The organism is Pseudarthrobacter sp. TE3704, from assembly GCF_056279405.1.
On sequence record NZ_JBWCCJ010000004.1, the window covers coordinates 282,817 to 339,046 of the forward strand.

57 protein-coding genes and 1 tRNA gene (2 of these 58 running past the window's edge) are annotated in these 56,230 nt (G+C 64.5%); 18 read left to right on the forward strand and 40 right to left on the reverse strand.

Translation table 11 applies throughout. The annotated features are described in order from the left end of the window. The 14 genes from rplE to rpsJ form a co-directional block, all read right to left on the reverse strand. A protein-coding gene (gene rplE, locus ACZ9BC_RS12420; protein ID WP_050054317.1) for a 50S ribosomal protein L5 crosses the window boundary here: on the reverse strand, positions 1 to 156 show its beginning. Its footprint begins 426 nt before the window's first position; the window shows 156 of its 582 coding nt (coding positions 1-156); the start codon lies at positions 154 to 156; the stop codon falls past the left edge of the window. Continuing rightward, entirely contained in the window at positions 156 to 518 is a 363-nt protein-coding gene (gene rplX, locus ACZ9BC_RS12425) for a 50S ribosomal protein L24 (protein WP_013601824.1), read from the reverse strand. Before rplX ends, rplE begins: the two co-directional genes overlap by 1 nt. A 3-nt stretch (positions 519 to 521) precedes the next feature. Next, the gene (gene rplN / locus ACZ9BC_RS12430; RefSeq protein WP_009358299.1) at positions 522 to 890 is read right to left on the reverse strand and encodes a 50S ribosomal protein L14; all 369 of its coding nucleotides are present in this window, start codon (positions 888 to 890) and stop codon (positions 522 to 524) included. Positions 891 to 1,627: 737 nt separating this feature from the next. After that, positions 1,628 to 1,933, reverse strand: coding sequence for a 30S ribosomal protein S17 (gene rpsQ / locus ACZ9BC_RS12435; protein ID WP_013601827.1), 306 nt, complete (start codon positions 1,931 to 1,933; stop codon positions 1,628 to 1,630). Beyond that, positions 1,930 to 2,259, reverse strand: a complete 330-nt coding sequence (gene rpmC / locus ACZ9BC_RS12440) for a 50S ribosomal protein L29 (protein ID WP_018760452.1) — start codon at positions 2,257 to 2,259, stop codon at positions 1,930 to 1,932. Before rpmC ends, rpsQ begins: the two co-directional genes overlap by 4 nt. A 2-nt stretch (positions 2,260 to 2,261) precedes the next feature. Continuing rightward, entirely contained in the window at positions 2,262 to 2,678 is a 417-nt protein-coding gene (rplP, locus tag ACZ9BC_RS12445) for a 50S ribosomal protein L16 (RefSeq protein WP_013601829.1), read from the reverse strand. Then, complete coding sequence (rpsC, locus tag ACZ9BC_RS12450) at positions 2,679 to 3,509, reverse strand: 30S ribosomal protein S3 (protein ID WP_079596673.1); 831 nt, start codon at positions 3,507 to 3,509, stop codon at positions 2,679 to 2,681. Next, a complete protein-coding gene (gene rplV / locus ACZ9BC_RS12455) occupies positions 3,510 to 3,875 on the reverse strand; it encodes a 50S ribosomal protein L22 (RefSeq protein ID WP_009358304.1) in 366 nt (121 codons plus the stop codon). Positions 3,876 to 3,913: 38 nt separating this feature from the next. Next, positions 3,914 to 4,195 carry a 30S ribosomal protein S19 gene (rpsS, locus tag ACZ9BC_RS12460; RefSeq protein ID WP_003803803.1) on the reverse strand — a complete coding sequence of 94 codons (282 nt, stop codon included), beginning with the start codon at positions 4,193 to 4,195 and terminating at the stop codon, positions 3,914 to 3,916. Between the two features lie 12 nt (positions 4,196 to 4,207). Further along, a complete protein-coding gene (gene rplB, locus ACZ9BC_RS12465; protein WP_066293289.1) occupies positions 4,208 to 5,047 on the reverse strand; it encodes a 50S ribosomal protein L2 in 840 nt (279 codons plus the stop codon). 29 nt (positions 5,048 to 5,076) lie between these two features. Then, positions 5,077 to 5,382, reverse strand: coding sequence for a 50S ribosomal protein L23 (rplW, locus tag ACZ9BC_RS12470; RefSeq protein ID WP_009358306.1), 306 nt, complete (start codon positions 5,380 to 5,382; stop codon positions 5,077 to 5,079). Next, positions 5,379 to 5,999: a 50S ribosomal protein L4 gene (gene rplD / locus ACZ9BC_RS12475; RefSeq protein WP_079596672.1), complete on the reverse strand. Its 621-nt coding sequence runs from the start codon at positions 5,997 to 5,999 to the stop codon at positions 5,379 to 5,381. The genes rplW and rplD overlap by 4 nt, the downstream gene beginning before the upstream one ends. 4 nt (positions 6,000 to 6,003) lie before the next feature. Then, positions 6,004 to 6,654, reverse strand: a complete 651-nt coding sequence (gene rplC, locus ACZ9BC_RS12480; protein WP_013601833.1) for a 50S ribosomal protein L3 — start codon at positions 6,652 to 6,654, stop codon at positions 6,004 to 6,006. Between the two features lie 17 nt (positions 6,655 to 6,671). Next, on the reverse strand, positions 6,672 to 6,980 hold the full coding sequence (gene rpsJ / locus ACZ9BC_RS12485) for a 30S ribosomal protein S10 (RefSeq protein ID WP_003803825.1): 309 nt from the start codon (positions 6,978 to 6,980) through the stop codon (positions 6,672 to 6,674). A 399-nt stretch (positions 6,981 to 7,379) separates the two neighbouring features. On the opposite strand from rpsJ, the gene ACZ9BC_RS12490 reads away from it, so the two are divergent. Next, entirely contained in the window at positions 7,380 to 8,819 is a 1,440-nt protein-coding gene (locus ACZ9BC_RS12490; protein WP_476246196.1) for a GH1 family beta-glucosidase, read from the forward strand. A 27-nt stretch (positions 8,820 to 8,846) separates the two neighbouring features. Here the strand turns inward: ACZ9BC_RS12490 and ACZ9BC_RS12495 are convergent, their stop codons facing one another. The 9 genes from ACZ9BC_RS12495 to ACZ9BC_RS12535 form a co-directional block, all read right to left on the reverse strand. Beyond that, positions 8,847 to 8,972, reverse strand: coding sequence for a hypothetical protein (locus tag ACZ9BC_RS12495; RefSeq protein WP_476246197.1), 126 nt, complete (start codon positions 8,970 to 8,972; stop codon positions 8,847 to 8,849). 29 nt (positions 8,973 to 9,001) lie between these two features. Further along, the gene (locus ACZ9BC_RS12500) at positions 9,002 to 13,030 is read right to left on the reverse strand and encodes a hypothetical protein (protein ID WP_476246198.1); all 4,029 of its coding nucleotides are present in this window, start codon (positions 13,028 to 13,030) and stop codon (positions 9,002 to 9,004) included. Between the two features lie 152 nt (positions 13,031 to 13,182). Further along, positions 13,183 to 14,373, reverse strand: coding sequence for an elongation factor Tu (tuf, locus tag ACZ9BC_RS12505; protein ID WP_050054308.1), 1,191 nt, complete (start codon positions 14,371 to 14,373; stop codon positions 13,183 to 13,185). A 249-nt stretch (positions 14,374 to 14,622) separates the two neighbouring features. Then, positions 14,623 to 16,737: an elongation factor G gene (gene fusA / locus ACZ9BC_RS12510; RefSeq protein ID WP_079596669.1), complete on the reverse strand. Its 2,115-nt coding sequence runs from the start codon at positions 16,735 to 16,737 to the stop codon at positions 14,623 to 14,625. A gap of 69 nt (positions 16,738 to 16,806) precedes the next feature. After that, on the reverse strand, positions 16,807 to 17,277 hold the full coding sequence (gene rpsG, locus ACZ9BC_RS12515; protein ID WP_026531948.1) for a 30S ribosomal protein S7: 471 nt from the start codon (positions 17,275 to 17,277) through the stop codon (positions 16,807 to 16,809). A gap of 1 nt (position 17,278) precedes the next feature. Next, entirely contained in the window at positions 17,279 to 17,653 is a 375-nt protein-coding gene (gene rpsL, locus ACZ9BC_RS12520; protein WP_009358312.1) for a 30S ribosomal protein S12, read from the reverse strand. A 456-nt stretch (positions 17,654 to 18,109) separates the two neighbouring features. Continuing rightward, positions 18,110 to 22,009 carry a DNA-directed RNA polymerase subunit beta' gene (locus ACZ9BC_RS12525; RefSeq protein WP_079596668.1) on the reverse strand — a complete coding sequence of 1,300 codons (3,900 nt, stop codon included), beginning with the start codon at positions 22,007 to 22,009 and terminating at the stop codon, positions 18,110 to 18,112. 106 nt (positions 22,010 to 22,115) lie between these two features. Next, complete coding sequence (gene rpoB, locus ACZ9BC_RS12530) at positions 22,116 to 25,625, reverse strand: DNA-directed RNA polymerase subunit beta (protein ID WP_079596667.1); 3,510 nt, start codon at positions 25,623 to 25,625, stop codon at positions 22,116 to 22,118. 287 nt (positions 25,626 to 25,912) lie between these two features. Beyond that, entirely contained in the window at positions 25,913 to 26,383 is a 471-nt protein-coding gene (locus ACZ9BC_RS12535; protein ID WP_476246199.1) for a hypothetical protein, read from the reverse strand. Positions 26,384 to 26,615: 232 nt separating this feature from the next. Between ACZ9BC_RS12535 and ACZ9BC_RS12540 the strand changes: the two genes are divergently transcribed. After that, on the forward strand, positions 26,616 to 27,815 hold the full coding sequence (locus tag ACZ9BC_RS12540) for an acetyl-CoA C-acetyltransferase (RefSeq protein ID WP_476246200.1): 1,200 nt from the start codon (positions 26,616 to 26,618) through the stop codon (positions 27,813 to 27,815). Beyond that, the gene (locus ACZ9BC_RS12545) at positions 27,815 to 28,312 is read left to right on the forward strand and encodes an aminoacyl-tRNA deacylase (protein WP_476246201.1); all 498 of its coding nucleotides are present in this window, start codon (positions 27,815 to 27,817) and stop codon (positions 28,310 to 28,312) included. Before ACZ9BC_RS12540 ends, ACZ9BC_RS12545 begins: the two co-directional genes overlap by 1 nt. A 140-nt stretch (positions 28,313 to 28,452) precedes the next feature. Here ACZ9BC_RS12545 and rplL read toward each other — a convergent pair whose 3' ends face one another. From rplL to ACZ9BC_RS12590, 9 genes are all read right to left on the reverse strand, one after another. Beyond that, positions 28,453 to 28,830, reverse strand: a complete 378-nt coding sequence (gene rplL / locus ACZ9BC_RS12550) for a 50S ribosomal protein L7/L12 (protein ID WP_079596663.1) — start codon at positions 28,828 to 28,830, stop codon at positions 28,453 to 28,455. Between the two features lie 77 nt (positions 28,831 to 28,907). Then, positions 28,908 to 29,489 (reverse strand): 50S ribosomal protein L10, encoded by a 582-nt coding sequence (gene rplJ, locus ACZ9BC_RS12555; RefSeq protein WP_079596662.1) that lies wholly within the window; start codon positions 29,487 to 29,489, stop codon positions 28,908 to 28,910. A 294-nt stretch (positions 29,490 to 29,783) separates the two neighbouring features. Continuing rightward, complete coding sequence (locus tag ACZ9BC_RS12560) at positions 29,784 to 30,902, reverse strand: GNAT family N-acetyltransferase (RefSeq protein ID WP_476246202.1); 1,119 nt, start codon at positions 30,900 to 30,902, stop codon at positions 29,784 to 29,786. Between the two features lie 8 nt (positions 30,903 to 30,910). Then, positions 30,911 to 32,056, reverse strand: a complete 1,146-nt coding sequence (locus ACZ9BC_RS12565; RefSeq protein ID WP_476246203.1) for an N-acetyltransferase family protein — start codon at positions 32,054 to 32,056, stop codon at positions 30,911 to 30,913. Between the two features lie 109 nt (positions 32,057 to 32,165). After that, on the reverse strand, positions 32,166 to 32,873 hold the full coding sequence (gene rplA / locus ACZ9BC_RS12570; RefSeq protein WP_115525236.1) for a 50S ribosomal protein L1: 708 nt from the start codon (positions 32,871 to 32,873) through the stop codon (positions 32,166 to 32,168). Between the two features lie 181 nt (positions 32,874 to 33,054). Further along, complete coding sequence (gene rplK / locus ACZ9BC_RS12575) at positions 33,055 to 33,486, reverse strand: 50S ribosomal protein L11 (protein ID WP_003803853.1); 432 nt, start codon at positions 33,484 to 33,486, stop codon at positions 33,055 to 33,057. 128 nt (positions 33,487 to 33,614) lie between these two features. Continuing rightward, the gene (gene nusG, locus ACZ9BC_RS12580; protein ID WP_079596658.1) at positions 33,615 to 34,436 is read right to left on the reverse strand and encodes a transcription termination/antitermination protein NusG; all 822 of its coding nucleotides are present in this window, start codon (positions 34,434 to 34,436) and stop codon (positions 33,615 to 33,617) included. Between the two features lie 114 nt (positions 34,437 to 34,550). Further along, on the reverse strand, positions 34,551 to 34,835 hold the full coding sequence (gene secE, locus ACZ9BC_RS12585) for a preprotein translocase subunit SecE (RefSeq protein WP_079596657.1): 285 nt from the start codon (positions 34,833 to 34,835) through the stop codon (positions 34,551 to 34,553). 82 nt (positions 34,836 to 34,917) lie between these two features. Beyond that, positions 34,918 to 34,990: transfer RNA gene (locus ACZ9BC_RS12590), tRNA-Trp, on the reverse strand. Between the two features lie 275 nt (positions 34,991 to 35,265). Here ACZ9BC_RS12590 and ACZ9BC_RS12595 point away from each other — a divergent pair. Next, complete coding sequence (locus tag ACZ9BC_RS12595) at positions 35,266 to 36,483, forward strand: pyridoxal phosphate-dependent aminotransferase (RefSeq protein WP_275729304.1); 1,218 nt, start codon at positions 35,266 to 35,268, stop codon at positions 36,481 to 36,483. Positions 36,484 to 36,618: 135 nt separating this feature from the next. On the opposite strand, the gene ACZ9BC_RS12600 is transcribed toward ACZ9BC_RS12595, so the two are convergent. Together ACZ9BC_RS12600 and ACZ9BC_RS12605 are read right to left on the reverse strand one after the other, a co-directional pair. Then, positions 36,619 to 37,302: a LuxR C-terminal-related transcriptional regulator gene (locus ACZ9BC_RS12600; protein WP_275729301.1), complete on the reverse strand. Its 684-nt coding sequence runs from the start codon at positions 37,300 to 37,302 to the stop codon at positions 36,619 to 36,621. Continuing rightward, a complete protein-coding gene (locus tag ACZ9BC_RS12605; RefSeq protein ID WP_476246204.1) occupies positions 37,299 to 38,735 on the reverse strand; it encodes an ATP-binding protein in 1,437 nt (478 codons plus the stop codon). The genes ACZ9BC_RS12600 and ACZ9BC_RS12605 overlap by 4 nt, the downstream gene beginning before the upstream one ends. Positions 38,736 to 38,859: 124 nt before the next feature. Here ACZ9BC_RS12605 and ACZ9BC_RS12610 point away from each other — a divergent pair, with 124 nt between their 5' ends. The 5 genes from ACZ9BC_RS12610 (at position 38,860) to ACZ9BC_RS12630 (ending at position 43,072) form a co-directional block, all read left to right on the forward strand. Further along, complete coding sequence (locus ACZ9BC_RS12610) at positions 38,860 to 40,494, forward strand: PspC domain-containing protein (RefSeq protein WP_476246205.1); 1,635 nt, start codon at positions 38,860 to 38,862, stop codon at positions 40,492 to 40,494. A gap of 1 nt (position 40,495) precedes the next feature. Beyond that, the gene (locus ACZ9BC_RS12615; protein ID WP_476246206.1) at positions 40,496 to 40,795 is read left to right on the forward strand and encodes a hypothetical protein; all 300 of its coding nucleotides are present in this window, start codon (positions 40,496 to 40,498) and stop codon (positions 40,793 to 40,795) included. A 3-nt stretch (positions 40,796 to 40,798) separates the two neighbouring features. After that, positions 40,799 to 41,056: a PspC domain-containing protein gene (locus tag ACZ9BC_RS12620; protein WP_476246207.1), complete on the forward strand. Its 258-nt coding sequence runs from the start codon at positions 40,799 to 40,801 to the stop codon at positions 41,054 to 41,056. Positions 41,057 to 41,284: 228 nt separating this feature from the next. Further along, positions 41,285 to 42,310: an ATP-dependent 6-phosphofructokinase gene (locus tag ACZ9BC_RS12625; protein WP_275725492.1), complete on the forward strand. Its 1,026-nt coding sequence runs from the start codon at positions 41,285 to 41,287 to the stop codon at positions 42,308 to 42,310. Between the two features lie 45 nt (positions 42,311 to 42,355). Then, complete coding sequence (locus ACZ9BC_RS12630) at positions 42,356 to 43,072, forward strand: GNAT family N-acetyltransferase (RefSeq protein WP_476246208.1); 717 nt, start codon at positions 42,356 to 42,358, stop codon at positions 43,070 to 43,072. Here ACZ9BC_RS12630 and ACZ9BC_RS12635 read toward each other — a convergent pair. From ACZ9BC_RS12635 to ACZ9BC_RS12660, 6 genes are all read right to left on the reverse strand, one after another. Continuing rightward, positions 43,034 to 44,551 carry a DHA2 family efflux MFS transporter permease subunit gene (locus tag ACZ9BC_RS12635; protein WP_476246209.1) on the reverse strand — a complete coding sequence of 506 codons (1,518 nt, stop codon included), beginning with the start codon at positions 44,549 to 44,551 and terminating at the stop codon, positions 43,034 to 43,036. The genes ACZ9BC_RS12630 and ACZ9BC_RS12635 overlap by 39 nt on opposite strands. Before the next feature lie 48 nt (positions 44,552 to 44,599). Next, positions 44,600 to 45,004 (reverse strand): ankyrin repeat domain-containing protein, encoded by a 405-nt coding sequence (locus ACZ9BC_RS12640; RefSeq protein WP_115525243.1) that lies wholly within the window; start codon positions 45,002 to 45,004, stop codon positions 44,600 to 44,602. Continuing rightward, a complete protein-coding gene (gene ygfZ / locus ACZ9BC_RS12645) occupies positions 45,004 to 46,086 on the reverse strand; it encodes a CAF17-like 4Fe-4S cluster assembly/insertion protein YgfZ (RefSeq protein WP_476246210.1) in 1,083 nt (360 codons plus the stop codon). Before ygfZ ends, ACZ9BC_RS12640 begins: the two co-directional genes overlap by 1 nt. An 81-nt stretch (positions 46,087 to 46,167) precedes the next feature. After that, the gene (locus tag ACZ9BC_RS12650; RefSeq protein ID WP_476246211.1) at positions 46,168 to 46,896 is read right to left on the reverse strand and encodes a flavodoxin family protein; all 729 of its coding nucleotides are present in this window, start codon (positions 46,894 to 46,896) and stop codon (positions 46,168 to 46,170) included. Positions 46,897 to 46,914: 18 nt separating this feature from the next. Then, positions 46,915 to 47,523 (reverse strand): nitrobindin family protein, encoded by a 609-nt coding sequence (locus ACZ9BC_RS12655; RefSeq protein ID WP_079596644.1) that lies wholly within the window; start codon positions 47,521 to 47,523, stop codon positions 46,915 to 46,917. A gap of 168 nt (positions 47,524 to 47,691) precedes the next feature. Beyond that, positions 47,692 to 48,459, reverse strand: coding sequence for a permease (locus ACZ9BC_RS12660; RefSeq protein WP_476246212.1), 768 nt, complete (start codon positions 48,457 to 48,459; stop codon positions 47,692 to 47,694). Positions 48,460 to 48,799: 340 nt separating this feature from the next. Between ACZ9BC_RS12660 and ACZ9BC_RS12665 the strand changes: the two genes are divergently transcribed. The 9 genes from ACZ9BC_RS12665 to ACZ9BC_RS12705 form a co-directional block, all read left to right on the forward strand. Continuing rightward, complete coding sequence (locus ACZ9BC_RS12665) at positions 48,800 to 49,498, forward strand: winged helix-turn-helix transcriptional regulator (RefSeq protein ID WP_079596642.1); 699 nt, start codon at positions 48,800 to 48,802, stop codon at positions 49,496 to 49,498. A 33-nt stretch (positions 49,499 to 49,531) separates the two neighbouring features. Continuing rightward, the gene (gene mshD / locus ACZ9BC_RS12670; protein ID WP_476246213.1) at positions 49,532 to 50,515 is read left to right on the forward strand and encodes a mycothiol synthase; all 984 of its coding nucleotides are present in this window, start codon (positions 49,532 to 49,534) and stop codon (positions 50,513 to 50,515) included. 116 nt (positions 50,516 to 50,631) lie between these two features. Next, on the forward strand, positions 50,632 to 52,881 hold the full coding sequence (locus ACZ9BC_RS12675; protein WP_476246214.1) for an RNA degradosome polyphosphate kinase: 2,250 nt from the start codon (positions 50,632 to 50,634) through the stop codon (positions 52,879 to 52,881). A gap of 11 nt (positions 52,882 to 52,892) precedes the next feature. Further along, positions 52,893 to 53,861, forward strand: coding sequence for an NUDIX hydrolase (locus ACZ9BC_RS12680; RefSeq protein ID WP_476246215.1), 969 nt, complete (start codon positions 52,893 to 52,895; stop codon positions 53,859 to 53,861). A 54-nt stretch (positions 53,862 to 53,915) separates the two neighbouring features. Then, entirely contained in the window at positions 53,916 to 54,284 is a 369-nt protein-coding gene (locus tag ACZ9BC_RS12685; RefSeq protein ID WP_476246216.1) for a GntR family transcriptional regulator, read from the forward strand. A 46-nt stretch (positions 54,285 to 54,330) separates the two neighbouring features. Then, positions 54,331 to 55,134, forward strand: coding sequence for a thymidylate synthase (locus tag ACZ9BC_RS12690; RefSeq protein WP_079596638.1), 804 nt, complete (start codon positions 54,331 to 54,333; stop codon positions 55,132 to 55,134). Beyond that, on the forward strand, positions 55,131 to 55,715 hold the full coding sequence (locus ACZ9BC_RS12695) for a dihydrofolate reductase (RefSeq protein WP_476246217.1): 585 nt from the start codon (positions 55,131 to 55,133) through the stop codon (positions 55,713 to 55,715). The genes ACZ9BC_RS12690 and ACZ9BC_RS12695 overlap by 4 nt, the downstream gene beginning before the upstream one ends. Before the next feature lie 4 nt (positions 55,716 to 55,719). Next, a complete protein-coding gene (locus tag ACZ9BC_RS12700; RefSeq protein ID WP_115525250.1) occupies positions 55,720 to 55,938 on the forward strand; it encodes an NF038396 family protein in 219 nt (72 codons plus the stop codon). Positions 55,939 to 56,057: 119 nt separating this feature from the next. After that, on the forward strand, positions 56,058 to 56,230 hold the 5' portion of the coding sequence (locus ACZ9BC_RS12705) for a WXG100 family type VII secretion target (protein WP_476246218.1). Its footprint extends 820 nt past the window's final position; the window shows 173 of its 993 coding nt (coding positions 1-173); it begins with the start codon at positions 56,058 to 56,060; its stop codon lies beyond the right edge, outside the window.

A 56,230-nucleotide genomic window follows, 5' to 3' on the forward strand; every position in this document is an offset into this window, starting at 1 on the left:
AACACCCATGTTCACAACGACCTTGACGAGGCGCGGAACCTGGTTGACGTTTTCGTACTTGAATTCCTCAATGAGCGTGCTCTTGATGGATTCGGCGTACTTGGTCTTCAGACGAGGAACGATCTTCGTTGCCGGAGTCTCGAGAGTCTCAGTCATTAGATGTCCTTCCCTGAGCTCTTGGCCACGCGGATGCGGACTTCGCGCTGCTTGCCGTTGCGCTCAACGGTCTCAGTGCGGAAGCCAACGCGGGTGGGCTTCTTGGTGGACGGGTCAACCAGGGCCACGTTGGAGATGTGGATCGGGGCTTCAACAACCTCGATGCCACCGGTCTTGGTGCCGCGCTGCGACTGACCGACCTTGGTGTGCTTGGTTACGCGGTTGATGCCTTCGACCAACACTCGGTTGGTGTCGGTGAACACGCGCAGGACCTTGCCCTGCTTGCCGCGGTCGCCGCCGCGCTCAGCCTTGGCGCCAGTGATGACCTGAACGAGGTCACCCTTCTTGATCTTTGCAGCCATGGACTAGAGCACCTCCGGAGCCAGAGAAACGATCTTCATGAACTTCTTGTCACGGAGTTCACGACCAACCGGTCCGAAGATACGGGTACCGCGGGGGTCACCGTCGCCCTTCAGGATCACAGCTGCGTTCTCGTCAAACTTGATGTAGGAACCATCCGCACGGCGGCGTTCCTTCTTGGTACGGACGATGACTGCCTTGACAACATCGCCCTTCTTTACGTTGCCGCCCGGAATTGCGTCCTTGACGGTGGCGACAATGACGTCACCGATGCCTGCGTAGCGACGGCCGGATCCACCGAGAACGCGAATGGTAAGGATTTCCTTAGCACCCGTGTTGTCGGCGACCTTGAGTCGCGACTCCTGCTGAATCACTATTTACTCCTTGCGTCGCGCCGGTTCTCAGACCGAAAATCTTCCTACGGAATGAGCCTTGCGGAACGGTTGATCGGGGTGTCTCTTGACCTGCCTGGATTTTGCCAGACCAGGCCTAAACGCCCGTGCCAACAGCAGTTGCTCCCATCCGGTCCGGGACGGATCCCGGGCGCAAGGGGGCACTATGCCTTGGCACGCTTGTTTACGAGGTTTGATGACGGCGCACGAAAGGCGCCATACAAACTCAAAATCTTAGCACAGTTTCGCGCAGTCCCCATATCACCCGGCAGCGCTCCCCCGCAAGACGGACGACGGCGGCACGCAGCGCACCCTTTTGGCCCACTTTTGGTGCCACTCCCCCCGCAAAGCCGCGGCGCCGCCGTCGCACGCTCTCTCACCTGATGCGCATTTTCAACCGACGCTCTCTCACCTAATGCGGACTTTTTACCGACGCTCTCTCACTTTCCTGAGGAAAGCGAGAGAGGGTCCTCCCAAAACCTGCATCAGGTGAGAGAGCGTTGCCAAAATGACGGCGAAAGGTGAGAGAGGGTGGGGAGGGCGGACGACGGCGGCACGGAAGGCACCCTTTTGGCCCACTTTTGGTGCCACTCCCCCCGCAAAGCCGCGGCGCCGCCGTCGTAAGCTCCTCAAAAGTGGGCTGCCCGTGACGGCACCCGCGTTAAACGAGGAAGCCCCCGCTCCGGAGGGAGCGAGGGCTTCCAGCTAAGCAGCAGGTGCTACTTGGCCTTCTCGAGGATTTCCACGAGCCGCCAGTTCTTGGTGGCGGACAGCGGACGGGTCTCGGCGATGACAACGAGGTCGCCGATGCCGGCGGTGTTGTTCTCGTCGTGAGCCTTGACCTTGGAGGTACGGCGGATGACCTTGCCGTACAGGGCGTGCTTCACGCGGTCCTCAACCTGGACAACGATGGTCTTTTCCATCTTGTCCGAGACCACGTAGCCGCGACGCGTCTTGCGGTAACCGCGCTGCTCAGCCGTGGCTGCGGTAGCAGTTTCCGTCACGTTCTCGTCCTTTTCACTCACTTGGCATCCTCCTCGGTCTCAACCGTTTCAGCCTTCTCGGCCTTCTTGGTTGCTGCCTTCTTGGACTTCTTTTCTTCCTTGGCTTCCACAACCGGTGCGGCAACCTCGGCACGAATGCCCAGCTCGCGCTCACGGAGAACGGTGTAGATGCGGGCGATGTCCTTCTTTACCGCGCGCAGACGACCGTGGTTCTCCAGCTGTCCGGTGGCGGACTGGAAACGCAGGTTGAACAGCTCTTCCTTGGCCTTGCGGAGTTCTTCAACGAGACGCTCGTTGTCGAAACCGTCCAGCTGTGCGGGAGCCAGATCCTTGGATCCTACTGCCATTTCTATTCACCACCTTCGCGACGCAGAATGCGTGCCTTCAACGGGAGCTTGTGGATTGCCAGGCGCAGCGCCTCGCGTGCTACCGATTCTTCGACACCGGAGATCTCGAAGAGAACCCGGCCCGGCTTGACGTTTGCGACCCACCATTCCGGTGAACCCTTACCGGAACCCATGCGGGTTTCGGCAGGCTTCTTGGTCAGGGGACGGTCCGGGTAGATGTTGATCCAGACCTTGCCGCCACGCTTGATGTGGCGGGTCATCGCGATACGTGCAGACTCGATCTGACGGTTGGTGACGTATGCCGGGCTCAGGGCCTGGATGCCGTACTCACCGAAGGAGACCTTGGTGCCGCCCGTAGCAGCGCCGGAACGACCCGGGTGGTGCTGCTTACGGTGCTTGACTCGACGTGGGATAAGCATTTAAGCCTGTCCTCCTTCTGCAGCAGCAGGTGCTGCTTCAACTGCCGGTGCTTCTGCAGCAGGAGCTGCGTCAGCGGCCGGGCGGTCGTTGCGACGGCGGCGGTCACCACGGTCAGCGCCACCCGGACGGCCCGGACGGTCGCCGGAGCGGCCGCGGGACGGGGCGGAAGCGGCCTGCTGGGCCAGTTCCTTGGCGGTGACGTCACCCTTGTAGATCCAGACCTTCACGCCGATGCGGCCGAAGGTGGTCTTGGCTTCGTAGAAGCCGTAGTCGATGTTCGCGCGGAGGGTGTGCAGGGGCACACGGCCTTCGCGGTAGAACTCCGAGCGGGACATTTCAGCGCCGCCCAGTCGACCGGAGCAGGCGATACGGATGCCCTTGGCACCTGCACGCTGTGCGGACTGCATGGCCTTCTTCATGGCGCGGCGGAAAGCCACACGTGAAGTCAGCTGCTCTGCAACGCCCTGGGCAACAAGCTGGGCTTCCATCTCGGGGTTCTTGACCTCGAGGATGTTCAGCTGGACCTGCTTGCCGGTGAGCTTTTCGAGCTCGCCGCGGATGCGGTCTGCTTCTGCTCCACGGCGGCCGATGACGATGCCGGGACGGGCCGTGTGGATGTCCACGCGGACGCGGTCACGGGTGCGCTCGATCTCAACCTTGGCGATACCGGCGCGCTCCATGCCCGTGGACATGAGCTGGCGGATGCGGATGTCTTCGCGAACGAAGTCCTTGTACCGCTGGCCGGCCTTGGTGCTGTCAGCGAACCAGTGCGATACGTGATCGGTGGTGATGCCGAGTCGGAACCCGTGCGGGTTTACTTTCTGTCCCACTTAGCGAGCCTCCTCTTTCTCCGGGGTAGCGACTACCACGGTGATGTGGCTGGTGCGCTTCTTGATCTGAAATGCACGACCCTGGGCACGCGGCTGGAACCGCTTCATGGTCGGGCCTTCATCAACAAACGCTTCGCTGATGATGAGGTCGCCTTCGTCAAACGCCACGCCGTCGCGGTCCGCGAGGACCCGGGCGTTGGAGATTGCCGACTGTACTACCTTGAATACCGGCTCCGAAGCTGCCTGCGGGGCAAACTTCAGAATTGCCAGAGCCTCATTCGCTTGCAAACCACGAACAAGGTTGACGACGCGCCGGGCCTTCATAGGCGTTACGCGGATGTGGCGCGCAATTGCCTTGGCTTCCATTGCTTTCCTTCTCTCGTCTTTGACGTAAGTGCAGGCGCCTAGCGGCGCTTGCCCTTACGGTCGTCCTTGACATGGCCGCGGAATGTCCGCGTGGGAGCGAATTCGCCGAGCTTGTGCCCGACCATCGACTCAGTGACAAACACCGGGATGTGCTTGCGTCCGTCGTGTACGGCGATCGTGTGTCCGAGCATGTCGGGGATGATCATCGAACGGCGGGACCAGGTCTTGATGACGTTCTTGGTGCCCTTTTCGTTTTCCCTGGCTACCTTCACAAAGAGGTGCTGGTCAACGAAAGGACCTTTTTTCAGGCTGCGTGGCATGTGTCCAGGCTCCTATCGCTTGTTCTTGCCAGTACGACGGCGACGAACAATAAGCTTGTCGCTCTCTTTGTTGGGGCGGCGCGTGCGGCCTTCCCGCTTACCGTTCGGGTTGACGGGGTTACGTCCACCGGACGTCTTACCCTCACCACCACCGTGCGGGTGGTCAACCGGGTTCATGGCGACACCACGGACGGTCGGGCGGACGCCCTTCCAGCGCATGCGGCCAGCCTTGCCCCAGTTGATGTTCGACTGCTCTGCGTTGCCCACCTCGCCGACGGTTGCGCGGCAGCGCACGTCAACGTTGCGGATTTCGCCGGAAGGCAGACGCAGCTGGGCGAAGCGGCCTTCCTTGGCAACAAGCTGGATGGATGCACCGGCGGAGCGGCCCATCTTGGCGCCGCCACCCGGACGCAGTTCAACTGCGTGGATAACGGTACCCACGGGGATGTTGCGCAGGGGCAGGTTGTTGCCAGGCTTGATGTCAGCGTTGGCACCTGCCTCTACGAAGTCACCCTGGGACAGCTTGTTCGGGGCGATGATGTAACGCTTGGTGCCATCAACGTAGTGCAGGAGGGCGATGCGAGCCGTGCGGTTCGGATCGTACTCGATTTCGGCAACGCGGGCGTCAACGCCGTCCTTGTCGTGGCGACGGAAGTCGATCAGACGGTACTGGCGCTTGTGTCCGCCACCCTTGTGACGGGTGGTGATCTTACCGGTGTTGTTACGGCCGCCCTTTTTGGGCAGCGGACGTACCAACGACTTTTCCGGCGTCGACCGCGTGATTTCGGTGAAGTCCGCTACGCTCGAGCCACGACGGCCCGGGGTAGTCGGCTTGTATTTACGGATTCCCATAATTTATTTCCTCGTTAAAGTGGTCTCCGCTACGAGAGCGGACCGCCGAAGATGTCGATGGTGCCTTCTTTGAGGGTGACAATCGCACGCTTGGTGTTCTTGCGGGTACCCCATCCGAATTTGGTGCGCTTGCGCTTACCGGCACGGTTGATGGTGTTGATCGATTCGACCTTGACGGAGAAGATCTTCTCCACGGCCAGCTTGATCTCGGTCTTGTTCGACCGGGGGTCCACCAGGAAGGTGTACTTGCCCTCGTCGATCAGGCCGTAGCTCTTTTCCGACACGACGGGTGCAAGCACGACGTCGCGGGGATCCTTGATGGTGGCTGCGCTCACTTGGCATCCTCCTCGTTCTTAGCTGCCTTGGCGGCAACGAATGCTTCGTAGGCAGCCTTGGTGAAGACAACGTCATCAGACACGAGAACGTCGTAGGTGTTCAGCTGGTCTGCGTACAGAACGTGAACACCGGCGAGGTTACGCACGGACAGTGCAGCAACATCGTTGGCGCGCTCGATGACGACCAGCAGGTTCTTGCGGTCGGAAACACCGCGAAGCGTTGCCAGTGCGTTCTTGGCCGAAGGCTTGTCGCCTGCAACCAGTTCAGCGACAACGTGGATGCGTCCGTTGCGGGCCCGGTCAGACAGTGCGCCGCGCAGTGCAGCAGCAATCATCTTCTTGGGGGTGCGCTGGCTGTAGTCACGCGGGGTGGGACCGTGGACAACGCCACCGCCGGTCATGTGAGGAGCACGGATGGAACCCTGACGGGCGCGGCCGGTGCCCTTCTGCTTGAACGGCTTGCGTCCTGCACCGGAAACTTCAGCGCGGGTCTTGGTCTTGTGGGTACCCTGGCGAGCAGCAGCGAGCTGGGCAACGACAACCTGGTGCAGCAGCGGCACGTTGGTCTGGACGTCGAAGATCTCTGCAGGCAGGTCAACCTGGACAGTGTTAGCCATTGAACTAGGCTCCCTTCACGGCGGTGCGTACGAGTACGACCTGGCCGCGGGCGCCGGGAACGGCGCCCTTGATCAGGAGCAGCGACTTCTCGACGTCAACCGCGTGAACCGTGAGGTTCAGCGTGGTGTGACGAACGGCGCCCATGCGGCCGGCCATTTTCATGCCCTTGAAGACGCGGCTCGGGGTGGATGCGCCACCGATTGAACCGGGCTTACGGTGGTTCTTGTGGGCACCGTGGGAAGCTCCAACGCCGTGGAAGCCGTGACGCTTCATAACACCGGCGAAGCCCTTACCCTTGGTGGTGCCGATGACGTCGATCTTCTGGCCGGCTTCGAAGACCTCTACGGAGAGCTCCTGGCCCAGCTCGTACTCAGCAGCATCTGCGGTACGGAGTTCGACGACGTGGCGGCGAGGCGTGACGCCTGCCTTCTCAAAGTGACCAGCCAGCGGCTTGGTGACCTTGCGGGGATCGATCTGGCCGTAGCCGATCTGAACGGCGACGTAGCCATCAGCTTCTGCGTTGCGCAGCTGGGTGATGACGTTCGAGTCTGCCTGGACCACAGTGACGGGGATGAGCTTGTTGTTCTCGTCCCAGACCTGGGTCATGCCGAGCTTCGTGCCCAGCAGGCCCTTTACGTTACGGGTTGCGGTCATAGTTTCTCAGCACCTCCCTACAGCTTGATTTCGATGTTCACGTCAGCCGGCAGGTCGAGACGCATGAGCGAGTCAACAGCCTTCGGCGTGGGATCGATGATGTCGATAAGACGCTTGTGCGTGCGCATTTCAAAGTGCTCGCGGCTGTCCTTGTACTTGTGCGGAGAGCGGATAACGCAGTACACGTTCTTCTCCGTCGGCAGCGGCACGGGGCCCACTACCGTTGCGCCTGCGCGCGTGACCGTCTCAACGATCTTCCGTGCTGAAACGTCAATGACCTCGTGGTCGTATGACTTCAGCCGGATGCGGATTTTTTGTCCCGCCATGTCGCCTGACTCTCTTTCAGTCTGTGCTTCCCCTGGTTGGGGCTGCCCTGTTCACTTACTCGTTGTATGGCTGCCGAAGCAATTGAGGTCGTAACCACCATCCGCCGCACAAACTGAATCCGGATGAATCCGGGTTCCTCACCTTGCCGGCGTAACCGACCCCCGCGGTCGGGCGTGTCGCGCTCAGCACGCATACAAATCCGCAGTTCCATTGGGGTGGGTTATGTTTGGTCTTCCACTTGGACCCTGACACCCGGCATTATCCGGATCGGGACACGAAGAAGCGCTTGAACAACTCATCTAGTATGCCGGAAAACCCCGGCAGATGCGAATCGCCCCTTTTCAGGGCGCCGCAGCGGGGTCATTGCCCTCTGTTCCTTCCGAATGGATGATAAGGAGATGACGCTGGAAAGCACTGAATCGGTAACGGAACTGGCCAACCGCATGCCGCCGTCGTTCACCCTGGGCGTCGCGGCAGCGGCGTTCCAGATTGAAGGCGCCCTCAGTGAGGGCGGCCGCGGCCCCTCCGGCTGGGATGCGTTCGCCGAGAAACCCGGGGCTATCGTGGACGGGCACTCTCCCGCAGTGGCGTGCGACCACTACAACAGGCTGCCCGAGGATGTGGCCCTGCTGCAGGAGCTCGGCGTGGATTCCTACCGTTTCTCGCTGTCCTGGCCGAGGATCCAGCCGGACGGCCGGGGAAGCTTCAACCAGGAGGGCCTGGACTTCTACGACCGGCTGATCGACCAACTGCTGGCCGCCGGCGTTTCCCCCATGGCCACCCTGTACCACTGGGACACTCCCCTGCCCCTGGAGCACCGGGGCGGCTGGATGAACCGCGAAACCGCGGAACGCTTTGGCGACTACGCCGCGGCGGCGGCCGAACGGTTCGGAGACCGTGTGACCCAGTGGGTGACGCTCAATGAGCCGGTCTCGGTAACCCTGAACGGCTATGCCCTGGGTGTCCACGCCCCCGGCCACGCGCTGATGTTCGACGCCCTTCCCTCCATCCACCACCAGCTCCTAGCCCACGGGCTCGGCGCCCAGGCGCTGCGGGCGGCGGGCGTCACCGGCACGGTGGGAGTCACCAACCTCCATGCGCCCATCCGGCCCGCGTCCCGGAAGATCGGCGACCGGCTCGTGGCGCATCTCTATGACCTGCTGATGAACCGGATCTACGCCGACCCTGTCCTGCTGGGCCGTTACCCCACCCTGCCCGTGTACGCACGGCCGTGGCTGCGTTCCATCGGCCGGATCTCCGACGCGGACCTGCGCACCATCCACCAGCCCCTGGATTTCTACGGCCTCAACTACTACTTCCCCGTCAAGGTGGCGATCGGCCGAGGCGTGGCTCCCATCCCCGCGGACATGCACAAGGCCGTGGCCCGGCTGCCCTTCCATGAGGTGGGCTACCCGGAGTTCGACAGCACGGGGTTCGGCTGGCCGGTGGCTCCCGAGCACCTGGGCATCCTGCTCAAGGAGCTCAAGGACCGCTACGGGGACGCCCTCCCGCCGGTGTACATCACCGAAGGCGGCGCGAGCTTCCCGGAGCCCGACAAGGTGTCGGGCATCCTCCAGGATGACGAACGGGTGCAGTACCTGGCCACCCACCTGCGCGCTGCCCTGGACGCCACGTCCCCGGGCGGAATCGCCTCCGGCGTAGACCTGCGCGGCTACTATGTGTGGACCCTGATGGACAACTTCGAATGGGCCGCCGGCTATTCGCAGCGGTTCGGCCTGGTGCACGTGGACTTTGAAACCCAGGAACGTACGCCGAAGCAGTCCTACTACTGGTACCAGGCCCTCAGCCGGGCGCGCAAAACCAAGGCGGGCCAGTAGTCCGCCCTGGGTTTCCGCCGATGAGGGCTACTGGTTCTTGTTGGCCCGGTTGATGCGCTTGGCGCGCTCAATCTCGTGACGGAAGTGCTTCTTGGCCCAGAACACCCCGGCCACCACCGCAACCGCGATAATCAGGAAAATAAGCCATCCCATGATGAACTCCTCTCAATGCTGCAACAGTATCAGGGGAGGTTCCGGGCAGGCCTGTCCTTGCTGCCGGCTGTTGCGGTTCCCGTGCTGCGGTTGAGCCGCCACACGGCAAACGCAATGAGTCCGACGGCGATCAGCGCCAACAGCGCGAACGTGTACTCCCGCATTGCCCACAGGATGCAGGCAGCCACGCCGCCTGCGCCCCAGCGCACGAAGAGCCGGTCACCCAGTGCGAGGCCGGCCACCAGCATCACGGCCAACAGGACCAGGAGCCACAACTGTTGGCCCCCGCTGCCGCCGAAAACCACGCCGGCGCCGGACAGCGTGAGCAGGATGCCCGAAGCTCCGGCGATGGTGCGGCCCACGGCCTCATGTCCGGACCGATAACGCAGGGCGGCAAGTATCGCGCCCAGCACCACGTACCACTGGGCCACCCAGAACGGGTGGGGCAGGTCCCATGTGTCCAGCTCAAAGAAGGCAGCCCGCTGTACCGCCGCCACGACAGCGAGGACACCCAGTTCCGCAAGCATCCGGCGCAGCGCGGGTGGCGCTTCGAGGATTGCGACGGCGGCAGTGCAGGCAAGTGCGGCAGCGCCCACCCACGCCGTCGCGTCGGACTGCAGCCCGGCCGCTGCGGTGGCGCCGATCCCCAGGAGGGTGGCTCCGGCCAGTGACCAGCGCCGTACCGGATCCTGCACCAGCCCGCCGGCACGGGCCCACCGGACGGCGTAGAGCCCAGCGGCCGCCACGCCCGGCCCGGTCAGCCACGGAAGATAGCGGCCCCACTCCCCCTCGTAGTCCCCGGCCACTACGGAGGCGAGCATCAAGGCGCCCACCAGGACACCCAGTGCTGCGGGCGGATACAGGGCCGGGGTCCGCTCGACGTGTGAGGCGGTGAAAAGCACTGCCGCAAGGGCAAGGACGGCCGCCCCGGCAACCCAGTCGGCCGCCCTCGGCGCAACAACCAATGCGGCGAGGGTGAAGGACAGGGCGGCAACCAGCCATAGCCAGCGCTCAATGCCGGGGAGCTCGATATTCCGACGCCTCCACAGCGCACCGATTGCTGCCGCCGAAAGTCCCGGCAGCAGCAGGGCGATGGCCGTTCCCGTGTAGGTGAACAGGGTCGCCTCGCCGAAGGATACGAACGGGCTCAGCGTGAAAACGGCAAACAGGAGCGCCCAGACGCCGAAGTACAGCGCCCCGCGGGCGGCGAACAGGCGCCGGGCCACGGCAGCCGATGCCAGCAGCAGAGCGAGTTCGAGGAGCACCACCCAGCGGCCGCCGTCGTCATTGCCGTTCCGGCCGTACTGCAAGGCATAAATGAGCGGAAGAGTTGCTTGGCTGCCCAGGGTTATCCACACAGCCGCCTGCTGGAAGGGGACGGTCTGCAGGCGGAAGCGCATCACCCAGCGCACGGCATGCTGCGCCACAAGGACCCCGGCGAAGGTCACTGACACCGCTGCGGGGGACGCCGTGACGTCGTAGCTGAAGACCACGGCCAGGGCGGCTGTGAGCACCCTTGCTGCGACGAAGTACCAGCCCTTACGCACCGACTGAGGGGCGGCGGCCACCATCACAGCGGCAAAAAGCGCGAAGATGGCCAGCAGCAACTCCACAAGCGTCAGGTTGCCTGCGGACAGGAACATCAGGACAACGAACGACGCCGGAGCGAACCACGGTGCGCCTGCTTCCCGCCGCAACACATAGCCTGCCCCTGCCGCGGAAACGGCGGCAATGGCAGGGACTATGACGTTCTGCCGGCTTCCTTCACCAAGCGGCGCCAGGAACGCGCACGCTGCCACCTGCAAAAGGATGACACAGCCGGCGTCGATGACCGCGCCCCGCGGCGCCCGGTGCAGCAGGTACGTGGCCAGGACCAGTGCCACCTGGAGCCCAAGCACCAAGTCCAGGACGGCAGCCGGTTGAACGTCCTCACCGCCCAGGACAGGAGCCCCTGCAGTCCGGGTTAGCTGCTCAAAAGCCGTGATGGCCAGAAGCGTTCCCGTTGCGCGGCCCAGCCACCAGTAGCTCCAGCGGTGCAGGCGCGCAGGAAGGCGCAGCCCGGTTCCGGCCAGATAGGCCAGAAGCGTTAACAAGGCAGCGTTTCCGGCGCCCAGCGACACCCACTGGAATGCGAACCCCACCATTACGGCCACGGTCACCGGCGGCAGCACTTCACCCACGCTGGCGCGCCAGCCGCCGTCCTCCGCAGGGCGGGGAACCAGCAGCAGGCCAACGGCGCAGGCTGCCGCCACCTGCAGCAGGATCGCGCTCGAGGTCAGCGAGCTGCCCGCTCCACCCTCGGCAGCCAGGGCCGCAACCCCTGCCACACCCAGGCCGGAGAAACCAATGAGCGTGGCCTGCGGCGCCAGCACGGAACGTCCCGCGCGCTGAAGTGCCGCGGAGAGCAGTTGCTGCCCGGCCGCGGCGGCTACGAGGCTGAACCACACGGACTGGTCCTGCGCCCGCCCCTCCGTAAACGCTGCCACTACCGAGGGCACCGCCAGGGTAACCGCCACCCTGGCATTGAACATCACCAGACGCCGCAGCTCGCTGCCCGTCCGCAGTCCCCGGACCAGCCAGATGGCCGACGCCAGCACCAGCATCGCGGCGAAAGCCCACTCCCCCAAGCTCGGGAGTACCAGCCCTGCAAGCGCCAAGACCGTGAACGGCAGAAACTGCTCAGCCGCTCCCAACCTGGCACCCAACACAAAACCGGTCAGCAGCAGAAGGAACAGAGGGAGCCACAGCGGGACCCTACCACCGCCTTCTGTTCCGGGAGCAAACGCGGTCCCAAGAATGACAGTCCCAGCGAAGGCCGCCGTCAGTACAAACTCTGCCGAGAAAGTTACCAGGGCGTCACCCTGCCAGCGGCCCCGCCTCACCCAGGCGCCGCCGTCGGACGTCTTCGTCCGGCTGCCCAGGCGTAAGGCCTGGGCGGGCACAGGCGGGAACCACGCGTCCAGCCGCTTTCCGTTGTAGGCAACGGCAATGGCCTGGACTGCAAGCGCTGCTCCTGCGGTGAACAGGGCATCAGCTGCGTACCCGGTCAGCTCCCAGGCGGCAATTGCAGCCGCCACCGTGAGGGCAGCCCTCGCAGCATAGAAATTGCGCACCCGGTACTGCGCAGCCGGCACGGCTGCCACAACGCCGAAGTACGTACCGCATAAGCCCATCACCGTTGCGTACTCCACACGCGTCAAAAGCGGGAAGAAGGTCACCGCCACGGCCACTGCTGGAACCACAACCGGATGCAGGGTGGCCAGTGGCCTCACGAACAAGGGCGGGAGCCAGCCCGGCTTCACCAGGGACAGCACCGTCAGGATCACTGCCACGCCGATGAGCACAACGAAGTACCAGACCAGGGCCGCGCCCAGCACTGCAATTCCCGACCATGCCGTGGAGATGACGAAGGTCAGGGAGAGGTACGCCAGGACCCGGCTCTCGAGCCGAAGGGCGGCCACGATGTAGGCAACGGTTCCGATGACGGACGTGGTCAGCCACGCAGCAGGCCCGTTGTGCCAGGCGAAGTTGTACAGCGCCAGGCCGATCACGGGAACCAGCGCGAGCCCGGTGCCGGTGAAGGCCACGGCAGCAGGCTTCAGCCGGGGCACCTTGCTTTGGAGGACAAACCCCGAGGCATAGAACAAGGAGGCGACAGCGCAGACCCCGGCGAACCGGAGCGTCGGCGGAAGGCCGGTCCCTACAAACAACGCGGCGGCCGCCACGAGAAGCAGACTGGCCACGTACAGGGTGACGTTGATGTTTTGCCGGTCACGACGCTCACGGCGTGCCTGCCGCTCCGCCGGAGTTTCGGGCGGGCGGGCCGGTTTCTGCGGGGTTGGTCGTTGAATGACTGGCCGGGGCCTCGGCACCGGCTGCGCCTGGACAACCCGGGGCGACACAGCCCTCGGTGCCGCTGGCAAAGCCATTGGCGGCATACCAGCCGCCTGCTGGACAGCCGCTCTTTGCGGCTGGTCTGGAGCTACTTTTGCCATTGCGTCCAGCCAGCCCTGCAGGTGGCCGGCCCGGTACCCGGCTTCGTATGATTCGTCCCTCATGCCAGGGCCCTTCCAGGAAGCAGCAAGGTATTGCCGCTATTAATCCAATGAGTGGATTAACTTTAGCAAAAGAAAACCCCGCTGCACACAGCAGCGGGGTTTTCCATGGACTATGCGGGACTACATCCCGGGCATCCGTTGATCAGCAAGGCCTACTTGATGATCTTGGTAACGCGTCCTGAACCAACGGTGCGGCCGCCTTCGCGGATTGCGAAGCCGAGGCCCTCTTCCATAGCGATGGGCTGGATGAGCGCAACGGTCATCTCAGTGTTGTCGCCAGGCATAACCATTTCCGTGCCCTCGGGCAGGGTGATAACGCCGGTTACGTCCGTGGTACGGAAGTAGAACTGCGGGCGGTAGTTGGAGTAGAACGGGTTGTGACGTCCGCCTTCGTCCTTGGACAGGATGTAGACGTTAGCCTCGAAGTCGGTGTGCGGGGTGATGGAACCCGGCTTGACGACAACCTGGCCACGCTCGACATCGTCGCGCTTCAGGCCACGGAGCAGCAGGCCACAGTTCTCGCCGGCCCATGCTTCGTCGAGCTGCTTGTGGAACATCTCGATACCGGTAACCGTGGTCTTCTGGACCGGGCGGATGCCGACGATCTCGACCTCGGAGTTGATGGCGAGGGTTCCACGCTCGGCGCGGCCCGTAACAACGGTGCCACGGCCGGTGATGGTGAAGACGTCTTCAATCGGCATCAGGAACGGCTTGTCGCGGTCACGTACGGGGTCCGGAACGGACTCGTCGACAGCTGCCATCAGGTCCTCAACGGACTTGACCCACTCGGGGTCGCCTTCCAGGGCCTTCAGGCCGGAAACGCGAACAACCGGAGCCTCATCGCCATCGAAGCCCTGCGAGCTGAGGAGCTCACGAACTTCCATTTCGACGAGGTCGAGGAGCTCTTCGTCGTCAACCATGTCGGACTTGTTCAGCGCGACCAGCAGGTAGGGGACACCAACCTGGCGGGCGAGCAGAACGTGCTCGCGGGTCTGAGCCATGGGGCCATCGGTAGCAGCAACCACGAGGATTGCGCCGTCCATCTGGGCAGCACCGGTGATCATGTTCTTGATGTAGTCAGCGTGACCGGGAGCGTCTACGTGTGCGTAGTGGCGCTTCTCGGTCTGGTACTCAACGTGGGAGATGTTGATGGTAATGCCGCGCTGACGCTCTTCGGGTGCAGAGTCGATCGACGCGAAGTCACGCTTCTCGTTGAGAGTCGGGTACTTGTCGTACAGCACCTTGGAAATGGCGGCCGTCAACGTCGTCTTACCGTGGTCAACGTGACCAATGGTGCCGATGTTAACGTGCGGCTTAGTCCGCTCGAACTTTGCCTTTGCCACAGGTTCCTCCTAGAACGTTTTCAAATGACATACCCTTCAGCCGCGCTTGTCGCGGCGGAAACTCAGGTAAGTCTACTTGGGGGGCTTTGGATTGGTGAAATTGCAGATTCAGGAACTAATACTAGTCCCTCGAGCCTGTTCGTGCAGATGGCCGGAAACCGCCTTGACCGTACCCGGCCACCTGCACCGGCTGTGCTTTCCGTTGCCGGCAAGCGCACCCGAGTTTGTTCGCTTCGAACGTCCGAAGGACTATTCGCCGCGGGTCTTCTGGATGATCTCGTCGGCAACTGCCTTCGGGACCTCGGCGTAGCTGTTGAACGTCATGGAGTACACAGCGCGGCCCTGGGTCTTGGAGCGCAGGTCACCGATGTAGCCGAACATGCCGGACAGCGGGACGTGTGCACGGATGACCTTGACGCCCTGTGCATCTTCCATGGACTGCATCTGGCCACGGCGGGAGTTGAGGTCACCGATAACTTCACCCATGTATTCCTCAGGGGTGCGGACCTCGACATCCATCAGCGGTTCGAGCAGAACGGGGTTCGCCTTGCGTGCAGCTTCCTTGAAAGCCATACGGCCGGCGATCTTGAACGCCATTTCCGAGGAGTCAACATCGTGGTACGCGCCGTCAACCAGCGTGGCCTTGATGCCCACAACCGGGTAACCGGCCAGGACGCCGTCGTTCAGTGCATCCTGGATACCAGCGTCAACAGACGGGATGTACTCGCGGGGAACGCGGCCACCGGTGACCTTGTTCTCGAACTCGTACAGCTCGCCCTCGGCAGTGTCCAGCGGTTCGATCGCGATCTGGATCTTTGCGAACTGACCCGAACCACCGGTCTGCTTCTTGTGCGTGTAGTCGTGGCGTTCCACGGCACGCTTGATGGTTTCGCGGTAGGCAACCTGCGGCTTACCAACGTTGGCTTCGACCTTGAATTCGCGGCGCATGCGGTCCACCAGGATGTCCAGGTGGAGCTCGCCCATGCCGGCGATGATGGTCTGGCCGGTGTCTTCGTTGAGGGACACCTGGAAGGTGGGGTCCTCAGCGGAGAGCTTCTGGATGGCCGTGGAGAGCTTCTCCTGGTCACCCTTGGTGTTCGGCTCGATGGCAACCGAGATCACGGGCTCCGGGAAGCTCATGGACTCGAGGACGATCTGGTTGGCGGAGTCGCACAGGGTGTCACCCGTGGTGGTGTCCTTCAGACCGATGGCTGCGTAGATGTGGCCGGCGGTAGCGCCCTCAACGGGCATTTCCTTGTTGGCGTGCATCTGGAACAGCTTGCCGATGCGCTCCTTCTTGCCCTTGGTGGAGTTGACCACCTGGGCGCCTGCTTCCACGTGACCGGAATACACGCGGATGAAGGTGAGCTGGCCGAAGAAGGGGTGGGCCGCAATCTTGAATGCGAGGGCCGAGAACGGCTCTTCAGCGGAAGGCTTGCGGGTCAGTTCCTTCTCTTCGTCGCGGGGGTCGTGACCGACCATCGGGGGGACGTCGAGCGGGTTCGGCAGGTAGTCCACCACGGCGTCGAGCATGGGCTGAACGCCACGGTTCTTGAATGCAGAACCGCAGAAGATCGGGTAGAGCTCGGAGTTGATGGTCATCTTGCGGATGCCGGCCTTGAGCTCGTCGATCGAGATTTCTTCGCCCTCAAGGTACTTCTCCATGAGTTCTTCAGAGGACTCGGCAACGGTCTCAACTAGAGCTGCGCGGTACTCTTCAGCCTTTTCCTGGAGGTCAGCCGGGATCTCGCGGATCTCGTACTTGGCACCCATGGTCACGTCACCCTTGGCATCGCCAGGCCAGACGAGTGCGCGCATGTAGAGCAGGTCCACGACGCCGATGAAGTCGTTCTCGGCACCGATGGGCAGCTGCATAACCAGCGGCTTGGCACCGAGGCGGCTGATGATGGTGTCTACGGTGAAGTAGAAGTCAGCACCCAGCTTGTCCATCTTGTTGACGAAGCAGATACGCGGAACGTTGTACTTGTCAGCCTGGCGCCATACGGTCTCGGACTGCGGCTCAACGCCTTCCTTGCCATCGAAGACGGCAACGGCGCCGTCGAGGACGCGCAGGGAGCGCTCAACCTCAACGGTGAAGTCCACGTGGCCGGGGGTGTCGATGATGTTGATCTGGTTGTTTTCCCAGAAGCAGGTCACGGCGGCAGACGTGATGGTGATGCCGCGTTCCTTTTCCTGTTCCATCCAGTCAGTGGTCGAAGCGCCGTCGTGCGTTTCGCCGATCTTGTGGTTCACACCCGTGTAGAACAGGATGCGCTCGGTTGTGGTGGTCTTGCCGGCATCAATGTGGGCCATGATGCCGATGTTGCGGACCTTACTAAGGTCGGTAAGCACGTCCTGTGCCACGGGGTCTCCTTTTGGGATGGACTACACGTTCGCCGCCGGCTCGGTTGAGCCGGCGGCGTCCGGGGAGTATTACCAGCGGTAGTGTGCGAAGGCCTTGTTGGACTCGGCCATCTTGTGGGTGTCTTCGCGACGCTTCACAGCGGCACCGAGACCGTTGGAGGCATCCAGGATTTCGTTCTGGAGGCGCTCGGTCATCGTCTTCTCGCGGCGGGCCTTGGAGTAGCCAACCAGCCAGCGCAGGGCGAGTGCGGTGGAGCGGCCCGGCTTCACTTCAACCGGAACCTGGTAGGTGGCGCCACCGACGCGGCGGGAGCGGACCTCGAGGGAAGGCTTGACGTTGTCCATGGCCTTCTTGAGGGCTGCAACGGGGTCGCCGCCGGACTTGGCACGGGCACCTTCGAGGGCGCCGTAAACGATGCGCTCTGCGGTGGACTTCTTGCCGTCAACAAGAACCTTGTTGATGAGCTGGGTCACCAGCGGGGAGCCGTAAACGGGATCTAGTACGAGCGGCCGCTTGGGGGCCGGACCCTTGCGAGGCATATTACTTCTTCTCCATCTTTGCGCCGTAGCGGCTGCGTGCCTGCTTACGGTTCTTGACACCCTGGGTATCGAGGGCGCCACGGACGATCTTGTAGCGGACACCCGGGAGGTCCTTCACACGACCACCGCGAACGAGCACAATGGAGTGCTCCTGCAGGTTGTGGCCAACACCGGGGATGTAGGCGGTTACTTCAACGCCGCCGTTGAGGCGCACACGTGCCACCTTACGCAGAGCCGAGTTCGGCTTCTTCGGGGTGGTGGTGTAGACGCGGGTGCAAACACCGCGGCGCATGGGGCTGCCCTTAAGCGCGGGAGCCTTGGTCTTTGAGACCTTAGGCGTGCGGCCCTTGCGGACCAGCTGGTTAATCGTAGGCACTCTCGTGTTCTCCGTTTTATCCGGAGTGGCCGCTTCCGGCCACTCTCTTGTTGCGTTGCCCCGCCGCCCGGGCCTCGAAGAAGATCTCCCAGGGCGGTGAAGGCGAAGCCTTAATAGTCGGATCGCACACCGGGACACGACTGGCGTCTTCAACAGTCCCTAGGCATGCAAAAATGTGGCATACGTTGCACAAGAACCCTGCAAACCGGAAACGTCGCTCTGGTTCAGCCTTTCAGCTGGAACCGGCGCACTCATCCACTGCCACAATAACAATTGGTAACAAGTCTAGCATGGACGGTCTCCATGCCTTAATCGGCGTCGCCTCCCCAACTAGGTAGCGCTTACTGTCGTTTTGAGCGCCCAAAACGACAGTTAGCGCTACCTAGTTGGGAAAGCGGAAGGCCCCGCCCCCACAAACGTGGAGGCGGGGCCTTTCAGCCAATCAGCGGAACTTCCTTAGCGGAAGTCGTTGCCCAGGTCGTAGTCATCCAGGGGGATGGCGTGGAACTCGGGAGCTCCGTCACCGCCCAGGGTGTCGTACGAGAAGTCGCTGAATGCGCTGGGGCCGGTGAACAGGTTGGCCTTCGCTTCTTCAGTGGGCTCCACGGTGACCTCGGTGTAGCGCGGGAGGCCCGTGCCGGCCGGGATCAGCTTACCGATGATCACGTTCTCCTTGAGGCCCAGCAGCGGGTCGCTCTTGCCTTCCATGGCCGCCTGCGTAAGGACGCGGGTGGTCTCCTGGAAGGAAGCTGCGGACAGCCAGGACTCGGTGGCCAGCGACGCCTTGGTGATACCCATGAGCTCAGGACGTCCGGAAGCCGGAGTCTTGCCCTCGGACACAACGCGGCGGTTGGCGTCCTCGAAGCGGCTGCGCTCGGCGAGTTCGCCGGGGAGCAGGTCCGATTCGCCGGACTCGATGACCGTGACGCGGCGCAGCATCTGGCGGACGATAACCTCGACGTGCTTGTCGTGGATACCGATGCCCTGGCTGCGGTACACGCCCTGGACCTCGTCCACCAGGAACTTCTGTGCCGCACGGGGACCCATGATGCGCAGAACCTGCTTGGGATCCACCGGACCGTTGATCAGCTTCTGGCCGACGGTGACGTGGTCGCCGTCTTCGATCAGCAGGCGTGAACGGCGCAGGACCGGGTAGGCGATCTCTTCGGTTCCGTCATCCGGGGTGATGACCAGGCGCATCTGGCGCTCGGACTCTTCGATGGTGATGCGGCCGGCTGCTTCTGCAATCGGTGCAACACCCTTCGGAGTACGGGCTTCGAAGAGCTCCTGGATACGGGGCAGACCCTGGGTGATGTCGTCGCCACCGCTGGCGGAGACTGCACCACCGGTGTGGAACGTACGCATGGTCAGCTGGGTACCGGGCTCACCGATGGACTGTGCGGCGATGATGCCCACGGCCTCGCCGATGTCCACGGTCTTGCCGGTTGCCAGTGAACGGCCGTAGCACAGGGCGCAGGTACCGACGCTGGACTCACAGGTGAGTACGGAGCGGACCTTGACCTCGGTGATGCCGGCCTTGAAGAGCTCGTCGATGACGACGTCTCCGCAGTCGGTGCCGGCGGCTGCGAGGACGTTGCCCTCGGAGTCCACGACGTCGACAGCCAGCGTACGTGCGTAGGCGCTGTTCTCGACGTTCTCGTCCAGTACCAGCTCGCCGTTGGAATCGGCGACGGCGATGGGCGTGACCAGGCCACGCTCAGTGCCGCAGTCCTCTTCGCGGACGATGACATCCTGCGAGACGTCCACCAGACGACGGGTCAGGTAACCCGAGTTGGCGGTACGCAGCGCGGTGTCAGCAAGACCCTTACGGGCACCGTGCGTGGCGATGAAGTATTCCAGCACCGACAGGCCCTCACGGTAGGAGGACTTGATGGGACGCGGGATGATTTCACCCTTCGGGTTGGCCACCAGGCCACGGATACCCGCGATCTGGCGGACCTGCATCCAGTTACCACGCGCACCGGAGGACACCATGCGGTTGATGGTGTTCATCGGGGACAGGCTGTCACGCATGACCTGGGCGATCTCGTTGGTTGCCTTGTTCCAGATCTCGATCAGTTCCTGGCGGCGCTCGTCGTCGTCGATCAGGCCCTTGTCGTACTGGCCCTGGATCTTGGCGGCGCGCTCCTCGTAACCGGCGAGGATCTGCGGCTTGGCGGCCGGCACCTCGATGTCGGAGATAGCGACGGTGACACCTGAACGGGTGGCCCAGTAGAAACCGGCATCCTTCAGGTTGTCCAGCGTTGCCGCGGTGACAACCTTGGGGTAGCGCTCGGCGAGGTCGTTGACGATGCGGGACAGTTCGCCCTTGTCGGCAACAGCCTCAACCCAGGGGTAGTCCTCGGGCAGGGTCTCGTTGAAGAGGACCTGGCCCAGGGAGGTCTGGACGAGAGCGGGCTGACCCGGCTCCCAGCCTTCGGGAGCTTCCCAGCCGGCGTACGGAACAAAGCCTTCGAGGCGGATCTTGACCTGCGAGTTCAGGTGCAGCTCGCGGGCGTCGAACGCCATGATGGCTTCCGAAACCGAACCGAAGATGCGGCCTTCACCGGCTGAACCAACACGCTTGGTGGTCAGGTGGTAGAGGCCGATGATCATATCCTGCGAAGGCAGGGTGACCGGGCGTCCGTCGGAGGGCTTCAGGATGTTGTTCGAGGACAGCATCAGGATGCGGGCCTCAGCCTGCGCTTCGGGGCTCAGCGGCAGGTGGACTGCCATCTGGTCGCCGTCGAAGTCGGCGTTGAAGGCGCCACAAACCAGCGGGTGCAGCTGGATTGCCTTGCCTTCAACAAGCTGCGGCTCGAACGCCTGGATGCCCAGGCGGTGCAGGGTAGGTGCACGGTTGAGCAGCACCGGGTGTTCGGTGATGATCTCTTCGAGCACGTCCCAGACCTGGGGACGGTAACGCTCCACCATGCGCTTGGCCGACTTGATGTTCTGAGCGTGGTTGAGGTCAACCAGGCGCTTCATCACGAACGGCTTGAAGAGCTCCAGGGCCATCTGCTTGGGCAGGCCGCACTGGTGCAGCTTCAGCTGCGGGCCGACGACGATGACCGAACGGCCGGAGTAGTCGACGCGCTTGCCGAGGAGGTTCTGGCGGAAACGGCCCTGCTTGCCCTTGAGCATGTCGCTCAGGGACTTCAGCGGACGGTTGCCTGGTCCGGTGACCGGACGGCCGCGGCGGCCGTTGTCGAAGAGGCTGTCAACAGCTTCCTGAAGCATGCGCTTCTCGTTGTTGACGATGATCTCCGGAGCACCCAGGTCAAGCAGGCGCTTGAGGCGGTTGTTGCGGTTGATCACGCGGCGGTACAGGTCGTTGAGGTCGGAGGTCGCGAAGCGGCCACCGTCCAGCTGGACCATGGGGCGCAGTTCCGGCGGGATCACCGGGACGGCGTCGAGGACCATGCCAAGCGGGCTGTTGTTGGTGGTCAGGAACGCGTTGACCACCTTCAGGCGCTTGAGTGCACGGGTCTTGCGCTGGCCCTTGCCGTTGGCAATGACGTCGCGCAGCAGGTCAGATTCTGCCTGCATGTCGAAGTTCTCAAGGCGCTTCTTGATGGCTTCGGCACCCATGGAGCCTTCGAAGTACATGCCGTAGCGGTCGCGCAGCTCGCGGTACAGGCCTTCGTCACCTTCGAGGTCGGCGACCTTCAGGTTCTTGAAGCGGTCCCAGACCTGCTCGAGGCGCTCGATGTCGGCGTCGGCGCGCTTGCGCACGTTGGCCATCTGGCGGTCGGCGGAGTCGCGTGCCTTCTTCTTGTCGGCAGCCTTGGCGCCTTCGCCCTCAAGGCGTGCAATTTCGCCTTCGAGGTCGCGGGCGATGGCAGCGATGTCGGAGTCGCGGTTGTCGATCAGCTGCTTCTTCTCGATGTCGTGCTCAACCTGCAGGTTGGGCAGTTCCTCGTGGCGGGCAGCCTCGTCGACGCTGGTGATCATGTAGGCAGCGAAGTAGATGACCTTTTCGAGGTCCTTCGGTGCCAGGTCAAGGAGGTAGCCCAGACGGGAGGGAACACCCTTGAAGTACCAGATGTGCGTGACCGGTGCGGCCAGCTCGATGTGGCCCATGCGTTCGCGGCGGACCTTGGCGCGGGTGACTTCAACGCCACAGCGCTCACAGATGATGCCCTTGAAGCGCACGCGCTTGTACTTGCCGCAGTAGCATTCCCAGTCCCGGGACGGGCCGAAGATCTTCTCGCAGAAGAGTCCGTCCTTCTCGGGCTTGAGCGTGCGGTAGTTGATGGTTTCCGGCTTCTTAACCTCGCCGTACGACCAGCCGCGGATGTCTTCCGCGGTGGCGAGGCCGATCTGCATGAGGCCGAAGGAGGATTCGCTGGACATATGGTCCCTGTTCTCTCTTGTTCTCTAAATTCTGAAGTCTTGGGTTACGGGAAGAGGGAGGTGGGGTACGACGGCGGGTGGGCACCCGCCGTCGTACGCCCGCCTGCTAGACCTCTTCTACGGAACTGGGCTCTGCACGAGACAGATCGATGCCCAGTTCTTCCGCAGCCGTGAAGACTGCGTCATCAGAGTCACGCATTTCAATTGTGGTTCCGTCCGTGGAAAGTACTTCCACGTTCAGGCACAGCGACTGCATTTCCTTGATCAAGACCTTGAAGGACTCAGGAACGCCCGGCTCGGGGATGTTCTCGCCCTTGACTATTGCTTCGTAGACCTTCACACGACCGTGGATGTCATCGGACTTGATCGTGAGGAGTTCCTGGAGCGTGTAGGCGGCGCCGTAAGCTTCGAGCGCCCACACTTCCATTTCACCGAAGCGCTGGCCACCGAACTGTGCCTTACCACCCAGCGGCTGCTGCGTGATCATGGAGTACGGGCCAGTGGAGCGGGCGTGGATCTTGTCGTCCACCAGGTGGTGGAGCTTCAGGATGTACATGTAGCCGACCGAGATCGGATCCGGGAACGGCTCGCCGGAGCGGCCGTCGAAGAGGCGGGTCTTGCCTGAGGAGTTGATCAGGCGCTCACCGTCGCGGGTCACGTTGGTGGAGTCCAGCAGGCCCGTGATTTCCTCTTCGCGGGCACCGTCGAACACCGGCGTTGCAACAGTGGTCTGGCCACTCTCGCGCGGCAGGTTCGGCAGCTGCTTGACCCACTCGGGCTCGCCTTCGATCTTCCAACCGGTCTTGGCAACCCAGCCGAGGTGCGTTTCGAGCACCTGGCCCACGTTCATACGGCCCGGGACACCCAGCGGGTTCAGGACGATATCAACGGGGGTGCCGTCGGCGAGGAAGGGCATGTCCTCAACGGGGAGGATCTTGGAGATAACACCCTTATTGCCGTGGCGGCCGGCGAGCTTGTCGCCGTCGGTGATCTTGCGCTTGGCAGCCACGTACACGCGGACCAGCTGGTTGACGCCCGGGGGCAGCTCGTCGTCGTTGTCGCGGTCGAAGACGCGCACGCCGATGACGGTGCCGGACTCGCCGTGGGGCACCTTCAGGGAGGTGTCGCGCACTTCGCGGGACTTCTCACCGAAGATGGCGCGCAGCAGGCGCTCTTCCGGGGTCAGCTCGGTTTCACCCTTCGGGGTGACCTTTCCGACCAGGATGTCGCCTGCTTCAACCTCGGCACCGATGTGGATGATGCCGCGCTCGTCCAGGCCGGCCAGGACTTCCTCGGACACGTTGGGGATGTCACGGGTGATTTCCTCGGCACCAAGCTTGGTGTCGCGGGCATCGATCTCGTGCTCCTCGATGTGGATGGAGGAAAGGACGTCCTCGGCAACGATGCGCTGCGAGAGGATGATGGCGTCCTCGAAGTTGTGGCCTTCCCATGACATGAATGCCACGAGCAGGTTCTTGCCGAGTGCGAGTTCACCCTGGTCCGTTGCCGGGCCGTCGGCGATGATGCCGCCGACTTCCAGGCGCTGGCCTTCGTTCACCAGGACACGGTGGTTGTAGCAGTTGCCCTGGTTGGAGCGGGCGAACTTGTTGATGCGGTAGTTGGTCTCGGTGCCGTCGTCGTTGAGCATGATGACGAGTTCGGCGGAAACCTCGGTGACCACACCGGCCTTCTTGGCGATGACAACGTCACCGGCGTCGACGGCTGCGGCGCGCTCCATGCCGGTGCCCACGAAGGGAGCCTCGGAACGGACCAGCGGCACGGCCTGGCGCTGCATGTTGGCACCCATGAGTGCGCGGTTGGCGTCGTCGTGCTCGAGGAACGGGATCAGGGCGGTAGCCACGGACACCATCTGGCGCGGGGAAACGTCCATGAACTCGACGTCCTCGGCGGGAACGAGCACAGGCTCGCCTCCACCACCACGGGCACGGACCAGGACGGTCTCTTCGGCGAACTTCTTGTTCTCGTCCAGCGGCGCGTTGGCCTGGGCGATGAGCACCTCAGCCTCGTCGTCGGCCGTCAGGTACTGGACGTCGTCGGACACGACGCCGTTCTTGACCAGGCGGTACGGGGTCTCGATGAAGCCGAACGGGTTGATGCGTCCGTAGGATGCCAGCGAACCGATCAGACCAATGTTCGGGCCTTCAGGAGTTTCGATGGGGCACATACGTCCGTAGTGGGACGGGTGCACGTCACGGACTTCCATGCCGGCGCGGTCACGGGACAGACCACCGGGGCCAAGTGCCGACAGGCGGCGCTTGTGGGTCAGGCCCGAGAGCGGGTTGTTCTGGTCCATGAACTGCGACAGCTGGGAGGTTCCGAAGAACTCCTTGATGGCTGCAACCACGGGACGGATGTTGATCAGGGTCTGCGGCGTGATGGCCTCGACGTCCTGCGTGGTCATACGCTCGCGGACAACGCGCTCCATGCGGGACAGGCCGGTGCGGACCTGGTTCTCGATGAGCTCGCCGACGGCGCGGATACGGCGGTTGCCGAAGTGGTCGATGTCGTCGATTTCGACGCGCAGGTCCACTTCCTGGCCATCGCGGGTGCCCTTGATGGTCTTCTCGCCGGCGTGCAGCGCAACGAGGAACTTGATCATGGCGACGATGTCTTCAACGTGCAGGACAGAGGCTTCCTTGTCGCCAAGGGAGCGGTCGATGCCCAGCTTGCGGTTGATCTTGTAACGGCCAACCTTGGCCAGATCGTAGCGCTTGGAGTTGAAGTACAGGTTGTCCAGCAGGGACTGGGCAGCCTCGACGGTGGGCGGCTCGCCCGGGCGCAGCTTCCGGTAGATGTCCAGCAACGCGTCTTCGCGGGTCTCGGTAGCGTCCTTCTCCAGGGTGGCCCGCATGGAGTCGTACTGGCCGAACTCTTCGAGGATCTGGCCTTCGGTCCAGCCGAGGGCCTTCAGCAGCACGGTGACGGACTGCTTGCGCTTGCGGTCAAGGCGGACGCCTACCTGGTCGCGCTTGTCGATCTCGAGCTCGAACCATGCACCGCGGGACGGGATGATCTTGGCCGTGAAGATGTCCTTGTCGCTGGTCTTGTCAGCGGCGCGCTCGAAGTAGGCGCCCGGCGAACGGACCAGCTGGGAGACGACGACACGCTCGGTGCCGTTGACCACGAAGGTGCCCTTCTCGGTCATCAGCGGGAAGTCGCCCATGAACACGGTCTGCTGCTTGATTTCGCCCGTGTTGTTGTTCATGAACTCGGCCTTGACGTACAGCGGAGCGGAGTACGTTGCGTCCCGGTCCTTACACTCGGCCATGGTGTACTTGGGGTCAGCGAACTCCGGATCGGAGAAGCTCAGGGACATGGTGCCCTGGAAGTCCTCGATCGGGGAGATCTCTTCGAAGATGTCCGACAGGCCGGACGTGGTGGCGACGCTGAGATCGTTTTCTTCGACAGCCTTTGCTACGCGTGCCTGCCAGCGCTCGTTGCCGACCAGCCAGTCAAAGCTGTCCGTCTGCAGGGCAAGCAGATTCGGAACGTCAAGAGGTTCGTGAATCTTTGCGAATGAGAGCCGGCGAGTGGCACCATCAGTGCTGTCGGCGGTGTTAGCGGTTTCGTTATTAGAGGTGCTCGAGGCGACCAAGAGGGATCCTTCCACAGACCTTCAGGCGTTTTCAGATCTCCCCCGCTGTGCACCCTGCAGAATGAATCCGCAGTGCTACCATCCGGTTCCGCTATATGACCCGGGGCCGGTGCTGACCATGCTGTGACGTTGTTGACGGCACGTTGATTGTCAGCTGCCAGGCAAAGCCCACCGCTATATGAAGGCTGAAGGTAAACAGGGAAGACGCAAATATCTACGATACGGCAAAATAACCTACGTGTCTACCCCACATCCGGCCGGATTGCAAGCACCACTTTCCTTGCCGGTTAGAGCCGCAGGGTGACTCCTGCTGCGGTGCACTCTCCCGCGTTCGCGAAGACGGCGTCACGGACCAGGTCCTTGGACGCCTGGTCCACGGGCTCGCCGGTTTCCACTTCACTCGAGTAGTCCAGGGCGAGGACGCCGATGGACGCAAACAGGCCCGACAGGTTCCCGGAGACGGTGTCCTTGGCATCCGCAGCGTCCCGGTAGACGTCCTCGAAGGCGTTGGCGTCGTTCCCGGCCGCCCGCAGGTCTGCGTAGAGCGAAGTGAACAGCTCACATGCCGCCTTGGCGCCGCTCGCCTGGGCCCCGGCTGCTGGGTCGGCGGCGCTCGACGGCGGCACCTGGGGGGCTGCCGAAGTGGTCGTTCCAGGGGCGGAAGATGAGGTGCTGCCGCCCGGCGCAGGAGCGGCTATGGAGCATGCCGCCAGTCCGGCAAGACTTGCCACGGCCGCCGCGGCGAGGATCCTCTTCACGATACTGCTTCCCGTTCACTGTTTTCGGAGCGCGTTCCGCGACGCAGTTGCCTCCGCCGCCCACCCTACGCACGCCGCCGCCGTCGCGCATCCCGCTGCGATGGGGACCTCTCCCCCTTGCAGGAAGCCCGCGCACGGAATGCACATAGCGGTTCCGGCGTTTGAATAGATAGGTGACGAGGGTCACGATAGCCTTAGTGGCGCACAACGGATCAGAGCGGAAGAGATAACCATGGGCAACTCCCCTGACAACAGTGACGTTGTCATCCTCGCGGCAGCACGCACTCCGCAGGGAAAAATCAACGGGCAGCTGGCAAGCTTTACGGCGGTGGACCTCGGCGCCCACGCGATCAAAGCCGCCCTGGATGCCAGCGGCGTGGACGTCGGCGACGTGGAGGCGGTGATCATGGGCCAGGTCCTGCAGGCGGGCGCGGGCCAGAACCCTGCCCGGCAAAGCTCCATCGGCGCCGGAATCGGATGGAACGTCCCGGCCGTGACCGTCAACAAGGTGTGCCTCTCGGGCCTGACTGCGGTCATCGACGCGGCCCGGATGATCCGCGGCGGCGAGGCCTCGGTGGTGGTGGCCGGCGGGCAGGAGTCGATGACCAGGGCGCCGCACCTGCTGCCCGGGTCCCGGCAGGGCTGGACGTATGGATCCATCCAGGCGCTGGACGTCGCCGCCCATGACGGGCTCACTGACGCGTTCGACGGCCAGTCGATGGGCCTCTCAACAGAGACCCGCAACCTCAGCCTGGGCATCGACCGTACGTCCCAGGACCACGTTGCCGCCCAGTCGCACCAGCGCGCTGCCCTCGCGGCCAAGAACGGAACGTTCGACGACGAGATCGTCCCCATCAGCGTGAAGCAACGCAAGGGCGACCCCCTTATCGTGGCGACGGATGAGGGGGTCCGGCCCAACGCCTCCGTTGAGTCGCTGGCCGGCCTGCGCGCAGCCTTCGTCACGGACGGCACCATCACGGCGGGCAACTCCTCTCCCCTGTCCGACGGCGCTGCCGCCCTGGTGCTGGCATCCCGCGGTTACGCGGAGGCACACGGCCTGGAATACCTGGCCGTTGTTGGAAAGCCCGGACAGGTTGCAGGTCCGGACAACTCACTGCACTCCCAGCCCTCGGCCGCCATTTTCAAGGCCCTCGACCGGGCAGGCTGGACCCCCTCGGACCTTGACTTCATCGAGATCAACGAAGCGTTCGGCTCCGTTGCCGTGCAGTCGCTGAAGGACCTGGACTACCCGCTGGACAAGTGCAATATCCATGGCGGGGCCATCGCCCTGGGCCATCCGATCGGCGCCTCCGGGGCGCGCCTGGCAGTCCATGCAGCGCATGAACTCAAGCGCCGCGGGTCGGGCAAGGCCGCAGTGTCCCTGTGCGGGGGCGGCGGGCAGGGCGAAGCGCTCCTGCTGTACCGCGACTGATGGCGGGCGTATCCGCAAACGGAGCGAACGGCGTGGGACGGGAGCGGTTCCTGGCCGACGCCGCGGCCCGCGGCCTGCAGGTGGAGGTAGTGGAACGCCCGGCCGCCAAGAGCCTTGAGGAGGCGGCCGGGATCCTGGGCATCAGCCCCGGGGACATCGTCAAGTCCCTGGTGGTCAAGCACAAGGACGGCTCGTTCCTCTTTGCGCTCATCCCGGGCGACCGCCAGATCTCGTGGCCCAAGCTGCGGACCCTCGTGGGCGTAAACAAACTGTCACTGCCACCGGCTGAAGTGGCGCTGGAGGCCACCGGATATGAACGAGGCACCATCACACCGCTCGGCAGCACCAGACCCTGGCCGGTCTACGCGGACGCCACCATTACCGGCCGGCGTATCTCGATGGGCGCGGGAGCCCACGGCTACAGCGCCTTCGTTGACGCCGACGCCCTGACCACAGCACTTGACGCTGTGGTTGCCGACATCTCCGACCCCTCCTAAGCGCCCCGGGGAAGGCCGGCCCAACTGGGTAGCGCTAACTGTCGTTTTCAACCGTCATAACGGCAGTTGGCGCTACCCAGTCGGGTTAAAGCAGAAAACCCCGCCCACCGGAGTGGACGGGGTTTTCCAGAAAAACGCTGTTACTTGAGGGTAACGGTAGCGCCGGCAGCCTCGAGCTGCTCCTTGGCCTTCTCGGCAGCTTCCTTGTTGGCGCCTTCGAGAACAGCCTTGGGTGCGCTGTCAACCAGGTCCTTGGCTTCCTTGAGGCCGAGGGAGGTGATGGCGCGAACTTCCTTGATCACTGCGATCTTCTTGTCGCCGGCAGATTCGAGGACGACGTCGAAGTCGGTCTTCTCTTCGGCCTCTTCAGCAGCTGCGCCACCGGCGGGGCCGGCAACCGCAACAGCAGCAGCGGTAACTTCGAAGGTCTCTTCGAAGAGCTTGACGAACTCGGAGAGCTCGATGATGGTCAGTTCCTTGAAAGCTTCAATGAGCTCTTCGTTGCTGAGCTTCGCCATGGTAGGCGTCCTTCCTGTTGTGGTGTTCGACGGCACGGGGCCGGGCCTTACACCGGAGTCTTGTGGGGTAAAGAGAATTAGTTCTCTTCGGCTGCGGGAGCTTCGGCCGGGGCTTCAGCTTCGGCAGCGGGAGCTTCTTCAGCGGCGGGTGCTTCGGCAGCTGCCGGTGCACCGTTCTCTTCTTCAAGCTTGAGGCGCAGTGCGTCAATGATGCGTGCAGCTGCGGCGGCCGGTGCCTTGAGGACACCTGCAACCTTGGCGAGCTGCAGCTCGCGGGACTCGAGCGCTGCCAGTTCGGCAACTTCGCTGGCGTTCAGTGCCTTGCCCTCGAAGTAACCGGTCTTGATAACCAGCTGCTTGTTGGTCTTGGCAAAATCCGTCAGGCTCTTGGCAGCGGCAACTGCGTCACCCTTGATGAATGCGATTGCAGTGGGGCCGGCAAGCTGGCCGTCGAATGCTTCGACGCCGGCTTCCTTGGCTGCAATGGCGGTCAGGGTGTTCTTGACGACCGCGAACTTGGTGTCCTGGCCGAGAGAAACACGCAGCTGCTTGAGCTGTGCAACGGTGAGCCCGCGGTATTCGGTCAGGACAGCGGCGTTCGATTCCTTGAAATCGTTAGTGATCTCAGCTACTGCTGAAACCTTGGTAGGCGTTGCCATAACCCTCCTTCCGGGGATAGTGCCGGTATTCGACGGTCCCCGCTCAAGGTGAGCTAAAACTAAAAACGCCCCGCGCAGATGCACGGGGCTTGGCTCAACACGGTAATCCGTGGAGCGTTGCTTCGTTCACCTGCGCCGGCCGCCCTATGTCAGGGTCCTTCGTCCGGAAAGCCACTGGATCTTCCGCGCACAACTGCAGAGGTGAGCCATGTTCAGGAGAGTGGATTTCCAACAACCGACGGTCTTTGGTCATCCCAGTCTACGGGAGGACGCACTGCACCACCAAATCGGGGATCAGCTGGTCCTGGTGTGCAGCTGCGGAAGCTCCTTTTGCCAGATCCCGGTCACACCTGCTGTGTGGAATCCCAGCTGCTGGTTGACGGTGAGCAGGTAGCGGTTTTCCGGGGCGTTCCACGTGTAGATCACGCGGGCATCCGGGAACTGCTCGGTCAGCCGCTCCATGTTGGCCACCTTGATCAGCAGCCCCAGTTTGTTGCCCCGGTGCTCCTGCAGCACAATCGTGTCGTCCTGGAAGACAACGTCGGCGCGGTGCGCCAGGACCGTGATGGTGGTCAGTCCCACGAGCGAACCTGTGGCGAGGTGCTCGACGGCGGTGACCACCGTCCGCCTGCCCTGCGCAATGGCCACTTCCTCGGCCTCCCGGAGGATGCCGCCGTCGAACACCATGTCCTGTTCCACCGGCACGTCAAGGGACGGGTCCACGTCCGCCCCGGCCTGGTTCTCCAGGGTGGCGACGGCTTCCAGCCATTGGTCCGGGCAGCGGTCCGTCCAGTGGTGGAGCCGGTACCGGCCGTTGTTGGCCTCGTCCGCCTCGGCCTGGAGGTCCGCCACGAGCTTAGTGTCCAGCGGCAGGGAGCAGGAGCTGAACTGCTCAATGTGCTGGAGCGTGTACCCGGTCTTTTGCGCGAACTCGACTTCGCGGCTCTCCAGCGGGACGAAGCCCTGCCCCGATCCGGGAACGAGCTGCGCCTGTTCGAACTCGTGGAGGGAAGCGCCGGGATGGTTCGTGTCCACCAAGATCATGGTGCGCCCTTCAGCGCGGGCGAGGTGTTCTGCGGCCTCGAGCAGGCGCCGGCCAACACCTTGGCGCTGGAACTCGGGAAGGATGTCGAGGGTGAATTCGGCGAGGTCCAGGTGGTCCGTGAGGGGCAGGGCGATGTCCACGGTGCCCACGATTTCGCCGTCCACTTTGGCGACGAGGATCAGCTGCCGCTCGTAGGGGTCCTCAAACTCGAGGAGCTTTTCAAGCGGGCCGTAGGCGAGGTCGTCACTCCCCCACGTCTGCATCCTTACCTTGCGCCCCACCTCGACGGCGGCGAGGAAGTCCGTTGCGTCCGGCGCGTCCACTGAGTCGGGAATCCATAGCTGCTCGATCTTCACGTCTTTTGCCATAGGGGGCATCATCCCAGCCGTTTCTGCCACTCACCTTCAAGGCCTGCGGGCTTGAATCCAAGCGCGATATTTATCGCCAGCATATGCTGGTTTTCGCTGGCGTTCCACGTCAGGACCGCGTGCGCCGAGGGCCACATCGCCTGGGCACGGCGCAGGTTGGCGATCTTGATGAGCAGGCCCAGCCGGTGGCCGCGGTGCTCCCCGGACACCAGGGTGTCCTGCTGCGCGATGGACGCCGGAACCCCCGGCCGCCAGTTCAGGACCGTGTAGGCAACCAGTTCCCCGGTGTGGCGGTGCAGGGCTGCCGCCACCGCCGACTGCACGCCACTGCGGGCAAACGTGCGCTCTTCCTCCCGGACGCGGACCGCATCCCAATCTTCACGCTCCCAGTCGAGTCCTGCGGTGGGAACGTCCACGCTCATCCGTGCCTTCAGATCCGAGTACGTGTGGACGAGCTCCTCGGGGCAACGGTCGTCCCAGCCGGTAAGGGCGTAGTCCACGGCCAAGGCGGAGGCCTCGGCTTCGAGCCCGGCCAACAGGTCCGGAGGGACGGGCAGGTCCAGCCTGCTTGACCGCTCCACCTGCTCCAACTGATACCCGGCGGCGGAGGCAAAAGCGGTGGCCAGGTCATTGAGGGGCAGCTCCCCGGCCCCGGATTTGGCGGGAACCATAACGGAGTCAGGCAGCACCAGATCCAGGGGCACCTCGTGATACGCATCCAGTGACGTGCGCCCCCGTTCCACGGCCACGCCCTCCGCGTAGTCCAAAAGAGCCCTGCCCAGACCCTGCCGCCGGTATGCGGGGGCAACCAGGACATCGATTCCGGCAGTGGACGTGTTCTCCCGCAGGGGAAGGGTCACCGAGCACAGTCCGGCGGGCATCCCGCCAACGCGGGCCAGGTACAGGTGCCGCTCCTCGTACTCGTTGCCCCGCCAGAACTCCAGAGCCTCCTGCAGGGTGGGACACCGGTCCAGGTTTCCCCAGAGCGACAGTTCGTGCGCCACCCGCATGGCATGGCATATAGAGAAGTCCGAGGAGGGCGCGACGGCGGCCGGCTGGGTGTCATTGCCGGGCTCCGGAATCTCCACAGCCGCGATGTCCAGCACGGCGGACGCAGGAGGACCTGCTGGGGCGGGGGGCTCCGGTTCGGCCATTGCCCCAGCTTAGGCATTAGGGGAAGACAAGTTAAGCAAAAACCGCCCGGCGCAGGCGCCGGGCGGTTTTTGTTATTCCGGACGGATCCGGAAGAGGAACTTCGAGGACTTACGCCTCGGTCAGAACCTTGGTGACGTTGGGGTCAACGGAGATGCCGGGACCAAAGGTGGTGGCAACCGTGGCCTTCTGGATGTAGCGGCCCTTGGAAGCGGAAGGCTTCAGGCGAAGCACCTCTTCCAGTGCTGCGGCGTAGTTCTCGGCCAGCTTGACGGCGTCGAACGAAACCTTGCCGATGATGAAGTGCAGGTTGGAGTGCTTGTCGACGCGGAAGTCGATCTTTCCACCCTTGATGTCGTTGACGGCCTTGGTGACGTCGGGGGTCACGGTGCCCGTCTTCGGGTTCGGCATCAGGTTACGGGGACCCAGGACCTTACCGAGGCGGCCAACCTTGCCCATGAGGTCAGGGGTGGCAACGGCGGCGTCGAAGTCGGTCCAGCCGCCGGCGATCTTTTCGATCAGGTCATCGGAACCAACGAAGTCGGCGCCGGCAGCGATTGCTGCCTCAGCCTTGTCGCCCGTGGCGAAAACCAGGACGCGGGCGGTCTTACCGGTGCCGTGGGGCAGGTTGACCGTGCCGCGGACCATCTGGTCAGCCTTACGGGGATCGACGCCGAGGCGGAATGCAACCTCAACGGTGGCGTCGAACTTGGACGGGTTGGTGTCCTTGGCGAGCGTTACTGCCTCGAACGGCGCGTAGAACTTCTCCGCGTCGATCTTGGCGGCTGCTGCCTCATATGCTTTGCTGCGCTTTGCCATGCTGCTTATTTCTCCTTGTGCAGTTGTGGTCTGCGGACCGCGCTGGGCCCTGCCACAGTCGGTGGTCCGGTTCGTTATCCGGCCCGGATGCCCGACATTTCAATGTTTCGATGGTGCCGGTTTCCCGGCGGTGCCGCCCGTCGTCGTCAATTGCCCGACGCCCGGAAGGCTGCGGGGGTTACTAGCCCTCGACCGTGATGCCCATGGAGCGGGCGGTGCCGGCGATGATCTTCGCTGCGCCTTCGAGGCTGGTGGCGTTGAGGTCTTCCATCTTGGTGGAGGCGATCTCGTTGACCTGGGCCTGGGTCAGCTTGGCAACCTTGACGGTGTGCGGGGTAGCCGAACCCTTGGCGACGCCTGCAGCCTTCTTGATGAGCTCTGCAGCCGGCGGGGTCTTGGTGATGAACGTGAAGGAACGGTCCTCGTAGACCGTGATCTCCACGGGGATGACGTTTCCGCGCTGGGCTTCCGTCGCAGCGTTGTACGCCTTGCAGAATTCCATGATGTTGACACCGTGCTGGCCAAGCGCAGGACCGATCGGCGGAGCCGGGTTAGCGGCACCTGCCTGGATCTGCAGCTTGATGAGGCCGGTGACCTTCTTCTTGGGAGCCAATGTAGGGTCCTTCTCTCAATAACGTCCTGGGACACAGGAGCGTGCCTCAGGTTTTTGGCCGCCATGGCGAGGCGGCCGGCCGTTCCGGTGCTGCTAAGCGGGCAGCGCCGGGACGAATTCTTGGGAAATCAGATCTTGGTGACCTGGTTGAACGCCAGGGTGACCGGCGTTTCGCGCTCGAAGATGGAAACCAGGACCACGAGGGTCTGGGATTCGACCTTGATCTCGGAGATGGTGGCGGGAAGTGTCTCGAAGGGACCTTCCTTGACGATGACGGATTCGCCAACTTCGAAGTCCACGTCCACGGGGGCCTGGTTCTGCTTGTTGACCGGCTTGCCCTTCTCGGCCTGCTCTTCTTCGAAGACCGGGGCAAGCATGGAGAAGACCTCGTCCAGGCGCAGCGGCACGGGGTTGTGGGCGTTGCCCACGAAGCCGGTGACGCCGGGGGTGTGGCGGACGGCGCCCCAGGAAGCGTCGGTCAGGTCCATGCGGACCAGGACGTAGCCGGGAATGCGGACGCGGTTGATGACCTTGCGCTGGGCGTTCTTGATCTCAACGACCTCTTCCATGGGCACCTGGATTTCGAAGATGTAATCTTCCATGTCCAGGGTCTGGATGCGGGTCTCCAGGTTGGCCTTCACGCGGTTCTCGTACCCGGCGTAGGAGTGGATGACGTACCAGTCACCCTCCTGGCGGCGCAGCTTGGCCTTGAATTCCTCAGCCGGGTCAGCAGCCGCGGTGGCGGCTGCAGCGGCGAGGGCGTCCGTGGACTCGCCGGAAGCGGCGTCTCCTTCCGCCTCGGCAGCGTCGTCGAAGTCGGCGTCGTCAGAGTCGGCGTCGTCGGATTCGGGCGCGGAGGACTCAACCTCAGACTCGTCACCGGCTTCTGCCGTGATGTCCGCGGACTCTTCCAGCTCAGTCTCGGTTACCTCGAGCTCCTGCTCAGACACTTGGTCTCCTGCTTCCTCATTGCCTAACATGCCTATTTAAATGGCTCAATTCCGCACACCGCTGTTCCGTCCGGTTTTCCCGGATGGAACACGCAGCCTGCGGACCCTGCAGCCTTAGCTGTCCGTGGAGCCGGTCCCGCCGAAGATCCAGCTGACAGCGGTTCCAAAACCGATGTCCAGCAGGCTGACGATGACCATCATGATGGCCACGAACACCAGCACCACGAGCGTGTAATTGATCAGTTCCTTGCGGGTTGGTGCAACAACCTTCTTCAGTTCGCCGATGATCTGGCGGATAAAGAGTGCAATGCGGGCGAAGAAGTTTGCCTTGGCGTCCTTCTTAGCTGGCCGGCCCTTGGAGCTGCTGGCAGCTGTTTCGGTCACCTGGTCCTCGCTCATCTTTGCAATGTTGGATTACCCGGCCCTGATCAGAACCATGGTTGCTGCGCTTGCCCCGGATTTTCGCCCGGGGCAGCTTGCGCAGGGCAGACAGGACTCGAACCTGCAACCTGCGGTTTTGGAGACCGCTGCGCTACCAATTGCGCCACTACCCTATGGAGTGAATGTCACTCTCCGACGACGAACAGCCAGCTTGCACTGGGGCGCACGTCATCATCCGTGTTTTCAACACCGGTGAACCAGTCTACGCAAGAACTGCGCGTTCGTAAAACCAGACTGTTCCGGCCCTTCCGCGAGCCTGTTTGAGACGTCCTGCAAGGCAGTCACATTTCAAAACCGGCAACCCGGAGGGTCCGGTGAACAGCATAGAGTAGAACACGTCGAATCCCACATTCCAGCCTCCTGGCTGCAAGCGAAGAACGGACCTGCCATGTCTGCCGCCCGCGTTTCCCAACGCATATCCGCTATTGCCGAATCCGCCACCCTTGCCGTTGACGCCAAGGCGAAGGCGCTGAAGGCAGCTGGCCGGCCGGTTATTGGGTTCGGGGCGGGCGAGCCCGACTTCCCCACCCCGGACTACATCGTGCAGGCAGCCATCGGCGCCGCCACCCAGCCGAAGTACCACCGCTACTCCCCCGCCGGCGGGCTCCCTGAGCTGAAGAAGGCCATCGCGGAGAAGACGCTGCGGGATTCGGGCTACGCCGTCGACCCTTCCCAGGTGCTGGTCACCAACGGTGGCAAGCAGGCTGTCTACAACACCTTCGCCACCCTGGTGGACCCGGGCGACGAAGTCATCGTCCCCACCCCTTTCTGGACCACGTACCCGGAGGCCATCCGCCTCGCCGGCGGCGTGCCTGTCGAGGTGTTCGCCGGCCCCGAGCAGGACTACCTGGTGACCGTGGAGCAGCTTGAAGCAGCCGTCACGGACCGGACGAAAATCCTGCTGTTCGTCTCGCCGTCGAACCCCACCGGCTCTGTCTACTCCCCCGAGCAGGTGGCGGAAATCGGCAAGTGGGCGGCGGCAAAGGGCCTCTGGGTGGTCACGGACGAGATCTACGAGCACCTGACGTACGACGGTGTTCCCTTCACCTCGATCGCCACCGCAGCCCCTGAGCTGGGCGACAAGGTGGTCATCCTCAACGGCGTGGCCAAGACGTACGCGATGACCGGCTGGCGCGTGGGCTGGATGATCGGCCCGGCCGACGTCATCAAGGCCGCCACCAACCTGCAGTCGCACGCCACGTCCAACGTCTCCAACATCCCGCAGATCGCGGCCCTCGCCGCTGTGTCCGGGCCGCTTACCGCCGTCGACGAAATGAAGGTGGCCTTCGACCGCCGCCGCAAGGCCATCGTTGCAGGCCTGAACGCCATCGAAGGCGTGGAATGCCCGACGCCGAAGGGCGCCTTTTACGTCTACGCGGACGTCCGGGGGCTGCTGGGCAAGGAATTCCCGACGGCGGCCGGTACGGCCACGCCGCAGACGTCGGCCGAGCTTGCGGCGCTGATCCTGGACGAGGTTGAGGTGGCAGTTGTTCCCGGCGAGGCGTTCGGCCCGTCCGGCTACCTGCGCCTGTCCTACGCCCTGGGCGACGAGGACCTCGCCACCGGCGTGCAGCGCCTGCAGGACTTCCTGGGCAAGGCCCAGTAGGACGCTCTCTCACCTTTCGCAGGTTGAAACCAAACGCTCTATCACTCTCTTCAAGAGAGTGATAGAGCGTTTGGGTTTAAGGCGCCAAAGGTGATGGAGCGTTTGGGTTTAAGGCGCAGGAGGTGAGAGAGCGTCCTAGAGGAGGCGGCGCTCGGCGGCCCACTTGGTGAGTTCGTGCCGGCTGGAGAGCTGCAGCTTCCGCAGCACGGCGGAGACGTGGGTCTCCACGGTCTTGATGCTGATGAACAGTTCCTTGGCCACTTCCTTGTAGCTGTAGCCGCGGGCAATGAGGCGCATGACCTCCAGTTCCCGGGCCGAGAGCTTGTCCAGTTCGTCGTCGGCGATGTCCGCCGGTGCGGTGCCAAAGGCGTCCAGGACGAAGCCGGCGAGCCGGGGCGAGAAGACGGCGTCCCCGCCGGCCACCCGGAACACGGCGTCGGTGATCTCGGCGCCGGAAATGGTTTTGGTGACGTAGCCGCGGGCACCGGCACGGATGACGGCCACAACATCCTCGGCAGCATCGGAAACGCTGAGGGCAAGGAACCGCGTGGACCCCAGGAGCGGGGCCGATCCTGCAATAACCTCCCGGCCCCCGCCGCCCAGGCCGCCCGGAAGGTGCACATCCAGCAGCACGACGTCGGGGCGCTGCTCGGCGATGACGGCGATGGCCTGCTCCACGGTGGCGGCCTCGCCCACCACCTGGATGCTGGCGTCGAGGTCAGCCTTCAGCCCGGAACGGAAGATGGCATGGTCGTCCACGATGACCACGCGGACGGAGTTTGCCGGGCGGCTTGCTGCAGCCCCCTGGTTCGCGTTCATGATTTCCCTTCCACGTTTTCCGTACCCGCCGCCTGCAGCCGCAGTCGGACTTCGGTTCCGCTCCCGGTGTTGAGGATGGTGGCCGTGCCGCCGTGCCGTTTCATCCTGCCGATGATCGATTCCCGCACGCCCAGCCGGTCCTCGGGGACATCCGAAAGCTCAAAGCCGGGGCCCCTGTCCTTGATGAAGATTTCCGTCTGCGCGTCCGATGCCTCGAGGTAGACGGAGACGGTTCCACCGCCATGCCGCGAGGCGTTAAGCATCGCTTCGCGGCTGGCCTGGACCAGTGCCTCGTGCGCTTCGGTCATGGCGGCGTCGCCCACGCTGACCACTTCCACCGCGTTGCCCAGGAGGTCCTCCACCTCTGCGGCCACTGCCTTGATCCGGTCCGAGAGCTGCCCGGCTTCCCGGCCGGGATCCTGGAACAGCCAGCCGCGCAGCTCACGCTCCTGCGCCCGGGCCAGCCGGACGACGTCGTGCTCGTTGCCGGCGCGCCGCTGGATCAGGGCCAGCGTCTGCAGGACGGAATCGTGGAGGTGGGCCGCGATCTCAGCCCGTTCCGTTTCCCGGATACGGCCGGTGCGCTCGGACTCCAGGTCCCGCCAGAATTTCAGTGCCCACGGAAGGAGGACAAGGACCACGCCGCCCAGGACAGCCACCGAGGCCAACAGGGCAAGCCAGGTCTGCTCCCATGATCCCGATCCGGACACCATCACCAGCACCCCGGCCACCACCAGCGCCAGGCCGACCGCCAGGCGCGCCCAACCGCCCGCCTGGTCCGCCTTGGTTTTGTCCACAAGGCCGGCACGGCGGGTTTCATCGAGCTGCATCCAGGCGATGGAGGCGCCGCCCAGGACGGCGGCTGCCGGGATGAGGGTTCCGAGGGGAACGTCCACTCCCAGGAGCTGGGCGATCATGATTCCCGCCACCAGCAGGAGTCCGCTGCCCAGCAGGATCTCTTTGCCGTACCTCATGCTGCGGACCCGGAACCAGGGCGGGGCCGGAGCCTCGGCGGACGCGCTTGTGCCGCCACCGGGTGAGCCGGCGTCCAGTGGCGGTGTTCCAAAGACCGGAGACGGGCCTGCCGTGCCCGGGAAACCGGCGGTCGCCGCGCCCTGTCCGGGCAGGCCCCCGTACCCACCTGCGGGTGCGGCCGGCTGGGGTCCGGCAGCCGGCGGCTGGCTCACTGCAGGAGCAATGGGCGACGCCGGGCGGCGGGCGCTGCGCCGCGCTGCCTCATCCGCGGTGGGAACCATGATCCACAACCAGGCATAGAAGACCAGGCCCGCACCACCGGCGAGGGTTGCGAGCGCCATGCCCACCCTGACGTTTTTCACCGGCCAGCCCAAATGCACCGCCAGGCCCGAGCACACGCCGGCTATCACGCGGTCGCTGCTGCGGGCCAACGGGGGCCTTATGGGGACGGTTGTCATGGATCAATCCAAGCACGGATCAGGGTTCCCCGGACGGCAATCCGGCGTCAACCGGGGGTAACTCAGGGATAGCTCAGGGTGTCCCCCAGTAGAGCCCGCGCAGGCCGGACGGGAGGATTTAGGTATGAACTCGCAGACCCCCTCCCCCGACGACGGCCAGCCCACCGAGCCCCTGCCCCGGCCGGGCAGCCAGCGGCCCACCGAACCCCTGCCGTCCTCCGCATCAACACCTCCGGACCCGTCCGCTTCATCCGAGGCGACCCCGTCCGCTTCGTCCGAGGCGACCCCGGACGACACCGTCCCGAACAACACCAGCCAGGACAGCTCTGGCCAGAGTTACAGCGGCCAGCCCGGTGGCAGCCAGGACGCGTCATCCGGCCAGAGCTACCCCGGCCCCCGCTACGGCGCCCCCGCCGCTGCCCCTTCAACGGACTTCTTCACCTGGGTCCGGGGCCACGGAATCCACCGCGGCAGCGACCGCTGGGTGGGCGGCGTTTCCAGCGGTATCGCCAACCGGCTGGGCGTCGATCCGCTCATCATCCGCGGCGTCTTTATTGTCCTCACGCTCTTCGCGGGCATCGGCGTCCTGGCCTACGGGCTCGCCTGGGCCTTCCTTCCCGAACCGGACGGACGAATCCATGTGCAGGAAGCCGGGGCCGGCCGCTGGTCCACCGGCATGACCGGTTCCCTGATCGCCACGATCCTGGGACTCACGGGCCTGGGCGGCGGATTCTGGGGCTGGAGCCACAACGGCTTCGGCGGATTCCTGTGGACCGTGTTCTGGGTGGGCGGCGCCATCTACCTGGTCTACTACCTCTCCCAGCGCAACAAGGGTGCCCGGCCCGCCATGGCAGGACAGCAGCGGGGCGGCGCGTACGGCAGCACGTACGGCAGCACGTACGATGCGGGCTACCCCGGAACGTCCACCACGTCATCCTTTGCCGCGACCGGCACAACCTACGGCACCAATCCGGCCTCGGGTTCCATGCCGTCCTACGGCGGCGGATACGGCGGCAGCTCCTTCGGTGACGGCACCGTCGGAGGCGGCGGCAGCAGCGGTTCCTATCCCGGCGGCCCCACCGGCGGAGCCCCTTATGGCGGTACCACCCCGCCGCGGCCACCAAAGCCCCGGCCCGCAGGTCCCGGCACTCCGGCCGTTGCCATCGCAGCGGGGGCAGCCCTTCTGGTAGGCGGCGGGCTCAAGGCCCTTGACGCCGGCAACGTGATCAACCTGGGCGACTCCGCGAATGCCATCGTCTGGGCCAGCGCCGCCGCCGTCCTTGGCCTGGGGATCCTCATCGCCGGAATGCGTGGCCGGACCGCAGGCATCCTCAGCCTGTTCGCAGTGATTGCCCTGATCGCCGGCGGCGTGTACAACGTGGTGGGCAACGGGGACCGGGTGCGGTTCCAGCAGGTGAACTGGAGCCCGGCCAGCATCGCTGAGGCCCGCGACGGCTTCGACGTCACCGCCGGCCGGGGAACGGTGGACCTCACCCACCTGGCCGTCAACGCTCCGCTGCCGTCCGACGTCGTCATTCCCCTGGACATCACGGCGAGCAACGTCACAGTGGTTATCCCGGACAACGTGCCGGTCGATATCAAGGCGGACATGACCATGGGAAACCTCAACGAGGTCAACGGGCAGCGGGGCGGCACCACCACCCGCGAAAGCAGCTACAACACCGACGAGCCCGGCAGCCGCCTGGTGGTCCAGATCGACGGCACCTTCAGCAACGTCACCATTCAGGAAGGCAACTGAAATGAGCAACAACAATCCGGCGCCGGAGCCGCACGCAGCCGGCACCTACTCCACGGACATCCCGACGGCGGCGGCCACGGACCCTGCCGGCCCGGCACCTGCGAGGGTGGGAACGGTGGTGTGGGGACTGATCGTCCTGGCGATCGCCGCGCTCATCATCGTGGCCCAGCTGGGATTCGTGACCCTGAACGGCACCTATGTCCTGATCGGCCTCATGATCGGAGCCGGCGCCGCGCTGGTGGTGGGCGGCGTGCTCTCCGCCCGCAAACGTGACAACGAAACGACAACAGGGAAGTCTTAGGCCATGGACAAGTTTTTCAGCATCGTCAGGGGCTTCGGCCTGAAACGCGGCCCGCAGCGCTGGCTCGGCGGGGTCCTCGGCGGCATCGCTGCCAAGCTGAACGTGGATGTGGCCTACGTCCGCATCGCTTTCCTCCTGTTCTGCCTCCTCCCCGGCCCGGCCGTCATCTTCTACCTCCTGGCATGGGTGGTCCTTCCGGACCAGCGGAACGTCATCCCGCTCCAGCAGTTCCTGGACCGGCGGTCACTGAACCGTCCCTGACCTCGTCGCCCCAGCGGCCCCGCCCCTCCCGGGCGGGGCCGCTGCTCTGTGTGTTGCGGGTCTTCAACAAACTCCATGTGGACGGCCGGACAAGGGCAGTAGTGGTCGCCATGGAACGGCGCCTTTTGTAACCGGTTTGTGTCGTACCCCACACATCGCACTACACTTCTAGGTGAGCTCAGCGTGGCGCTCTGCCAGTAAACCCTCTCCCAGGATTTGAGCCGAAACATGAAAATTGGAATCCTCACCAGCGGTGGCGACTGCCCCGGACTGAACGCGGTCATCCGCGGCGCCGTACTCAAAGGCATCGCCATCCACGGCCACGAGTTCGTCGGATTCCTCGACGGCTGGCGCGGCGTTGTGGAGGGCGACATCATCGACATCCCCCGCACCATGGTCCGCGGCATCGCCAAACAGGGCGGCACCATCCTCGGCACCTCCCGCACCAACCCCTTCGACAACGGCGGCGGCCCCGAAGTCATCAAAGCCCACATGGAACGCCTGGGCATCGACGCGATCATCGCCATCGGCGGTGAAGGAACCCTCGCCGCCGCCAAACGCCTCACCGACGCCGGACTCAAGATCGTCGGCGTCCCCAAGACCGTTGACAACGACCTCGACGCCACCGACTACACCTTCGGCTTCGACACCGCCGTCCAGATCGCCACCGAAGCCATCGACCGGCTCCGCACCACCGGCGAATCCCACCACCGCTGCATGATCGCCGAAGTCATGGGCCGCCACGTCGGCTGGATCGCCCTGCACGCCGGCATGGCCGCCGGCGCCCACGCCATCCTCATCCCGGAGCAGAAGGTCAGCATCGACCAAATCACCGAATGGGTGAAGGAAGCCCACGCCCGCGGCCGCGCACCCCTGGTGGTAGTGGCCGAAGGGTTCGTGCCCGAGCACATGGAAACCCCGCACTCCGAACGCGGCCTGGACACCTTCGGCCGGCCCCGCCTGGGCGGCATCGCAGACCAGCTCGCCCCGGAACTGGAAGCCCGCACCGGCATCGAAACCCGCGCCACCATCCTGGGCCACATCCAGCGCGGAGGCGTACCGTCCGCCTTCGACCGGGTCCTGGCCACCAGGCTCGGCATGGCCGCCATCGACTCCGTGGTGGAAGGCTTCTGGGGCACCATGGTGGCCCTGAAGGGAACGGACATCGAGCACGTAGGCTTCCAGGAAGCCCTGGGCCAGCTCAAGACCGTCCCGCAGAAGCGCTACGACGAAGCCGCCGTCCTCTTCGGCTAAGGTGTCCTGTTCGGTTGGGGTTCCGGCCCGTCCTAGGCTGGGAACATGACACTTGACCCCGGTTCTGCTGCCATCATCCAGCTCGCATGGGCGCGCCGCCTGGGGCTTGCGGATGACGCTTTCAGCACGGCGCTGGCCTCCGGCGAACGCATTGTGCGGGCAGATGAGTCGGTGCGGACCGTGGAGTTCGTACGGCTGTTTGGCAGTTCAGCGCTGATCGGGCCGCAGTGGGTCATCGACGCGGCTGACCGCATCCCTGATGAGGAGATGGCGCAGCATGTCACGCTTCTGACCCTGACCCGGTCCCATGGCGGGCACGGCCTGGGGGCTGCTGCCCTCTTCTTTGCCGACGACCTGCCCCTGCAGCAGCCGTCCGGGGAGATGACCGTTTCCCACGGGAACCCCGAGGCCATTGAGCTGGAAGGCCGGTGCCCGCCGGACGACGTCAACGAGGTAGGCCTCTCAGACCTGGAGAACCGCTACACCATCGTCCATGAGGTGGACGGACGGCGGGTTCCCCTAGCCTGCGGCGCGTACTCCGAGTGGGAAGGCCTGCTGGCGCACCTGGGCGTCCTGGTGGATCCGGAGTGGCGGCGGCAGGGGCTGGGGTCCCTGGCTGCATCCATTGCAGCCCACGAGGCGCTTGCCGCAGGGCTGACCCTGCAGTGGCGCACGGACGTGAGCAACACCGGCTCCCTGGCTTTGGCCCGGAAGCTGGGCCTGTCAGCCGGTGGAATCCAGACCAGCGTCCACCTTGGCTGACGCCGGCGGACCGCCGCCCCAGCCCTGGACCGGCTGGGGTTTGGCGAAGAACAGCGCCACCGCCGCGCCCACCAGGACCACCGCCGCGGGCAACAGGATGGACTGGCTCATCGCCGTCGAGAATCCGCTGTGCAGCGCCTCAGGCAGTGTTCCGCCCAATGCCATGCCTTCACCGGCGGGTCCGCCAGGTCCGCCGGCGGGAAGCTCGGCCGCCAGCCGTGCCTGGATCAGCACGGCGATGGCGGCGCTGCCCAGCACCGCACCGAACTGCCGGGTGGTGTTGTAGACGCCCGAGCCTGCACCGGCCTGGCGCGGCGGAAGGTTGCGGGTGGCGGTGGTGCTCAGGGGAGCCCAGATCCCGGCGTTGGCGAAGCCCAGGACGGCGCTGGGCAGCAGGAACAGCAGGATGGGCGTCCCGGGCTGCATCAGCAGGGCGTTCCAGGACAAGGCCACTGCCATGAGGACAAGGCCTCCCGCCGCGAGGTACTTGGGGTTGACCCGGTCCACGATCTTTCCCACCACCGGCGCCAGGCCTCCCGAGATGAGGGCCATGGGCACCATCAGGAGGGCGGACTGCGTGGGAGTCAGGCCCCGGACCATCTGGTAGTAGAAAATCAGCGGCAGGCCGAACGAGGTCACGGTGAAGCCCACCATGGTGATCCCGAGGTTGGCGAGGGAGAGGTTCCGGTCCCGGAACAGCCCCAGCGGCAGCAGGGGCTCGCCCTTGTTGAACCGCTGCCACACCACAAAGCCCGTCAGCACCACCAGGCCCGCGAAGATGAGGCCCCACACGCTGACCGGCCCCGCGATGATGCCCCAGTTGTAGGTCTCGCCTTCCTGGATGCCGAACACCAGCAGGAACAGGCCGACGGCGCTGAGCACCACGCCGGGGATATCGAACCTGTGCGGGTGGGTACTGAGCGTGGGAACGTTGCGCAGCGCCAGGAGGAAGCCGGCGATGCCGATGGGCACGTTGATGAAGAAGATCCACTCCCAGCCCAGCCCGTCCACGAGGAGGCCGCCCAGGATGGGCCCGACGAGCGTCGCCATGCCGGCGGTGGCACCCCAGATGGACATCGCCGCGCCGCGCCGGTCAGGCGGGAAGATCCGGGTGATGACAGCCATGGTCTGCGGTGTCATGATGGCCGCCCCGAGGCCCTGCAGGACGCGGGCGGCGATGAGGGTCTCCACGTTTCCGGCAAGACCGCACCACAGTGATGCCAGGGTGAATACCACCAGGCCCAGGAGGTAGAGCTTCTTGGGCCCGAACCGGTCGCCGAGCCTGCCGGTGATCAGCAGCGGAACCGCGTACGCCAGCAGGTAGGCGCTGGTCACCCAGATCACCGAGTTGATGTCCGCGCCCAGGCCGTCCATGATCACCGGATTTGCCACGGACACAATGGTGCTGTCGATCAGGATCATGAAGAACCCGATCACCAGTGACCACAGGGCCGGCCAGGGCTTTGCTACGTTTTCCACTCGGTCATCCTTCAAAAGTCGTCGGCTGCCGGGCGGACCCGGGAAAGGCTAGCCCAGGAGGTCGAGGATCTCCTGGCGGGCGAACATCTGTGCCGCCGCCCGTGCGGACGGCGACCCGGCGTCAGGATCAGCGCCGGCATCGAGCAGCACCCGGGCCACGTCCGTGTAGCCCTTGAACGCGGCTCCGGCAAGGGGCGTCTGCCCCCGGTCGTTGGCCGTATCGGCTTCGGCGCCATGTTGCAGGATCAGCTGCACCGTGTCCACGTGGCCGTGGTAGGCAGCGAGCATCAGGAGGGAATCCCCCGCGGCATTGGTCATGGTGGCCGGGGCCCCCGCTTCGAGGTAGGCGCGGAGCAGCTCCGTGTTGCCTTCCCTGGCCCCCTGGAAGAGCGTGTGTGCGAGGGCGACGGCGTCGTCGTCGGGCCCTGCCGTTGGTGCGGCGTTGTCAGTCATCAGCGTGGCCCCCTGAGGAATCCGGTCTGGCGCCCCACCACCTTGCCGGCGTCGGGGGCGACGATGAGTTCTTGGCTGGCGGTGTACGGTTCGTCCCCGTCCAGGACCGTCAGTATCTCATCCGAGGCGACGGAACGCTTTATGACTGCCAGGGCCACCGGGCCCATTTCGTAGTGCTGTACCACGGATGTGACGGCGCCCACCTTGCGGTCGCCCACCAGGACGGCGCTTCCGGCGGCGGGCATGGTGTGCTGCGATCCGTCCAGCTGCAGGAAGACGAGGCGCCGCGGCGGGTGCCCCAGGTTGTGGACGCGGGCAATGGTTTCCTGCCCCTTGTAGCAGCCCTTGGCCAGGTGCACTGCCGTGCGGAGCAGGTCCAGCTCGTGCGGAATAGTTTTGTCGTCAGTTTCCGCACCGATGCGGGGACGCCAGGCCGCGACGCGGAGCGCCTCGGCGGCCAGGACGCCGGCAAGCGGCCGCCCGGCAACGTTCTCCTCCAGAGCGGAGGAGGGAACGAGGTATTCGAACCAGGGCCGCTCCAGGCCGGGGTGGCGTTCCTCGGAGACGGTGGCGTAGGAAAAGCCACCGGCGCTGACGTGCGGCCACGGGTCCTGCCAGGCCAGCAGCTCTGACCATTCCGGGACGGCCTTCGTGCTGCCCACCACGGCCCAGTCGGCCGAAACGTCAGCCACCTCCACCCGCAGCATGAACTTCATCCTGTTGAGGAACTCCGCCAGCGGCGCTGCTTCGGCGGCCTCGACAATCAGCCAGGTGGTCCCGCCGTCGTCCACCACCCGGGCGTCGAAGTCGATCCGGCCCTGCACGCTCAGGAGCAGCAGCTCGCTGGACTCCCCCGGCGCCAGGTTGGTGACCTGCTGGGAGGACAGGGTATTAAGCCAGCTCAACCGGTCCGGGCCGCTGACGGTGACCACGCCGCGGTGGGAAAGGTCGACGACGGCGGTTCCGGCTGCGAGTGCCCGTTGCTCGCGCAGGGGCTCACCGTAGTGGGAGGCGACGCCGGCGTCCGCGCCGGCCGCCTCAACGGCACCAGGGCGCGACAACAGGGGGCTGGGGATAGTCATACTTGGGGCAACGTCCTTCAGTCAGTGGGTATTCCGGCTTTGGCAATGGCGGGGTTTCGACGGGCGCAACACCGGCAGCAGTTATCGGTACTCCGGGTTTTCGAAATCGAACCGGGTTCCGGCGGCCCATTCGTTGGGCAGGTTGCCGTAGGCCGGCAGTCCGCCGGCGTCCTTGAGGATGCGGGCCAGGTGCAGGAGGTTCCAGGTCATGAAGGTGGCGTTGCGGTTGGTGAAGTCGCTTTCGGGCCCGCCTGAGCCCTCGTCCAGGTAGCTGGGGCCGGGGCCCACCGGCCCGATCCAGCCGGCGTCGGCCTGCGGCGGGATGCTGAAGCCGATGTGCTGCAGGCTGTAGAGCACGTTCATGGAGCAGTGCTTGATGCCGTCCTCGTTGCCGGTGATCAGGCAGTCGCCCACTTTAGGGTAGAACGCCCACTGGCCCTTGCTGTTGAGTTCGCCGGAGTGGGCATAGAGGCGTTCGATCAGTTTTTTGGTCTGTGAGGAATTGTCACCGAGCCAGATGGGTCCGGCCACCACCACAATGTCCGCTTCCTGGACGGCCGGGTAGAGCTGTGGCCATTCATCGGTCTGCCAGCCGTACTGGGTCATGTCCGGGTACACGCCGCTGGCGACGTCGTGGTCCACTGTGCGGATCACCCGGGTTGTGACGCCCTGCTTTTCCATGATCAGGCGGCTGATGTTGATCAGGCCGTCCGTGTTGGAGGTCTGCGGGGATCTTTTCAGGGTGCCGTTGAAAAAGACAGCCTTGAGGTCGCTGTAGTCCTTGGGACTTTGTGCTGCGTCTTTTTCCACGGTGCCGCGCCTTCCGGGTCAGGTGACTCTTTTCAGGAAGGCTGAGGCATGGGCTTCCAGGCCCTTGCCTCCTTCTCCCCCTGTTGCTACGTCCCAGCGCCACAACAGGTTCCCGTCCACCAGGCCGAAGATGCGGGTAGCCGCGCTGTAGTCCTTGGAGTGGCTGCCGCGCATCACCATGTCGGTGGTGAGCTGGATCTGCGGGCCCTTGATCTGGCCGTAGTACAGCTCAGTGATACCGCCGGGGTGGGCGATGGACACCGAGATATCGAAGCCGCCTTCGCTGTTGCGCAGGGCTTCGACCTCGTCGGCGCTCTTCAGCACCGGCACGATGTCCGCAGGCACCAGGCCCGGGCCGCCGTCGGCATCCAGCTGTTTGCGCTCCAGTGCCCAGAAACCGGTCTCGACGGTGAGCGGCCGCAGGCGCGTGCCGTCGTCGTCCGTCAACCAACTCTCGGCGCGGTACTGGAGGTACGGCAGGCCGTTGTGCGTAAAGGAGACGTGCTGCAGGAAATGCTCAGAGTCCTCGTCTCCGCTGCCGAGCCGGCCGCGGCCCTCCCACTCACCAATGAGCCAGGAAAGCGGAACAAGTTCCGGGGTCAGGTCTGTAGGGATCTCAATGGGCACAGCTATTTACCTCGGATTACAGGTAGCTGGAGAGCGGTCTACTTCTGGCCTTTGAAGAGGCGGTACACCACGAAGCCTGCGAACCAGGCCATGGACAGGCTCGCGATGCCGAGCAGGACAAGGAAGAAGATTTCAAATGCAAGTACGGACATGATGCCATCCTAACCGTTAGTAGATGAGTAGTTTGTCTATGAAGTAAGCAAGGGAACCCACGGCTGAAACAGGCGCAAGGCCCATGGCAAGGGCCGCGGGAATGTTAAGCGGAGCACCTCGGAGGGTGACCAGGCGGCGGAAGCTGGCCAGGACAGCGCCCACCACCACGCCGAAAACGGCGGCAGGGAGGACGGCGATGTCCGAAAGCACCAGCCCGGCCAGCGGTCCTGCCAACCCGGCCAGGACGATGCCCAAAGGTGCCACCACACTGTCCGGCCACCGGATCAGCCCCGCGAGCAGGGCCACGGCTGCGCTGATGGCTGCCACCAGGAGCATCTCCCGGATACCGTCAAGGCGCGCTCCGGCTATCCATCCCGCTCCCAGGCAGGACAGCAGGACCCCCACGCAGCACCCGAGGGTTGATTCGAGCCGCTGCGCCTGCCCGGTTCCGCGGATCAGCTGCACAACAAAAACCGCCATCATTCCCAGCGCCAGGAACCCCGGCGTCCAGTCCAGGTACCCCGGCGCCGGAGCCAGGGCTGCGGCGAGCGCCGAGCCAGCGCCCGGCAGGGCAATGACGGCGGCAAGCGTTTTTTTGGCGGGGATGCGGAGGAAGTGCGGCCAGCCGATGCCGACGGCGGCGGCGATCAGGACGGCGACGGCCACAAGGACCTCGCGGGAGGTGTAGACCCCGGCGATAATCGCTGCGAGTCCGGCGATTCCCACCAGCCCGATGGTCCAGGAGCCGAGCGAACGCGCGGGCGCCTGCAGATCTGCCGTCATACGGAGCCCGGCCTGTGCTTAGTCTCTGCACTCACTGCGCTGCAATCCCATCCTGGCGTAGACCGAAGGCGGAGTCCGCCCCTTCGTGGCAGGGCATGCCGCCCTGCCCCAATCCTGCCCTATATGAACGGGATATGTCGCAAAACGTACCGTTGCGGGGCGGGAATCTCTGGCTCAGAAGAGGGTGCCGGGTATACTCAAGGTTCAGCTAAACTCCCTGCGGGGATGGCGGGCCGGCAGTTGTTTTTGCCGGCCTCACGTCCACGGTGGGAGCCAGTACCGGCCGGTGAGAATCCGGTTTTAGTCGCCCAACGATGCGCGGACGGCCCTTGGAGGAACAATGTCGCACATCCTGTTATTGACGAACAGCACCGGCTCTTCGGTTGACATCCTGCCTGCCTTGGAACTGTTGAACCACCGGGTGCACATCCTCCCCGCCGAGCCCACGGCCCTGCTCGAGACGGATCCCTGCGACATCGTTCTGCTGGACGCCCGGAAAGACCTCGTGGGGGCGCGTTCCCTCACCCAGCTCCTCAAAGCCACAGGGCTGAGCGCCCCGCTGGTGCTGATCCTCACGGAGGGCGGCATGGCAGCCGTCTCCTCCGCCTGGGCAGTGGATGACATCGTGCTGGATTCAGCCGGCCCCGCCGAAGTGGAAGCCCGCATCAGGCTCTCCGTCGCCCGGGCGGTGCCCGAACAGGAAGACACCCCCAGCGAAATCCGTGCCGCCGGGGTGGTCATCGATGAGGCAAGCTACACCGCCCGCGTCAACGGGGCCCCGCTGAACCTGACCTTCAAGGAGTTTGAACTCCTGAAGTACCTGGCCCAGCACCCCGGCCGGGTTTTCACCCGCCAGCAGCTGCTCACCGAGGTGTGGGGCTACGACTACTACGGTGGCACGCGTACGGTGGACGTCCATGTCCGGCGCCTTCGCGCCAAGCTGGGCGTGGACCACGAGAACCTGATCAGTACTGTCCGCAACGTGGGCTACCGGCTGACGTTGGTGCGGCAGCAGGAAGACGAGCTCACCGAAGCCTGAGCCCCGGGGCGCCAACCCGTATAGCCTTGCCTCATGACTTCAGCGCACCCTGAGAAGTGGCCCGTCCATGTTGTCCGAGGCGGGGTTGACCAGCAGCTCCTGAAAGACTGCAGTAACCTGCTGGCTGCGGCCGAAGAGTCCGACGGGAATCCGTCCATCTCCGAGCAGACCCTGGTCACGATGCGCGCCGGAGATTCATCCGAGCACGCGCTGCTGACCCTGGCGCTGTACGCCCCCGATGAGGACTCCGACCCCTCCACCGGACAGGACCTGGCCGGCTTCGCCGCCGTGGTCGACGAACAGGACGGCAGCGGAATACTGGAGATTGCCGTGCACCCCTCCTACCGCAACCAGGGCGTCGCCGACCGCCTGGTGGGCGCGCTGAAGGAAACGCGGGGCTTTGACGGGCTGAAAGCCTGGTCCCACGGAAACCACGAGGCTGCCGCAGACCTTGCGGCCCGCTACGGCTACGAGCCCGTGCGCGAACTGTGGAAGATGCGCATGACGACGGCGGGCGCCGATCTTCCCGACGCCGGTTTTCCGGAGGGTGTTTCCGTCCGTACTTTTGTGCCGGGGCAGGATGAGGACGCCTGGCTGGCAGTGAACCGCGCGGCATTTTCGCACCACCCGGAGCAGGGCAACCTGACCCGGGCGGATCTGGAAGCCCGCATGGCGGAGGAATGGTTCGACCCGGCCGGCTTCCTCCTCGCTGAGGACCGTGACGGGCGGCTGCTGGGCTTCCACTGGACCAAGGTGCACCCGCGGCACGGTTCGCACCCCGCCATTGGTGAGGTTTACGTGGTGGGTGTGGCGCCGGAGGCCCAGGGCATGGGTCTTGGCAAAGCCCTTACGATTGCGGGCATCAAACACCTCCAAGATCTGGGGCTGCACGCGGTCATGCTGTACACCGACGCAGAGAACGCCCCGGCCGTTTCCCTGTACCGCCGGCTGGGGTTCACCCGCTGGGACATGGACGTGATGTACGGACCGGTGGCAGCGGTTAGTCCAATCGGCTGACACACGGGCCGGGAAGCCCGAAATCGAGGGCTTGCGCGAACTGAATGCTTGTAAGGTTGAAACAGAACCCCGCGGGCCGGAAGCGCCAGCATCAAGCGCCAGGTAAAGGAGATGCCATGAACCCGGAACCTTCCGGAACAGCTACGTCCCAGGATGTGGCAGTACCAGTGCGCGCCCGCTTCGGTTCCTCGGAGGTGCCGGCGTCCCGCGCCACCCAGGACCGCATCGACATTCCTGAGTTCGCGCCGAACCTTCAGCCCGAAGGCGACATCCGGCCGGACCGCTTCCTGGACCGCGAACTGAGCTGGCTCAGCTTCAATTCCCGTGTCCTGGAACTTGCCGAAGACCCCACCCTGCACCTCTTGGAACGTGTCAGTTTCCTCTCGATCTTCGCCTCCAACCTGGACGAGTTCTTTATGGTCCGGGTGGCCGGCCTGAAGCGCCGCATCGCCACGGGCCTTGCCGTTCCCTCCCCCGCCGGCCTGAGTCCGGTTGAGGTGCTGGAAAGGATCAGCGAGGAAGCCCACCGGCTCCAGCAGCGGCATGCGCAGGTGTACGCGGAGCAGATCCGCCCCGCCCTGGCCTATGAGCACATCCACCTCATGCACTGGGATGAACTGGACGACGCCGCCAAGCAGCAGCTCAGCGTGATGTTTGCCGAGAAGGTGTTCCCCATCCTCACGCCGCTGGCGGTGGACCCGGCCCACCCCTTCCCCTATATCTCGGGCCTCTCACTGAACCTGGCCGTCGTGGTCCGGAACCCCATCAGCGACAAAGAACTCTTTGCACGCGTCAAGGTACCGGACCAGCTGCCGCGCCTGATCTCCATTGACGGTCCCCGCGCCGGCGCCGTCGCAGGCCGCGTGGCCCGCTTCATCGCGCTTGAGGAAGTCATTGCCGTCCACCTGGACAAGCTGTTCCCGGGCATGGAGGTCCTGGAGCACCACACCTTCCGTGTCACCCGGAACGAGGATGTGGAGGTGGAAGAGGACGACGCCGAAAACCTCCTGCAGGCGCTTGAGAAGGAACTCCTGCGCCGCCGCTTCGGCCCGCCGGTGCGGCTTGAGGTCACCAACGACATCAACCCCAACATCCGTGCACTCCTGATCCGCGAGCTGGGCGTGGAGGAATCCGAGGTGTACTCGGTGCCCGCGCCGCTGGACCTCCGGGGCCTGTCCGTCATCGCCGGCATCGACCGGGCGGACCTGCACTACCCCAAACATGTGCCGCACACCTCCCGGTACCTCAACGAGTCCGAGACGTCCAAGGCTGCGAACGTCTTCGCCGCCATGCGCCGCCGCGACATCCTGCTGCACCACCCGTACGACTCGTTCTCCACCTCCGTCCAGGCGTTTCTTGAGCAGGCCGCCGCGGACCCCAAGGTGCAGGCCATCAAGCAGACCCTGTACCGCACCTCGGGCGACTCGCCCATCGTTGACGCCCTGATTGATGCAGCGGAGGCCGGCAAGCAGGTCCTCGCCCTGGTGGAAATCAAGGCCCGGTTCGATGAGCAGGCCAACATCTCCTGGGCCCGCAAGCTCGAGCAGGCAGGCGTGCATGTGGTCTACGGCATCGTGGGCCTCAAGACGCACTGCAAGCTGTCCCTGGTGGTCCGCCAGGAAGTGGACGGGCTGCGCCGGTACTGCCACATCGGAACCGGCAACTACCACCCCCGCACGGCGCGGTACTACGAGGACCTGGGCCTCCTGACCGCCAACGAGCAGGTGGGCGAGGACCTGTCCAAGCTGTTCAACCAGCTCTCCGGCTATGCCCCGAAGTCCACGTTCAAGAGGCTGCTCGTTGCCCCGCGTTCGGTGCGGTCCGGGCTGATTGACCGGATCGAGACCGAGATCCGCAATGCCCGCGCCGGGGTGCCCGGGAGGGTGCAGATCAAGGTGAACTCCATGGTGGATGAGGCCATCATCGATTCGCTGTACCGTGCCTCGCAGGCCGGCGTAAAGGTGGACGTGGTGGTCCGCGGCATCTGCTCGCTGCGCCCCGGCGTTCCCGGCCTCAGCGAAAACATCACGGTCCGTTCCATCCTGGGCAGGTTCCTGGAGCACTCCCGCGTGTTCGCCTTCGCCAACGGCGGTGACCCCGTGGTGTACATCGGCTCCGCGGACATGATGCACCGCAACCTGGACCGCCGGGTGGAGGCCCTGGTCCAGCTGGCGAGCGCCGACGACATCGCCTATGTCCTTGACCTGCTCAAGCGCTACATGGCACCGGAAACCGCGAGCTGGCACCTGGACAACGAGGGAGCATGGAACCGGCACCACCTGGCAGAAGACGGCAAGCCGCTTGAGGACGTCCAGTCATGGCTGCTGGCGTCCCGGCCCCGGCAGCGCAGCCTGAGCCGGCGGTAAGGGCAGCTGTTTTGTCGAGCGATGCACTCGTAGCAGACCAGACAGACCATCCGGGGGAACCAGTAGCAGTCACTGCTGCCGGCGCCCTGCCATGGCGGGTCACGAAGGACAAGCTTGAAGTCCTCCTGATCCACCGCCCCCGCTATGACGACTGGTCATGGCCCAAGGGCAAAATCGACGACGGCGAGACCGTCCCCGAATGCGCGGTCCGGGAAGTCCGGGAAGAGATTGGCCTGGACGCGCCACTGGGGATTCCCCTGCCGCCCATCCACTATCACGTGGCGTCCGGCCTGAAGGTGGTCTACTACTGGGCGGTCAAGGTCAACGGAGCCACGCTTGTTCCCGACGGCAAGGAGGTGGACAGCGTGATGTGGTGCGCCCCGGAGAAGGCGGCCACGCTGCTGTCCAACCCCTCCGACGTCGTACCCCTGCAGTACCTGCGCGAAGCCCACGAACGCGGCGAGCTGAACACCTGGCCGCTCGTGGTGGTCCGCCATGCCAAAGCCAAACCGCGCTCGTCCTGGACCAAGGCCGAAGGCGAGCGGCCGCTGGCAGCGACGGGAACACGGCAGGCGCAGGCAGTCGGCCGGCTGCTTCAGGCGTGGAAGCCGCTGCGCGTGGTGACCAGTCCCTGGCTGCGGTGCGTGGCCACGGTGGCACCCTATGCGAAGGCCGCCGGTGCCAAGGTCAAGATGGCCGAGGCACTGACGGAACACCGCCACGAGCGCAGCCCGAAGAAGACCGCGGCCGTCATCGAGTCGCTGTTCGACAAGCAGCGGGCGGTGGCGGTCTGCACGCACCGCCCGGCACTCCCCACGGTGTTCACGCAGCTCGCGAAACACATGCCGGGTGCCCTGAGCAGCCTCCTGCCGTCCGAGGAACCGTACCTGTCGCCTGGTGAGCTGGTGGTGTGCCATGTGGCTTCCGGCGGCAAGAACCGGATCGTGGCCGTCGAGCAGTTCAAGCCGTTCGACGACTAGCACCCCCAAGCCTGCTTGACCCGTCCAGCTTTGTATCAAATACTCGATACAAAGTTGCACGAATCTGGGGGCGTGGTCCGGACGCTGGCCGCGTTCTTCACAGTGCAGGCGGGTGTGCTGACGGCCAACGGACACAAGCTTCAGCTGCCGACGGTCAGGAGCCTGGCTGCGGATCTTGGCGTTGCCGTGGGAACGGTGGCCAGGGCGTACAAGGAACTTGAGGCCGCGGGTGTTGTTGAAGCACGACGGCGGGGCGGCACCATTGTTGCCGGTGTCGCCGCGGGTGCCGGGGACACGGCCCCGGCGCCGGTCCCGGAGGAGGTGACTGCCGCCGTCGACCGTTACATCGACGCCGGGCGGAAAGCGAAACTCAGCGACGAGGTCCTGCTGGACCTTCTTCGCGGCAGGCTGAGGCGAAGTTGAGACGGCTTTGCTGAAGTGCTCGAAGTAAGCCACGTAGACTTGGGGCGTGAGCATTCCAACGCCTTATGAAGACCTCCTGCGCGATGTCCTGGCCTCAGGCACGCACAAGTCGGACCGCACGGGGACCGGAACCACCAGTGTTTTCGGGCGCCAGCTGCGCTTCGACCTGACGAAAAGCTTCCCGCTGATCACCACCAAGCGGGTCCACTTCAAGTCCGTGGCTGTGGAACTCCTGTGGTTCCTGCGCGGCGAAACCAACGTGAAGTGGATGCAGGACCAGGGCGTCACCATCTGGAATGAGTGGGCCGACGCGGACGGCGACCTGGGTCCTGTGTACGGCGTGCAGTGGCGCAGCTGGCCCACTCCGGACGGCGGCCACATCGACCAGATCGCCGAGCTGGTGGAGAACCTTAAGTCCAACCCGGACTCCCGCCGGCACATCGTGTCCGCCTGGAATGTCTCCGAACTGAACGACATGGCACTTCCGCCGTGCCACGCGTTCTTCCAGTTCTATGTCGCCGACGGCAAGCTGTCCTGCCAGCTGTACCAGCGCTCCGCAGACATGTTCCTGGGTGTGCCGTTCAACATCGCCTCCTACGCGCTGCTCACGTGCATGGTGGCCCAGCAGGTGGGTCTCGAGCCCGGAGAGTTCATCTGGACCGGCGGCGACGTGCACATCTACGAGAACCACATGGACCAGGTCCTCAAGCAGCTGGAGCGGGAGCCGTACGATTACCCTCAGCTGAAGATCAACCGCAAGCCGGCATCGATCTTTGACTACACCCTGGAAGACTTCGAAGTGGTGGGCTACCAGCACCACCCCACGATTAAGGCGCCGATCGCAGTATGAGCACCGAAAACTTCACGGATCCGCAGTCCTTCACCGAAGAGCTGGCCGCCTCGGTCACCGGCGTTGGGCTGGTGTGGGCCCAGACCCCCGACGGCGTGATCGGCAAGGACGGGGACATGCCCTGGCATCTTCCGGAGGACCTCAAGCACTTCACGCGGCTGACCACCGGGCACCCGGTCATCATGGGCCGCAAGACCTGGCTGTCCTTCCCAGAGAAGTACCGCCCCCTGCCCGGGCGCACCAACATCGTCATCACCCGGCAGAAAAGCTGGGCCGACATGCCTGAGGCGGAGGGCGCCGTCGTGGTTCCTTCCCTCGATGACGCGCTGCTGGAGTCCCAGTTCGTCGACGGCGGCGACACCGTGTGGATCCTGGGCGGCGGGGAGATTTTCCGCCAGTCCACCGATCTCGCCAACGTCGCGGTGGTCACCACCATCGATGTGGAGGCCGACGGCGACACGTTCGCCCCCGAGCTTGGCACCAGTTGGGAGGCTGCGGCCTCCGTCCCGCCCGACGGCTGGCTGACCGCCGCCAACGGCACCCGCTACCGATTCACCAAATGGTCAAGGACCGAGGGCTAGGAACGTGCTGAAGAAACCTGAAACCCTCTTTGTCCTGGGGTACATGCTGCTCCCCCTGCTGGCGCTCCTGTCCGCGATCGTTGGTCTCACCATGATCCTGGGCGGCAACAAGATCGCCGGCGCGATTGTGCTGGTGGTGGTGACGCAGGTGTTCGCCTTCGGCGCCTTCTTCGCGCTGCGCGCCCGGAAAGCGGCCGTCCTGGAGGAGACCAAGCGGGGCTGACCCGGTCTGCGCTGCAGGCCCCATGGGGAGCTCACCCCATCGCGGCTCGTCTGATGCTGTCCTAGGCTGGGTGCTGCCGCGCAACGGGACGGCGGTTCGAAATATTGGGGGGATGCCTGGTGGCAGGAACTTTGTGGGGCGCCGACGTCGAGCAACTGCGCAATCTGGCGCGGGAACTGGGACGAACGTCGGATTCGCTGCTGCAGCAATCAACATCGCTGGGCAGCGCCATCAACAACAATTCTTCCTGGAAGGGCCAGGACGCCGTCAGGTTCCGGTCAGAGTGGAACGG

What these genes read in the sequence shown, in the direction of transcription:
- rplX (WP_013601824.1), bottom strand. Translation starts at nt 518, where the DNA reads ATGGCTGCAAAGATCAAGAAGGGTGACCTCGTTCAGGTCATCACTGGC.
- rpmC (WP_018760452.1), bottom strand. Translation starts at nt 2,259, where the DNA reads ATGGCAGTAGGATCCAAGGATCTGGCTCCCGCACAGCTGGACGGTTTC.
- rplP (WP_013601829.1), bottom strand. Translation starts at nt 2,678, where the DNA reads ATGCTTATCCCACGTCGAGTCAAGCACCGTAAGCAGCACCACCCGGGT.
- rplV (WP_009358304.1), bottom strand. Translation starts at nt 3,875, where the DNA reads ATGGAAGCCAAGGCAATTGCGCGCCACATCCGCGTAACGCCTATGAAG.
- rpsS (WP_003803803.1), bottom strand. Translation starts at nt 4,195, where the DNA reads ATGCCACGCAGCCTGAAAAAAGGTCCTTTCGTTGACCAGCACCTCTTT.
- rplB (WP_066293289.1), bottom strand. Translation starts at nt 5,047, where the DNA reads ATGGGAATCCGTAAATACAAGCCGACTACCCCGGGCCGTCGTGGCTCG.
- rplD (WP_079596672.1), bottom strand. Translation starts at nt 5,999, where the DNA reads ATGGCTAACACTGTCCAGGTTGACCTGCCTGCAGAGATCTTCGACGTC.
- rplC (WP_013601833.1), bottom strand. Translation starts at nt 6,654, where the DNA reads ATGACCGCAACCCGTAACGTAAAGGGCCTGCTGGGCACGAAGCTCGGC.
- rpsJ (WP_003803825.1), bottom strand. Translation starts at nt 6,980, where the DNA reads ATGGCGGGACAAAAAATCCGCATCCGGCTGAAGTCATACGACCACGAG.
- ACZ9BC_RS12490 (WP_476246196.1), top strand. Translation starts at nt 7,380, where the DNA reads ATGACGCTGGAAAGCACTGAATCGGTAACGGAACTGGCCAACCGCATG.
- ACZ9BC_RS12495 (WP_476246197.1), bottom strand. Translation starts at nt 8,972, where the DNA reads ATGGGATGGCTTATTTTCCTGATTATCGCGGTTGCGGTGGTGGCCGGG.
- ACZ9BC_RS12500 (WP_476246198.1), bottom strand. Translation starts at nt 13,030, where the DNA reads ATGAGGGACGAATCATACGAAGCCGGGTACCGGGCCGGCCACCTGCAG.
- rpsG (WP_026531948.1), bottom strand. Translation starts at nt 17,277, where the DNA reads ATGCCTCGCAAGGGTCCGGCCCCCAAGCGGCCGCTCGTACTAGATCCC.
- ACZ9BC_RS12525 (WP_079596668.1), bottom strand. Translation starts at nt 22,009, where the DNA reads ATGTCCAGCGAATCCTCCTTCGGCCTCATGCAGATCGGCCTCGCCACC.
- ACZ9BC_RS12540 (WP_476246200.1), top strand. Translation starts at nt 26,616, where the DNA reads ATGGGCAACTCCCCTGACAACAGTGACGTTGTCATCCTCGCGGCAGCA.
- ACZ9BC_RS12545 (WP_476246201.1), top strand. Translation starts at nt 27,815, where the DNA reads ATGGCGGGCGTATCCGCAAACGGAGCGAACGGCGTGGGACGGGAGCGG.
- rplL (WP_079596663.1), bottom strand. Translation starts at nt 28,830, where the DNA reads ATGGCGAAGCTCAGCAACGAAGAGCTCATTGAAGCTTTCAAGGAACTG.
- rplJ (WP_079596662.1), bottom strand. Translation starts at nt 29,489, where the DNA reads ATGGCAACGCCTACCAAGGTTTCAGCAGTAGCTGAGATCACTAACGAT.
- ACZ9BC_RS12560 (WP_476246202.1), bottom strand. Translation starts at nt 30,902, where the DNA reads ATGGCAAAAGACGTGAAGATCGAGCAGCTATGGATTCCCGACTCAGTG.
- ACZ9BC_RS12565 (WP_476246203.1), bottom strand. Translation starts at nt 32,056, where the DNA reads ATGGCCGAACCGGAGCCCCCCGCCCCAGCAGGTCCTCCTGCGTCCGCC.
- rplA (WP_115525236.1), bottom strand. Translation starts at nt 32,873, where the DNA reads ATGGCAAAGCGCAGCAAAGCATATGAGGCAGCAGCCGCCAAGATCGAC.
- secE (WP_079596657.1), bottom strand. Translation starts at nt 34,835, where the DNA reads ATGAGCGAGGACCAGGTGACCGAAACAGCTGCCAGCAGCTCCAAGGGC.
- ACZ9BC_RS12595 (WP_275729304.1), top strand. Translation starts at nt 35,266, where the DNA reads ATGTCTGCCGCCCGCGTTTCCCAACGCATATCCGCTATTGCCGAATCC.
- ACZ9BC_RS12600 (WP_275729301.1), bottom strand. Translation starts at nt 37,302, where the DNA reads ATGAACGCGAACCAGGGGGCTGCAGCAAGCCGCCCGGCAAACTCCGTC.
- ACZ9BC_RS12605 (WP_476246204.1), bottom strand. Translation starts at nt 38,735, where the DNA reads ATGACAACCGTCCCCATAAGGCCCCCGTTGGCCCGCAGCAGCGACCGC.
- ACZ9BC_RS12610 (WP_476246205.1), top strand. Translation starts at nt 38,860, where the DNA reads ATGAACTCGCAGACCCCCTCCCCCGACGACGGCCAGCCCACCGAGCCC.
- ACZ9BC_RS12615 (WP_476246206.1), top strand. Translation starts at nt 40,496, where the DNA reads ATGAGCAACAACAATCCGGCGCCGGAGCCGCACGCAGCCGGCACCTAC.
- ACZ9BC_RS12620 (WP_476246207.1), top strand. Translation starts at nt 40,799, where the DNA reads ATGGACAAGTTTTTCAGCATCGTCAGGGGCTTCGGCCTGAAACGCGGC.
- ACZ9BC_RS12625 (WP_275725492.1), top strand. Translation starts at nt 41,285, where the DNA reads ATGAAAATTGGAATCCTCACCAGCGGTGGCGACTGCCCCGGACTGAAC.
- ACZ9BC_RS12630 (WP_476246208.1), top strand. Translation starts at nt 42,356, where the DNA reads ATGACACTTGACCCCGGTTCTGCTGCCATCATCCAGCTCGCATGGGCG.
- ACZ9BC_RS12640 (WP_115525243.1), bottom strand. Translation starts at nt 45,004, where the DNA reads ATGACTGACAACGCCGCACCAACGGCAGGGCCCGACGACGACGCCGTC.
- ygfZ (WP_476246210.1), bottom strand. Translation starts at nt 46,086, where the DNA reads ATGACTATCCCCAGCCCCCTGTTGTCGCGCCCTGGTGCCGTTGAGGCG.
- ACZ9BC_RS12660 (WP_476246212.1), bottom strand. Translation starts at nt 48,459, where the DNA reads ATGACGGCAGATCTGCAGGCGCCCGCGCGTTCGCTCGGCTCCTGGACC.
- ACZ9BC_RS12665 (WP_079596642.1), top strand. Translation starts at nt 48,800, where the DNA reads ATGTCGCACATCCTGTTATTGACGAACAGCACCGGCTCTTCGGTTGAC.
- mshD (WP_476246213.1), top strand. Translation starts at nt 49,532, where the DNA reads ATGACTTCAGCGCACCCTGAGAAGTGGCCCGTCCATGTTGTCCGAGGC.
- ACZ9BC_RS12675 (WP_476246214.1), top strand. Translation starts at nt 50,632, where the DNA reads ATGAACCCGGAACCTTCCGGAACAGCTACGTCCCAGGATGTGGCAGTA.
- ACZ9BC_RS12695 (WP_476246217.1), top strand. Translation starts at nt 55,131, where the DNA reads ATGAGCACCGAAAACTTCACGGATCCGCAGTCCTTCACCGAAGAGCTG.